This is a genomic window from Pseudomonas sp. JAI120 (genome assembly GCF_014207255.1).
GTDB lineage: Bacteria > Pseudomonadota > Gammaproteobacteria > Pseudomonadales > Pseudomonadaceae > Aquipseudomonas.
On the sequence record NZ_JACHCZ010000003.1, the window covers coordinates 712,126 to 768,522 of the forward strand.

General features: G+C 60.4%; 56 protein-coding genes (1 of these 56 only partly in view). 23 read left to right on the forward strand and 33 right to left on the reverse strand.

Going from position 1 to position 56,397, the window contains the following annotated elements; all coding sequences use genetic code 11:
- The first annotated feature begins 32 nt into the window (after positions 1-32).
- The 3 genes from ctaD to HDC32_RS20800 are packed head-to-tail and all read left to right on the forward strand — an operon-like array spanning position 33 to position 3,130.
- Entirely contained in the window at positions 33-1,622 is a 1,590-nt protein-coding gene (gene ctaD, locus HDC32_RS20790) for a cytochrome c oxidase subunit I (protein WP_131699590.1), read from the forward strand.
- 33 nt (positions 1,623-1,655) lie between these two features.
- Complete coding sequence (locus HDC32_RS20795) at positions 1,656-2,207, forward strand: cytochrome c oxidase assembly protein (RefSeq protein ID WP_065926844.1); 552 nt, start codon at positions 1,656-1,658, stop codon at positions 2,205-2,207.
- Positions 2,208-2,242: 35 nt separating this feature from the next.
- Complete coding sequence (locus HDC32_RS20800; RefSeq protein ID WP_131699589.1) at positions 2,243-3,130, forward strand: cytochrome c oxidase subunit 3; 888 nt, start codon at positions 2,243-2,245, stop codon at positions 3,128-3,130.
- A gap of 6 nt (positions 3,131-3,136) precedes the next feature.
- Here the strand turns inward: HDC32_RS20800 and HDC32_RS20805 are convergent, their stop codons facing one another.
- A complete protein-coding gene (locus HDC32_RS20805; RefSeq protein ID WP_016978774.1) occupies positions 3,137-3,340 on the reverse strand; it encodes a twin transmembrane helix small protein in 204 nt (67 codons plus the stop codon).
- 45 nt (positions 3,341-3,385) lie between these two features.
- Here HDC32_RS20805 and HDC32_RS20810 point away from each other — a divergent pair, with 45 nt between their 5' ends.
- From HDC32_RS20810 to HDC32_RS20830, 5 genes are read left to right on the forward strand one after another with little or no spacing between them, the layout of a single operon-like run.
- The gene (locus tag HDC32_RS20810) at positions 3,386-4,150 is read left to right on the forward strand and encodes an SURF1 family protein (RefSeq protein ID WP_131699588.1); all 765 of its coding nucleotides are present in this window, start codon (positions 3,386-3,388) and stop codon (positions 4,148-4,150) included.
- Positions 4,116-4,700, forward strand: coding sequence for a hypothetical protein (locus HDC32_RS20815; protein WP_145338351.1), 585 nt, complete (start codon positions 4,116-4,118; stop codon positions 4,698-4,700). The genes HDC32_RS20810 and HDC32_RS20815 overlap by 35 nt, the downstream gene beginning before the upstream one ends.
- Before the next feature lie 10 nt (positions 4,701-4,710).
- Positions 4,711-5,790 (forward strand): heme A synthase, encoded by a 1,080-nt coding sequence (locus HDC32_RS20820; protein WP_184745294.1) that lies wholly within the window; start codon positions 4,711-4,713, stop codon positions 5,788-5,790.
- Positions 5,778-6,677: a heme o synthase gene (gene cyoE, locus HDC32_RS20825; RefSeq protein WP_167656824.1), complete on the forward strand. Its 900-nt coding sequence runs from the start codon at positions 5,778-5,780 to the stop codon at positions 6,675-6,677. Before HDC32_RS20820 ends, cyoE begins: the two co-directional genes overlap by 13 nt.
- Positions 6,674-7,309, forward strand: a complete 636-nt coding sequence (locus HDC32_RS20830; RefSeq protein WP_184745296.1) for an SCO family protein — start codon at positions 6,674-6,676, stop codon at positions 7,307-7,309. Before cyoE ends, HDC32_RS20830 begins: the two co-directional genes overlap by 4 nt.
- 144 nt (positions 7,310-7,453) lie before the next feature.
- On the opposite strand, the gene HDC32_RS20835 is transcribed toward HDC32_RS20830, so the two are convergent.
- The 3 genes from HDC32_RS20835 to HDC32_RS20845 are packed head-to-tail and all read right to left on the reverse strand — an operon-like array spanning position 7,454 to position 9,960.
- Positions 7,454-8,227 carry a MetQ/NlpA family ABC transporter substrate-binding protein gene (locus HDC32_RS20835; protein ID WP_184745298.1) on the reverse strand — a complete coding sequence of 258 codons (774 nt, stop codon included), beginning with the start codon at positions 8,225-8,227 and terminating at the stop codon, positions 7,454-7,456.
- Between the two features lie 51 nt (positions 8,228-8,278).
- Positions 8,279-8,953, reverse strand: coding sequence for a methionine ABC transporter permease (locus tag HDC32_RS20840; RefSeq protein WP_090401268.1), 675 nt, complete (start codon positions 8,951-8,953; stop codon positions 8,279-8,281).
- Positions 8,953-9,960, reverse strand: coding sequence for a methionine ABC transporter ATP-binding protein (locus tag HDC32_RS20845; protein ID WP_184745300.1), 1,008 nt, complete (start codon positions 9,958-9,960; stop codon positions 8,953-8,955). Before HDC32_RS20845 ends, HDC32_RS20840 begins: the two co-directional genes overlap by 1 nt.
- Positions 9,961-10,225: 265 nt before the next feature.
- Between HDC32_RS20845 and katE the strand changes: the two genes are divergently transcribed.
- Positions 10,226-12,367 carry a catalase HPII gene (katE, locus tag HDC32_RS20850; protein WP_131699580.1) on the forward strand — a complete coding sequence of 714 codons (2,142 nt, stop codon included), beginning with the start codon at positions 10,226-10,228 and terminating at the stop codon, positions 12,365-12,367.
- Between the two features lie 97 nt (positions 12,368-12,464).
- Here katE and HDC32_RS20855 read toward each other — a convergent pair whose 3' ends face one another.
- Genes HDC32_RS20855 through zur form a run of 4 tightly spaced genes read right to left on the reverse strand, consistent with a single transcriptional unit; the run spans position 12,465 to position 15,270 of the window.
- On the reverse strand, positions 12,465-13,184 hold the full coding sequence (locus HDC32_RS20855; RefSeq protein WP_184745302.1) for a PA5502 family lipoprotein: 720 nt from the start codon (positions 13,182-13,184) through the stop codon (positions 12,465-12,467).
- Positions 13,185-13,221: 37 nt separating this feature from the next.
- A complete protein-coding gene (gene znuB, locus HDC32_RS20860) occupies positions 13,222-14,010 on the reverse strand; it encodes a zinc ABC transporter permease subunit ZnuB (RefSeq protein ID WP_167656819.1) in 789 nt (262 codons plus the stop codon).
- Positions 14,003-14,788, reverse strand: coding sequence for a zinc ABC transporter ATP-binding protein ZnuC (znuC, locus tag HDC32_RS20865; protein ID WP_184745304.1), 786 nt, complete (start codon positions 14,786-14,788; stop codon positions 14,003-14,005). Before znuC ends, znuB begins: the two co-directional genes overlap by 8 nt.
- Positions 14,788-15,270 carry a zinc uptake transcriptional repressor Zur gene (gene zur, locus HDC32_RS20870; protein ID WP_026136513.1) on the reverse strand — a complete coding sequence of 161 codons (483 nt, stop codon included), beginning with the start codon at positions 15,268-15,270 and terminating at the stop codon, positions 14,788-14,790. Before zur ends, znuC begins: the two co-directional genes overlap by 1 nt.
- Positions 15,271-15,328: 58 nt before the next feature.
- Here zur and HDC32_RS20875 point away from each other — a divergent pair, with 58 nt between their 5' ends.
- Positions 15,329-16,258 (forward strand): zinc ABC transporter substrate-binding protein, encoded by a 930-nt coding sequence (locus tag HDC32_RS20875; RefSeq protein ID WP_131699577.1) that lies wholly within the window; start codon positions 15,329-15,331, stop codon positions 16,256-16,258.
- 125 nt (positions 16,259-16,383) lie between these two features.
- Here HDC32_RS20875 and HDC32_RS20880 read toward each other — a convergent pair whose 3' ends face one another.
- Together HDC32_RS20880 and HDC32_RS20885 are read right to left on the reverse strand one after the other, a co-directional pair.
- Positions 16,384-17,337 (reverse strand): homoserine kinase, encoded by a 954-nt coding sequence (locus HDC32_RS20880; protein WP_131699576.1) that lies wholly within the window; start codon positions 17,335-17,337, stop codon positions 16,384-16,386.
- Between the two features lie 56 nt (positions 17,338-17,393).
- Positions 17,394-17,684, reverse strand: a complete 291-nt coding sequence (locus HDC32_RS20885; protein ID WP_131699575.1) for a DUF2782 domain-containing protein — start codon at positions 17,682-17,684, stop codon at positions 17,394-17,396.
- A gap of 74 nt (positions 17,685-17,758) precedes the next feature.
- Here HDC32_RS20885 and polA point away from each other — a divergent pair, with 74 nt between their 5' ends.
- Complete coding sequence (gene polA / locus HDC32_RS20890; protein ID WP_184745306.1) at positions 17,759-20,542, forward strand: DNA polymerase I; 2,784 nt, start codon at positions 17,759-17,761, stop codon at positions 20,540-20,542.
- Positions 20,543-20,811: 269 nt separating this feature from the next.
- Here polA and yihA read toward each other — a convergent pair whose 3' ends face one another.
- Positions 20,812-21,453 carry a ribosome biogenesis GTP-binding protein YihA/YsxC gene (yihA, locus tag HDC32_RS20895; protein WP_145338344.1) on the reverse strand — a complete coding sequence of 214 codons (642 nt, stop codon included), beginning with the start codon at positions 21,451-21,453 and terminating at the stop codon, positions 20,812-20,814.
- A 192-nt stretch (positions 21,454-21,645) separates the two neighbouring features.
- Between yihA and HDC32_RS20900 the strand changes: the two genes are divergently transcribed.
- From HDC32_RS20900 to HDC32_RS20925, 6 genes are all read left to right on the forward strand, one after another.
- Entirely contained in the window at positions 21,646-21,948 is a 303-nt protein-coding gene (locus HDC32_RS20900) for a cytochrome c5 family protein (protein WP_131699573.1), read from the forward strand.
- A 33-nt stretch (positions 21,949-21,981) separates the two neighbouring features.
- A complete protein-coding gene (locus tag HDC32_RS20905) occupies positions 21,982-22,608 on the forward strand; it encodes a cytochrome c4 (RefSeq protein WP_145338343.1) in 627 nt (208 codons plus the stop codon).
- Between the two features lie 168 nt (positions 22,609-22,776).
- Positions 22,777-23,412 carry a thiol:disulfide interchange protein DsbA gene (dsbA, locus tag HDC32_RS20910; protein WP_065937861.1) on the forward strand — a complete coding sequence of 212 codons (636 nt, stop codon included), beginning with the start codon at positions 22,777-22,779 and terminating at the stop codon, positions 23,410-23,412.
- 10 nt (positions 23,413-23,422) lie between these two features.
- On the forward strand, positions 23,423-24,301 hold the full coding sequence (locus HDC32_RS20915; protein ID WP_131699571.1) for an endonuclease/exonuclease/phosphatase family protein: 879 nt from the start codon (positions 23,423-23,425) through the stop codon (positions 24,299-24,301).
- The gene (locus tag HDC32_RS20920) at positions 24,298-26,373 is read left to right on the forward strand and encodes a GGDEF domain-containing protein (protein ID WP_184745308.1); all 2,076 of its coding nucleotides are present in this window, start codon (positions 24,298-24,300) and stop codon (positions 26,371-26,373) included. Before HDC32_RS20915 ends, HDC32_RS20920 begins: the two co-directional genes overlap by 4 nt.
- An 88-nt stretch (positions 26,374-26,461) precedes the next feature.
- On the forward strand, positions 26,462-27,238 hold the full coding sequence (locus tag HDC32_RS20925; RefSeq protein ID WP_145338342.1) for an N-acetylmuramoyl-L-alanine amidase: 777 nt from the start codon (positions 26,462-26,464) through the stop codon (positions 27,236-27,238).
- 8 nt (positions 27,239-27,246) lie between these two features.
- On the opposite strand, the gene HDC32_RS20930 is transcribed toward HDC32_RS20925, so the two are convergent.
- The gene (locus HDC32_RS20930; protein WP_167656815.1) at positions 27,247-29,034 is read right to left on the reverse strand and encodes a KinB sensor domain-containing domain; all 1,788 of its coding nucleotides are present in this window, start codon (positions 29,032-29,034) and stop codon (positions 27,247-27,249) included.
- Between the two features lie 10 nt (positions 29,035-29,044).
- The gene (algB, locus tag HDC32_RS20935; protein WP_053127283.1) at positions 29,045-30,391 is read right to left on the reverse strand and encodes a sigma-54-dependent response regulator transcription factor AlgB; all 1,347 of its coding nucleotides are present in this window, start codon (positions 30,389-30,391) and stop codon (positions 29,045-29,047) included.
- Between the two features lie 378 nt (positions 30,392-30,769).
- Between algB and HDC32_RS20940 the strand changes: the two genes are divergently transcribed.
- From HDC32_RS20940 to HDC32_RS20960, 5 genes are all read left to right on the forward strand, one after another.
- Positions 30,770-31,054, forward strand: coding sequence for a hypothetical protein (locus HDC32_RS20940; protein ID WP_131699567.1), 285 nt, complete (start codon positions 30,770-30,772; stop codon positions 31,052-31,054).
- An 82-nt stretch (positions 31,055-31,136) separates the two neighbouring features.
- A complete protein-coding gene (locus HDC32_RS20945) occupies positions 31,137-31,301 on the forward strand; it encodes a DUF1328 domain-containing protein (protein ID WP_003170804.1) in 165 nt (54 codons plus the stop codon).
- A gap of 2 nt (positions 31,302-31,303) precedes the next feature.
- Positions 31,304-31,771, forward strand: coding sequence for an inhibitor of vertebrate lysozyme family protein (locus HDC32_RS20950; protein ID WP_131699566.1), 468 nt, complete (start codon positions 31,304-31,306; stop codon positions 31,769-31,771).
- 727 nt (positions 31,772-32,498) lie between these two features.
- Positions 32,499-33,830 carry a glutamate/aspartate:proton symporter GltP gene (gene gltP / locus HDC32_RS20955; protein ID WP_131699565.1) on the forward strand — a complete coding sequence of 444 codons (1,332 nt, stop codon included), beginning with the start codon at positions 32,499-32,501 and terminating at the stop codon, positions 33,828-33,830.
- A gap of 95 nt (positions 33,831-33,925) precedes the next feature.
- Positions 33,926-35,155, forward strand: a complete 1,230-nt coding sequence (locus HDC32_RS20960; protein ID WP_090401251.1) for a nucleoside recognition domain-containing protein — start codon at positions 33,926-33,928, stop codon at positions 35,153-35,155.
- A 91-nt stretch (positions 35,156-35,246) separates the two neighbouring features.
- Here the strand turns inward: HDC32_RS20960 and lptE are convergent, their stop codons facing one another.
- From lptE to HDC32_RS21060, 20 genes are all read right to left on the reverse strand, one after another.
- Positions 35,247-35,858, reverse strand: coding sequence for an LPS assembly lipoprotein LptE (lptE, locus tag HDC32_RS20965; protein ID WP_184745310.1), 612 nt, complete (start codon positions 35,856-35,858; stop codon positions 35,247-35,249).
- Complete coding sequence (locus HDC32_RS20970) at positions 35,855-36,793, reverse strand: MlaD family protein (RefSeq protein WP_027608016.1); 939 nt, start codon at positions 36,791-36,793, stop codon at positions 35,855-35,857. Before HDC32_RS20970 ends, lptE begins: the two co-directional genes overlap by 4 nt.
- Position 36,794: 1 nt before the next feature.
- Complete coding sequence (locus tag HDC32_RS20975) at positions 36,795-37,598, reverse strand: ABC transporter ATP-binding protein (RefSeq protein ID WP_131699563.1); 804 nt, start codon at positions 37,596-37,598, stop codon at positions 36,795-36,797.
- A complete protein-coding gene (locus tag HDC32_RS20980; protein ID WP_131699562.1) occupies positions 37,595-38,743 on the reverse strand; it encodes an ABC transporter permease in 1,149 nt (382 codons plus the stop codon). Before HDC32_RS20980 ends, HDC32_RS20975 begins: the two co-directional genes overlap by 4 nt.
- Before the next feature lie 54 nt (positions 38,744-38,797).
- On the reverse strand, positions 38,798-39,829 hold the full coding sequence (locus HDC32_RS20985) for a DUF5924 family protein (protein WP_131699561.1): 1,032 nt from the start codon (positions 39,827-39,829) through the stop codon (positions 38,798-38,800).
- 72 nt (positions 39,830-39,901) lie between these two features.
- Positions 39,902-41,284: a pitrilysin family protein gene (locus tag HDC32_RS20990; protein ID WP_184745312.1), complete on the reverse strand. Its 1,383-nt coding sequence runs from the start codon at positions 41,282-41,284 to the stop codon at positions 39,902-39,904.
- 57 nt (positions 41,285-41,341) lie between these two features.
- Complete coding sequence (locus HDC32_RS20995) at positions 41,342-43,000, reverse strand: Na/Pi cotransporter family protein (RefSeq protein ID WP_145338335.1); 1,659 nt, start codon at positions 42,998-43,000, stop codon at positions 41,342-41,344.
- Between the two features lie 212 nt (positions 43,001-43,212).
- The gene (locus tag HDC32_RS21000; RefSeq protein WP_131699558.1) at positions 43,213-43,980 is read right to left on the reverse strand and encodes a TerC family protein; all 768 of its coding nucleotides are present in this window, start codon (positions 43,978-43,980) and stop codon (positions 43,213-43,215) included.
- 64 nt (positions 43,981-44,044) lie between these two features.
- Entirely contained in the window at positions 44,045-45,352 is a 1,308-nt protein-coding gene (locus tag HDC32_RS21005) for a CitMHS family transporter (protein ID WP_053127258.1), read from the reverse strand.
- Positions 45,353-45,728: 376 nt separating this feature from the next.
- A complete protein-coding gene (locus HDC32_RS21010) occupies positions 45,729-47,690 on the reverse strand; it encodes a DUF4105 domain-containing protein (RefSeq protein WP_131699556.1) in 1,962 nt (653 codons plus the stop codon).
- The gene (locus HDC32_RS21015; RefSeq protein WP_131699555.1) at positions 47,687-48,007 is read right to left on the reverse strand and encodes a DUF2388 domain-containing protein; all 321 of its coding nucleotides are present in this window, start codon (positions 48,005-48,007) and stop codon (positions 47,687-47,689) included. Before HDC32_RS21015 ends, HDC32_RS21010 begins: the two co-directional genes overlap by 4 nt.
- 26 nt (positions 48,008-48,033) lie before the next feature.
- Positions 48,034-48,342, reverse strand: a complete 309-nt coding sequence (locus HDC32_RS21020) for a DUF2388 domain-containing protein (RefSeq protein WP_131699554.1) — start codon at positions 48,340-48,342, stop codon at positions 48,034-48,036.
- A 103-nt stretch (positions 48,343-48,445) separates the two neighbouring features.
- Positions 48,446-48,766 carry a DUF2388 domain-containing protein gene (locus HDC32_RS21025; RefSeq protein WP_184745314.1) on the reverse strand — a complete coding sequence of 107 codons (321 nt, stop codon included), beginning with the start codon at positions 48,764-48,766 and terminating at the stop codon, positions 48,446-48,448.
- Between the two features lie 135 nt (positions 48,767-48,901).
- Entirely contained in the window at positions 48,902-49,087 is a 186-nt protein-coding gene (locus tag HDC32_RS21030) for a DUF1127 domain-containing protein (protein ID WP_184745315.1), read from the reverse strand.
- A gap of 259 nt (positions 49,088-49,346) precedes the next feature.
- Positions 49,347-49,562 carry a DUF1127 domain-containing protein gene (locus HDC32_RS21035; protein ID WP_003187413.1) on the reverse strand — a complete coding sequence of 72 codons (216 nt, stop codon included), beginning with the start codon at positions 49,560-49,562 and terminating at the stop codon, positions 49,347-49,349.
- 318 nt (positions 49,563-49,880) lie between these two features.
- Positions 49,881-51,374 carry an acetyl-CoA hydrolase/transferase family protein gene (locus HDC32_RS21040; protein ID WP_145338333.1) on the reverse strand — a complete coding sequence of 498 codons (1,494 nt, stop codon included), beginning with the start codon at positions 51,372-51,374 and terminating at the stop codon, positions 49,881-49,883.
- Positions 51,375-51,553: 179 nt separating this feature from the next.
- Positions 51,554-52,990: an NAD(P)(+) transhydrogenase (Re/Si-specific) subunit beta gene (locus HDC32_RS21045; RefSeq protein WP_145338332.1), complete on the reverse strand. Its 1,437-nt coding sequence runs from the start codon at positions 52,988-52,990 to the stop codon at positions 51,554-51,556.
- On the reverse strand, positions 52,990-53,310 hold the full coding sequence (locus tag HDC32_RS21050) for an NAD(P) transhydrogenase subunit alpha (RefSeq protein WP_003220416.1): 321 nt from the start codon (positions 53,308-53,310) through the stop codon (positions 52,990-52,992). Before HDC32_RS21050 ends, HDC32_RS21045 begins: the two co-directional genes overlap by 1 nt.
- A gap of 15 nt (positions 53,311-53,325) precedes the next feature.
- Positions 53,326-54,447, reverse strand: a complete 1,122-nt coding sequence (locus tag HDC32_RS21055; protein ID WP_131699549.1) for a Re/Si-specific NAD(P)(+) transhydrogenase subunit alpha — start codon at positions 54,445-54,447, stop codon at positions 53,326-53,328.
- A 452-nt stretch (positions 54,448-54,899) separates the two neighbouring features.
- Complete coding sequence (locus tag HDC32_RS21060) at positions 54,900-55,799, reverse strand: LysR family transcriptional regulator (protein WP_184745317.1); 900 nt, start codon at positions 55,797-55,799, stop codon at positions 54,900-54,902.
- Between the two features lie 158 nt (positions 55,800-55,957).
- Here HDC32_RS21060 and HDC32_RS21065 point away from each other — a divergent pair, with 158 nt between their 5' ends.
- A protein-coding gene (locus tag HDC32_RS21065; protein WP_131699547.1) for an acyl-CoA dehydrogenase crosses the window boundary here: on the forward strand, positions 55,958-56,397 show its 5' end (the start). Its footprint extends 742 nt past the window's final position; only the first 440 of its 1,182 coding nucleotides appear in the window; it begins with the start codon at positions 55,958-55,960; its stop codon lies off the right edge, out of view.

Sequence of the window (56,397 nt, forward strand, 5' to 3'; positions counted from 1 at the left end):
CGCCCCGCCCACTCGCTTGCAGGAGAACGGCCATGAGCACTGTGATCGATGACCATGGCCACGCCGGTGACCATGCCCACGGCCCCGCCAAGGGTTTGATGCGCTGGGTGCTGACCACCAACCATAAAGACATCGGCACGATGTACCTGTGGTTCGCGTTCATCATGTTCCTGCTCGGCGGCTCGTTCGCCATGGTGATCCGTGCCGAACTGTTCCAGCCTGGCCTGCAGATCGTCGAGCCGGCGTTTTTCAACCAAATGACCACCATGCACGGCCTGATCATGGTGTTCGGTGCGGTGATGCCGGCGTTTGTCGGCCTGGCCAACTGGATGATCCCGCTGATGATCGGCGCACCGGACATGGCCTTGCCGCGCATGAATAACTTCAGCTTCTGGCTGTTGCCGGCGGCGTTCCTGCTGCTGGTCTCGACCCTGTTCTCGCCCGGTGGCGGTCCGAATTTCGGCTGGACGTTCTACGCCCCGCTCTCCACCACCTACGCGCCGGAAAGCGTGACGTTCTTCATCTTCGCCATCCACTTGATGGGCATCAGCTCGATCATGGGCGCGATCAACGTGGTCGCCACCATCCTCAACCTGCGTGCGCCCGGCATGACCTTGATGAAGATGCCGCTGTTCGTCTGGACCTGGCTGATTACCGCCTTCCTGCTGATCGCGGTGATGCCGGTGCTGGCCGGCTGCGTGACCATGATGCTGATGGATATCCACTTCGGCACCAGCTTCTTCAGTGCGGCCGGTGGCGGTGATCCGGTGCTGTTCCAGCATGTGTTCTGGTTCTTCGGCCACCCCGAGGTGTACATCATGATCCTGCCGGCGTTTGGCGCCGTCAGTTCGATTATCCCGACCTTCTCGCGCAAGCCGTTGTTCGGCTATACGTCGATGGTGTACGCCACGGCGAGCATCGCGTTCCTGTCGTTTATCGTGTGGGCGCACCATATGTTCGTGGTGGGCATTCCGTTGGTCGGCGAGTTGTTCTTCATGTACGCCACGTTGCTAATTGCGGTGCCGACCGGCGTGAAGGTGTTCAACTGGGTCAGCACCATGTGGCAAGGCTCGCTGACCTTCGAGACGCCGATGCTGTTTGCCGTGGCCTTCGTGATCCTGTTCACCATCGGCGGTTTCTCCGGATTGATGCTGGCGATTGCCCCTGCGGACTTCCAGTACCACGACACCTACTTTGTGGTGGCGCACTTCCATTACGTACTGGTGCCTGGTGCGATCTTCGGCATCTTCGCCTCGGCCTACTACTGGCTGCCGAAATGGACCGGCCACATGTACGACGAAACCCTGGGCAAGCTGCATTTCTGGTTGTCTTTCGTGGGCATGAACATGGCGTTCTTCCCGATGCACTTCGTGGGGCTGGCCGGCATGCCGCGCCGGGTGCCGGACTACAACCTGCAGTTCGCCGACTTCAACATGGTCTCCTCCATTGGTGCCTTCATGTTTGGCGCCACGCAGATATTCTTCCTGTTTATCGTGATCAAGTGCATCCGAGGTGGCCCGCCCGCGCCGGCAAAGCCGTGGGACGGCGCCGAGGGGCTGGAGTGGAGCGTGCCTTCGCCCGCGCCGTACCACACCTTCACCACGCCACCGGAGGTCAAGTGAACACGCTGACCGCATTCGCTTCAGGGGGATGTCATGGCTGACTCCGTGCCCCTCAAGCGCCTGGTCACCCGCCTGCTGATCCTGGTGGTGGCGATGTTTGCCTTCGGCTTTGCCCTGGTGCCGATCTACGACGTGATGTGCAAGGCGTTCGGCATCAACGGCAAGACGGCCGGGCAGTACGAGGGCGAGCAGGTCGTCGACCTCACGCGGCAGGTACGGGTGCAGTTCCTCTCCACCAATGCCATCGACATGGTCTGGGAGTTTCATTCCAAGGCTGACGAGGTGGTGGTCAACCCCGGCGCAGTCACCGAGATGCTGTTCGTGGCCTACAACCCCACCGACAAACCGATGACCGCCCAAGCGGTGCCGAGCATTTCCCCCGCAGAGGCGGCGATGTATTTCCACAAGACCGAATGCTTTTGCTTCACCCAGCAAGTGCTGCAGCCAGGCCAGCGCATTGAGATGCCGGTGCGTTTTATTGTCGACCGCGACATGCCCAAGGATGTGAAGCATTTGACCCTGGCGTACACGCTGTTTGATATCACTGCGCGCCAACCGCCGGTGGCTGTCCGTACCGGCGGCTAGCTACTGTTTGCCCGCTCAATCAGGAGAGCGAATACATGTCGACTCATGATACGTACTACGTACCAGCGCAAAGCAAATGGCCGATAATTGCCACGATTGGCATGCTGGTCACCGTGTATGGCCTGGCCGTGTGGTTCAACGACCTGAAGGCGGCACGCCCGGAATCCCACGGGCCGTGGATCTTTTTCGTCGGAGGGCTGTTGCTGGCCTACATGCTGTTTGGCTGGTTCGGTGCGGTGATCAAGGAAAGCCGTGCGGGTTTATACAGCGCGCAGATGGACCGCTCGTTTCGCTGGGGCATGACCTGGTTCATTTTTTCCGAGGTGATGTTCTTTATCGCGTTCTTCGGTGCGCTGTTCTACGTGCGCCACCTGTCCGGTCCCGCGTTGGGCGGCGAAGGCCCCAAAGGCATTGCTCACATGCTGTGGCCGAACTTCGAGTTTGCCTGGCCGTTGCTCAACAACCCGGACCCGAAACTTTATCCCGCGCCGGAGGGCACTATCAGCCCGTGGGGCTTGCCGTTGGTCAACACCATCCTGCTGGTGAGTTCCAGCGTGACCATCACCATTGCCCACCACGCCTTACGCAAGGGGCATCGCGGCGCGCTGAAGATCTGGCTGGCGATCACCGTCTTGCTGGGCCTTGCATTCCTCGGGTTCCAGGCCGAGGAGTACATCCACGCCTACAAAGAGCTGGGCCTGACCCTCGGCTCAGGTGTGTATGGCGCAACCTTCTTCATGCTTACGGGCTTTCACGGCGCCCACGTGACCATCGGCACCATCATTTTGTTTGTGATGCTGATGCGCATCCTGCGCGGGCATTTCAATGCCGAGCATCAGTTCGGCTTCGAGGCCGCCAGTTGGTATTGGCACTTCGTGGATGTGGTGTGGATCGGGCTGTTTTTCTTCGTATACGTGCTGTGAGGCAACTTACCAAGGCGCGTGAGATACCAGCTGGCCGCTGAAAAAGCCCCAGGCAATCAAGGCCACGGTGATCACGGCCAGTACGACACGCACGGTCAAGGCAGTGACGAGGCGGTTGGAGTTGCCCTCGTCCTTGACCAGAAAGAACAAGCCACTGAACAGGCTCACGACGGTCGCGATCAGCATCAGGGCAATGGCTGCTTTGAGCATGGTCTGGTTCCTGGCTTTGGTGGGCATTGAGGGGATGGGCGGGCAATGAAAACAAGTATAGCCAGCGCCATGAGACGCTTTCGTCCAGGTATCGCACCGACGTTGGTGGTGATGATTCTGCTGCCTTTGATGGTGGGCTTGGGCGTCTGGCAACTGTCGCGCGGCCATGAGAAGCAGCTGCTGGTGGACAGCTATGCCGAACGCCGCGCCGCTGAGCCGATCAGTAGTGTGCAGCTCAGCGACATGGCGGACCCGGCCTTCCGCCGCGTGCATCTGCGCGGGCAATTCGATGCCGAGCACAGCGTATTGCTGGATAACCGCATGCGTGACGGCAAGGCGGGCGTCGAGTTACTGCAACCCTTTCATGACCAGGCCAGCGGCCTGTGGCTATTGCTCAATCGGGGCTGGTTGCCGTGGCCGGATCGGCGCACCCCGCCCGTCTTCACCACTCCGGACCAGCCTTTGAATCTCGACGCCTGGGTGTATGTCGCGCCCGGCGAAACCTTCCAGCTGCATGCGGACCCCACGACCGCGCAATGGCCGCGTCTGTTGACCGCGCTGCACCCCGCCGCGCTGTGGGCTGAGCTGGGCCGCAACGGTTTTGCCTACGAACTGCGTACCGAAGCCGGCCCCGGTACGTACGAAACCACCTGGCCCATCGTTGCGATGGGCCCGGAAAAACACCTGGCCTACGCGGTGCAGTGGTTCGCCATGTCCCTGGCGCTACTGGCTCTTTACCTCTACCTCGGATGGCACACCACAAAGGAGAAGCCCCATGGGAACGGCCACGAATCCACTCAACATGTCTGAGGTAGCTGATCGGCGCAAAGGCCGCTGGCAGCTGATGCTGATCCTGCTGATGGTGGTCGGCCCGATGGCGCTGGCCACCTTTATGTACAAGCTGCAGTTCTGGGTGCCCGACAGTCGCAGCTACCACGGAGAAATGATCGGCAACGGCCAGACCCGCGCCGATATCGGCGTGCAGGCCGATGAACAGCGCTGGCAGTTGCTGGTCACCGCGCCTGCGGCGTGCGCGGCGGATTGCCAGCAACTGGTGTACCTCGCGCGCCAATTGCAGATCGGCCTCGGGCGCGATGCCTCCCGCGCCAGCCATGCCCTGGCCAGCACGCAGCCGGTTGCAGCGGACTACGAGGCCAAGCTCAAGGCCGAGTACCCGCAACTGCAACGCTACTCGCTGGACCTGTCGACCTTCACCAAAAACGCCGCAGCGCCGGGCGATGCGCAACTGTGGATCGTCGACCCCCACGGCAACCTGGTGCTGCGCTACGACGCCAAGATCAAGGGCAAGGACTTGCTCAATGACCTGCGCCACCTGTTGAAACTGTCGAACATCGGATAAGGGCATCGTCATGGCCAAACCTGGATTTCGCCTCGCGTTGTTTGCCACCCTCCTGGCGCTGATCGTCGTGCTGCTCGGCGCCTACACCCGCCTGACCCATGCCGGTCTTGGTTGCCCGGACTGGCCGGGCTGCTATGGGTTTATCAGCGTGCCGCAAAGCGAGGCCCAGTTGGCCCATGCCCAATTGCATTTTCCCGATACGCCGGTGGAGGCTGACAAGGGGTGGGCCGAGATGACTCATCGCTACTTCGCCGGCACCCTGGGCCTGTTGATTGTGCTGTTGGCGGCGCGTTCGTGGAGCCATCGGCGTGATCCGGGCCAGCCAGTGAAACTGCCGTTGTTTCTGTTGATGGTGGTGTTTGCCCAGGCGGCATTTGGCATGTGGACAGTGACGTTGAAGCTCTGGCCCCAGGTGGTGACGGGCCACCTGCTGGGTGGTTTTGCGACCTTGAGCCTGTTGTTCTTGCTGACCCTGCGCTTGTCTGGGGTGTTGCCCGCGTTGATCGTGCCCAAGCGCCTGCAATATTGGGCGACGGCGGGACTGGTGCTGGTGATCGGGCAAATCGCGTTGGGCGGTTGGGTGAGTTCCAACTACGCCGCCGTGGCCTGCGTCGACTTGCCCACCTGCCATGGCGCGTGGTGGCCCGCGGCTGACTTCGCCAACGGCTTTCACCTGACCCAGCACATCGGGCCCAATTACCTTGGCGGCCAACTCGACAGCGAAGCGCGTACCGCCATTCACCTGACTCACCGCATTGGCGCGGTGCTGGTCACCCTGGTGCTGCTCGGCCTGGCCTGGCAGTTGCGCGCCGTAGGCATGACGCGGCTTGCAGGCCTGCTGTTGATCGCCCTGTTCGCGCAAATCAGCCTGGGCCTGAGCAATGTGTATTTCGGCTTGCCGCTGCCGGTGGCGGTCGCTCATAACGCCGGCGGTGCTGCGCTGCTGCTGACGTTGGTGCTGGTTAATTACCACGCCCGCACCAGCCTGGTCCGGGTGCGTGATCAGTTGCTCTTCGGCTGGCGCTTCAGCCCGCGCAAACACGTATCGGGCCTCATCACCCTTAAAGGAGAGATGCCATGGCGACCTTGATCGGCGCGCGTCAAGGCCGGGCGGTCTGGCGCGATTACCTGGAGCTGACCAAGCCGAAAGTGGTGGTGCTGATGCTCATCACTTCCCTGGTGGGTATGTTCCTCGCCACACGCGCAGGCGTGCCGTGGACGGTGCTGGTGTTCGGCAATCTGGGCATTGCCCTGTGTGCGGGCGGCGCGGCGGCGGTGAACCATGTGGTGGACCGGCGGATTGATGCGGTGATGGCTCGCACCCATAAGCGGCCGTTGGCGGAGGGGCGTGTGTCGCCGGTGGCGGCGCTGGCCTTTGCTTTGTTTCTAGCCGTTGCAGGATTGGCCTTGTTGCTGGCGTTCACCAACCCCCTGGCGGCATGGCTGACGCTGGCTTCGCTGCTCGGTTACGCGGTGGTCTACACCGGTTTTCTCAAGCGTGCGACGCCACAAAATATTGTCATCGGAGGCCTGGCCGGTGCCGCGCCACCGCTGTTGGGCTGGGTCGCCGTCACCGGCCACGTCAGCGCCGAGCCCTTGTTGCTGGTGCTGATTATCTTCGCCTGGACCCCGCCGCACTTCTGGGCGCTGGCCATTCACCGCAAGGAGGAATACGCCAAGGCCGATATCCCGATGCTGCCGGTCACCCACGGCGAGCATTACACCAAGGTGCATATCCTGCTCTATACCTTTGCGCTGCTGGCGGTGAGCCTGATGCCCTACGTGATCCACATGAGCGGCCCGCTGTACCTGGCATGCGCACTGTTGTTGGGCGGACGCTTTCTGCAATGGGCCTGGGTGCTGTACCGTGGCGCTCAGCCGCACGCGGCGATCAACACCTTCAAGTACTCTATCTGGTACCTGTTCCTGCTGTTTATCGCCCTGCTCGTAGACCACTACTTACTGTTGAACCTATGACTCGAACTCAAAAAACCGTCTTTATCCTGGTGGCCACTGTCGCGTTGATCATGGGCCTGACCGTTAACAAAGTGCTGTCGGGCAAGGGCCAGGGCGACCCTACCGCGTTGATCGACGCCGGCATCATCCTGCTGCCGCAAAGCCGTCAGCTGCCGCCAGTGACCATGACCAACCAGGACGGCCAGCCGGTGCTGGTCAACGAGTTGAAAGGCAAGTGGAGCCTGCTGTTCTTCGGCTACACCTTCTGCCCCGACATCTGCCCGACCACCCTCGCCCAACTGCGCCAGATCAAGAGCGAGTTGCCTAAAGAGGCTGTGGATAAGTTGCAGGTGATTCTGGTCAGCGTCGACCCGAATCGCGACACCCCGACCCAGCTCAAGCAGTACCTGGGCTACTTTGACCCGCAATTCGAAGGCCTTACCGGCGCGAACGTGGAGGATGTGCAGAAGGTCTCGAATGCCGTGAGCATCCCATTCATCCCGGCAGACACCAGCAAGCCCAACTACACCGTCGACCACAGCGGCAACCTCGCGCTGATCGGCCCGGATGGTACCCAGCGCGGGTTTATCCGTGCGCCGTTGAACAACCAGAAGCTGGTGGCGCAACTGCCAGGGTTGTTGCAGCGCAAGTAACAGGCAACGCAAAACACATGTGGGAGGGGGCTTGCCCCCGATGGCGGCAGATCAGTCAGCTCATGCAGCGACTGATACTCCGCAATCGGGGGCAAGCCCCCTCCCACATTTTTTGATCTCCAGCGTGTTGGAGACCGAGTCGGATCAGAACGCCGGCAGGATCGCGCCTTTGTACTTCTCTTGGATGAATTGCTTCACCTCAGGGGTGTGCAGGGCTGCAATCAGCTTCTTCATCGCGTCCGAATCCTTGTTGTCTTCGCGGCTCACCAGGATGTTCACGTAAGGCGAGTCATTGCCTTCGATCACCAGGGCGTCCTTGGACGGGTCCAGCTTGGCTTCCAGCGCATAGTTGGTGTTGATCAGCGCCAGGTCGACCTGGGTCAGCACGCGCGGCAGGGTGGCGGCTTCGAGTTCGCGGAATTTCAGGTTTTTCGGGTTTGCGGTGATGTCCTTGATGGTCGACAGGATGTTGGTCGGGTCCTTCAGGGTGATCAGGCCGTTGTTGGCCAGCAGCAACAGGGCACGGCCGCCGTTGGTGGCGTCGTTCGGGATCACCACGTTGGCACCGTTTGGCAGGTCTTCCAGCTTCTTGTACTTGCTGGAGTAAGCCCCCAGGGGCTCCAGGTGCACAGCGCCGACGCTTACCAGCTGAGTGCCTTTGGCTTTGTTGAATTCATCCAGGTATGGCTGGTGCTGGAAGAAGTTCGCGTCCAGGCGCTTTTCGGCCACTTGTACGTTGGGCTGTACGTAGTCGGTGAAGACTTTGATCTGCAGGTCCACGCCTTCTTTGGCGAGGGCAGGCTTCACGAATTCCAGGATTTCCGCGTGGGGCACCGGCGAGGCTGCGACTTTCAGGGTCTCGGCGGCGTGGGCGGAAAACGCGGCAACGGCGGCGAAAGCAACCAGTAGTTTTTTCATCCAACAAGCTCCTTGTTCGGGCATGTGCCGGCTTGTGACCGGCAATGGCCGTTATTTTCGAGAAAAATGCACCACCAGCTTGTCGCCGACGGTTTGCAGAATTTGCACCAGGATCAACAGCATCACCACGGTGACCACCATCACATCGGTCTGGAAACGCTGGTAACCGAAACGGATCGCCAGGTCACCCAGGCCGCCGGCACCGACCACGCCGGCCATGGCCGTGTAGGACACCAGTGTAATCGCCGTCACCGTTATCGCTGCGAAGATGCCGGGGCGTGCCTCGGGCAGCAGCGCGTTGATGATGATCTGGCGGGTGCTGGCGCCCATGGACTGGGTGGCTTCGATGATGCCGCGGTCCACTTCACGCAGGGCGGTTTCCACCAGGCGCGCGAAGAATGGCGTGGCACCCACCACCAGTGGCGGGATCGCGCCCGCAACGCCCAGGGAGGTGCCGGTGATCAGTACGGTGAACGGGATCATCACGATCAACAGGATGATGAACGGCAGCGAGCGCAGGATGTTCACGACCAGCGACAGCAGCGCGTACAGGCCTTTTTGCTCGAACAGCTGACGTGGGCTGGTCAGGAACAGCAGCACGCCCAAGGGCAGGCCAAGTACTACGGTGAAGAACAGCGAACCGAACAGCATGATCATGGTGTCGCCGGTGGCGAGCCAGATTTCGGACCAGTCGATATTGGCGAAGAAACTCAGGAACACTTCCATTAGCGCAGCACCTCCATGTGGACGTCTGCGGCGGTGAAGCGGGCAAAGGCCGCTTCCATGTCACCACCGGTGACCGCCAGGGTCAGTTGCCCGTAGGGGATGTCTTTGATGCGGTCGATGCGGCCGGCGAGGATGCTGTAGTCCACCCCCGTTTCGCGGGCGACGGTACCCAGCAGTGGCGCGTAGGTCGCTTCACCCTGGAACGTCAGCCGTACGATGCGACCCGGTACATGGGCGAAGTCATCACGCAGCTCGCCTTCATCGACTTGCTCGGCTTCCTGCACAAAACGTTTGGTGGTCGGGTGCTTGGGGTGCAGGAATACGTCGGCCACCGAGCCTTGCTCGACGATCACGCCGGCATCCATCACGGCTACCTGGTCACACACGCGGCGGATCACATCCATTTCATGAGTGATCAGCACGATGGTCAGTTTCAACTCGCGATTGATCTCGGCCAGCAGTTGCAGGACCGAGGCGGTGGTTTGCGGGTCGAGGGCGCTGGTGGCTTCGTCGCACAGCAGGATTTTCGGCTTGGTCGCCAGGGCGCGGGCAATACCGACGCGTTGCTTCTGGCCGCCAGACAACTGCGCCGGGTACTTCTTGGCGTGGTCCGACAGGCCGACGCGGGCGAGTAGCTCGGCGACACGTTGGTCGATCTCCTTGCGCGACAATTCGCCGGCCAGGGTCAGTGGCAGCGCCACATTGTCGGCAACGGTCTTCGACGCCAGGAGGTTGAAGTGCTGGAAGATCATCCCGACCTGTTGACGGAAACGGCGCAGGCCGTTGGCATCCAGGGCGGTGACTTCTTCGCCGTCCACCGTGATCTGGCCGCCGCTGGGCTCTTCCAGGCGGTTGATCAGGCGCAGCAGTGTGCTTTTACCTGCACCCGAGTGGCCGATCAAGCCAAACACCTGGCCGTTCTCGACGCGCAGGCTGGTGGGGTGCAGCGCGGGAATATCCTTACCGGCGACGCGGTAGGTTTTATGGACGTTTTGAAACTCGATCACGTAGCGAACCTTGTGGGGCGCATTGAAAAGGGATCAGCGGTTAGCCGGGCGCGCATTTTAGCCTGTCCGAATAGCGTTTCTTAGCATTTATTTCGCATTCAACCAGTGATTTGGCAATAACGCGATCAAAGGTCACAAAAAAGGAACGGTGCAAAACCGTGTCAGTCACTACTTAAGCAACTCGATTTCCCAGGTGCCGTGCCTGGGGTTTTGCTCAAACGAGCCGGGGACCGCTCTGGCCACTTTGAATAAGGAGTTTTGACTGATGAGTACCAAGAAGCCAGCCACCCCGTCGAAGAGTGAGCTCGCGGGCACCGATACCCTGGACCGTGGCAACACCAACGCCAAGCTGCAGGCCCTGGAGGAATTCCGTTCCGATGCGACCGGCCAGGCCCTGCGTACCAACCAAGGCGTGAAGATTTCCGACAACCAGAACACCTTGAAAGTCGGTGCCCGCGGCCCTTCGCTGCTGGAAGACTTCATCATGCGTGAAAAAATCACGCACTTTGACCATGAGCGCATCCCCGAGCGCATCGTGCATGCCCGGGGCACCGGTGCCCATGGCTATTTCCAGACCTATGAAAACCATTCTGCGCTGAGCAAGGCGGGTTTCCTGCGCGATCCCGGCCATAAAACCCCGGTGTTCGTGCGTTTCTCCACGGTGCAGGGCCCGCGTGGTTCCGGCGATACGGTGCGTGACGTGCGCGGTTTCGCGGTGAAGTTCTTCACCGATGAAGGCAACTTCGACTTGGTCGGCAACAACATGCCGGTGTTTTTCATTCAGGATGCGATCAAGTTTCCCGACTTCGTGCACGCGGTAAAACCTGAGCCGCACAATGAAATTCCTACAGGCGGCTCGGCCCACGATACGTTCTGGGATTTTGTTTCGTTGCAGCCGGAATCGGCGCACATGGTGATTTGGGCGATGTCTGACCGTGCCATTCCAAAAAGCCTGCGTGCCATGCAGGGTTTTGGCATTCACACCTTCCGCTTCATCAATACCGAAGGTAAGTCGAGCTTTGTGAAGTTTCATTGGCACCCGAAGGTCGGCACCTGTTCCCTGGTGTGGGACGAAGCGCAAAAGCTTGCCGGTAAAGATACCGATTACCACCGTCGTGACCTGTGGGAAGCGATTGAAAGCGGCGACTACCCTGAGTGGGAGCTGGGTGTGCAGATCGTTGCGGAGGAAGACGAGCATAAGTTCGACTTCGACCTGCTCGACCCGACCAAGATCATCCCCGAGGAACTGGTGCCGATCACGCCGCTGGGCAAGATGGTGCTTAACCGCAACCCGGATAACTTCTTTGCCGAAGTCGAGCAGGTCGCGTTTTGCCCGGGTCATATCGTGCCGGGCATCGACTTCACCAACGACCCTTTGCTGCAAGGCCGTCTGTTTTCCTACACGGATACGCAGATTAGCCGTCTCGGTGGGCCGAACTTCCATGAGCTGCCGATCAACCGACCTGTGGTGCCTTTCCACAACGGTCAGCGCGACGCCCAGCATCGCACCGTGATCGACAAGGGCCGTGCGGCGTACGAGCCGAATTCTATTGATGGTGGTTGGCCGAAGGAAACGCCACCGGCTGCCCAGGATGGCGGTTTCGAGACCTATTACGAGCGCGTCGACGCCAATAAGGTGCGTGAGCGCAGTGAGTCGTTTGGCGATCACTTCTCGCAAGCCGCGCTGTTTTTCCACAGCATGAGCCATCACGAGAAAGAGCACATCATCGCGGCCTACAGCTTCGAGTTGGGCAAGGTGGAGCGTGAGTTCATTCGCGCACGTCAGGTCAACGAGATTCTGGCCAATATCGATCTGGAACTGGCCAAGCGCGTTGCGCAGAACCTCGGTTTGCCTGCACCGACCAAAGGCACGGTTGCGCCGCGTGAGACTTCGCTGAAAGAGTCGCCGGCGTTGAGCCAGGTGAACTTGCTGTCGGGTGATATCAAGACGCGCAAAGTCGCGATTCTTGCGGCTGACGGTGTGGATGGCGCGGCGATTGATGCGCTGAAAAAAGCACTGGAGGCAGAAGGTGCCCATGCGAAGTTGCTTGGGCCGACCTCGGCGCCGGTGAAGACGGCCGATGGCAAGAGCCTGCCGGTAGATGCGTCGATGGAAGGCATGCCGTCCATTGCGTTTGATGCCGTGTTTATCCCGGGTGGAAAAGAGTCGGTGAAAGCACTGAGCGGCGATGGTGTGGCGTTGCATTACGTTCTGGAAGCCTACAAACACCTGAAGGCGATTGCAGTTGCCAGTGACGTGAAGCCACTGCTGGATCTGCTGAAGCTAGAGGCGGATGCGGGGCTGATCGTTGGCGCGGATGCGAAAGCGTTCAAGGCGTTTTTTGCCGCGATTGCACAACATCGGGTTTGGGATCGTGAGCCGAAGGCTAAGGCGATTCCAGCTTAAGTTATTGGTTGCTTGTTAGACCGCTATCGGGGGCAAGCCCCTCCCACATTTGAATTGTGAATAAATTCAATTGTGGGAGGGGCTTGCCCCCGATGCGTTATTCCGCCTTGCGCGGAATCAAAACCACCTGCGCCGGAATATGTTTCAAAATCTGCCGGTGAATCTTCAGCTCATACTCCGAATCAATGCGCTTCACCCGTTTGGTCAGCAACGTGGCCAGCCATGGGTAATCCTGGGTACGCGGCGCCTGGATCGTCACATCACACTGGTAATTCACCACATCGGTGGCGATTGCATCCAGTTGATGGCGCAGCTCTTCGATGTCGGTGAGGTTCAGCGCCACGGTGGTGCTTGGCGCCGCCGGGTCGATGACCTTGGCTGCAGGCTTGGCTTCGGCGGCCTTGAGGGCCTCTTCGGCCTTATCCAACTCGGCCTTGCGGGCGTGGGTGATGGCGCTGTTTACGCCGCCGGTCAGCGCCGGCGCCTTGGGCATCAGCGCGCGGGCACGGCTCAGGGCGGTGGCGGCGGCGTTTACGTCGCCTTTTTGCAGCACGATCTGGCTGCGCTGCAGGTAAGCCTCGGCCAATTGACGTTGGTAGGGTTCCAGCGTCGGGTCATTGGGCGACTGGGCCTGCAGCGCGGCCAGTTGGTCTTCGGCGGTGGCCAGCTCACTGCTGGCCAGGTTTTGCTCCAGCTGCGCGATGGCCGCAGCACGCGGATCCGTAGCCTCTGGGGCGGCGGGCGGTGTGCTTTGACAGGCGCCCAGCAGCAGGGAAAACGCGGCAAGGAGCAGATAACGGGAGGTGAACAGCTTCATTCCTGCGACTCTCTATTTGCGCAAAAAGCGAGCAAGTCTACACCCCTCGACGGGGCAGGACAAAACTCAGCAGAAACAGGGCGGCGGCCGTCACCACAATGGACGGCCCTGCCGGTGTGTCCTTGAACCACGACAACGCCAGGCCCCCGCACACTGCCAGCATGCCCAACAGGCTGGCACCGATCGCCATCTGCTCCGGTGAGCGGGCATGGCGCTGGGCGGCGGCGGCGGGGATGATCAACAGCGACGTGATCAACAATACGCCGACAATCTTCATCGCGACAGCAATCACCACCGCGATCAACAACATGAGCGCCATGCGCAGGGCGGGCACCGGCAAGCCTTCTACGGTTGCCAGTTCTTCGTGCACGGTGATTGCCAGCAATGGGCGCCACAGGGTCACCAGCAGCGCCAGTACGGCAGCGCTGCCGCCGAGGATCCATGCGAGGTCGGTGGGGCTGATCGCCAACAGGTCGCCAAACAGGTAGGCCATCAAGTCGATGCGCACTTCATGCATAAAGCTCAGCACCACCAGGCCCAGGGACAGCGTGCTCGGCGCCAGGATGCCGAGCAGGGTGTCGGAGGCCAGCGGTTGGCGCTGCTGCAGGGTCACCAGCAATACCGCCAGGAGCAGGCAGCCCACGGTTACCGCGATGGTCGGGCTGACATCCAGCAGGAAGCCCAGGGCCACCCCCAGCAGCGCGGCGTGGGACAACGTGTCGCCAAAGTACGCCATGCGTCGCCAGACCACGAACGAGCCCAGTGGGCCCGCCACCAACGCCAGAGCCAAGCCTGCCAGCAGGGCGTAAAGCAGAAAATCAGCCATGCTTGCAGCTATCTCCATGAACGTGAGTGTGGGGCGTCGCGGGATCGTCAACGACAGCGCCATGCAGGTCATGGGCATGGTCGTGATGATGGTGATAGATCGCCAGGCTCTGGGCGTTCTTGCCGAACAGCTCGACGAACGCCGGGTCGCCGCTGACCTGTTCCGGGTGACCGGAGCAGCACACGTGACGGTTGAGGCACACCACCTGGTCGGTGGTGCTCATCACCAGGTGCAGGTCGTGGGAGACCATCAGCACGCCGCAGCCATGGCGGTCGCGCAGACGGGTGATCAGGCTGTACAACTCAGCCTGGCCGGCGACGTCGACGCCCTGCACGGGTTCATCCAGCACCAGCAACTCGGGTTCGCGCAACAGGGCGCGGGCCAGCAGTACCCGCTGCATTTCGCCGCCGGAGATGCTTTGCACCGGGCTGTCGATGACCTGTTCGGCCCCGACTTCCTTGAGGGCGGCCTGCGCGCGGGCGCGGTCCACACCGGGCACCAGGCGCAAAAAACGCAGTACGGATAAGGGCAGAGTCGGATCAACGTGCAGCTTTTGCGGCATATAGCCCACACGCAGCCTGGGCTTGCGCCACACGCTGCCGGTGTCGGGTTTGAGCAGGCCGAGTACGGCGCGCACCAGGGTGGTCTTGCCGGCGCCATTGGGGCCGATCAGGGTGACGATCTGCCCCGGCTCGACGCTCAATGCGATGTTATCCAGCACGTTTTGCCCGGCGAACGTGACGCCGACCTGGTCCAGGCGGATTAACGCGTTGCTCATCAAGCCCCCTGGCAGCCCGAGCACAGGCCGACCACTTCGACCGTTTGCCCTTCGACCCGGAAGCCCACGTCGGCGGAGCTCTTGATGATGGCGTCGCTGATGCTTTTTTGTTCAAGTTCGATGGCGGCGTGGCACTCGCGGCAGATCAGGAACTGGCCCTGATGCGCGTGTTCCGGGTGGTTGCAGCCGACAAACGCGTTGAGCGAGGCAATGCGGTGCACCAGGCCATTTTCCAGCAGGAAATCCAGCGCGCGATACACCGTAGGCGGCGCGGCGCGGCGGCCGTCCTGCTCGCTGAGCACACCCAGGATGTCGTAGGCGCCCAGGGGTTTGTGGCTCTGCCAGACCAGTTCCAGCACCCGGCGGCGCAGAGCAGTCAGGCGCAAGCCCTTCTGTGCGCAGAGGGTGTCGGCCTCCGACAGCGCGGTATGCACGCAGTGAGAGTGGTCGTGTGGACGGCTGGCAAGCGGTGTTTTAGGCATGAGCGGCGACAGATATTTGATAGAGACGTTATTATGTTACCCGTTCCTACGCCATTGAGTGGTCATCGTGTCCCGACTTTTTCCCGTTTTTGTCGTATTTGTCACCAGTTTGTTCATGACTGGCGCCGCTCAGGCTGAGGTCAAGGTGCTGACCAGCATCAAGCCGTTGCAGTTGATTGCCGCTGCTGTGCAAGACGGTGTGGCCGTTCCGGAGGTGTTGTTGCCGCCGGGTGCGTCGCCGCATAACTATGCGTTGCGCCCATCCGACGTACGGCGCGTGCAGTCAGTCGATCTGCTGTATTGGATCGGGCCGGATATGGAGAGCTTCCTTCCTCGCGTGCTCAAAGGTCGTACAGCCGCGACCGTTGCTGTCCAAGACCTGCCAGGCATGAAGCTCCGCCGCTTCGCCGAAGATAGCCATTCCCACGCCGACGATGCCGACGAACATGACCATGATCATCGCCCAGGCAGCGTGGATGCGCACTTATGGTTGTCGACGGTCAATGCTCGTGTGATCGCCGCGCGCATGGCGTCTGACCTCAGCGCTGCCGACCCGAGCAATGCCGCGCGTTACCAGAGCAACGTGAAGGCATTCGACGAGCGCCTGGATGCCCTTGATGCGCGCCTTAAAAAGCGCATGGCGAGCATCGGTGACAAACCTTACTTCGTGTTCCACGAAGCCTTTGATTACTTCGAAGACGCTTACGGGCTCAAGCACACCGGTGTGTTCAGTGTTGCTGCCGAAGTGCAGCCTGGCGCCCAGCATGTGGCGGCGATGCGTACGCGTTTGGAGGAAGTGGGCAAGACCTGCGTGTTCAGCGAGCCGCCTTTGCGTCCGCGCCTGGCTGAAACCCTGGTGGCTGGCCTTCCGGTGAAGTTGGCGGAATTGGATGCGCTGGGCGGCTACACCCCGGCCACAGCCCAGGGTTACGAACAGGTGCTGGAGAAATTGGGGAACGACTTGGCAGGGTGCCTGGAGTCGTTATAAGCCGCAGCGCAGATCAAATGTAGGAGGGGGCTTGCTCCCGATGACGGCGTTTCAGTCGATGATAAGTTGACTGGTCCACCGCCATCGGGAGCAAGCCCCCTCCCACATTTTGACCGGGTTGGTCCTTAGAGCGCGAATGGCAGGTGGACGGTGACCTGCTGACGCTGCGTCAACCGATGCTCGAACTCGGCGGGATCGTGAATCAGCACATCCTGCCCGGCAAACGACTCGGCAGCGATCAGGCGCGACAACCAGAACCGCACGCACGCCACCCGCAACATGGTCGGCCACAACTCGGCCTCCTTGGCGGTGAACGGACGCAGCCCGGCGTAGGCACCCAGCAGCGCACGGGCGCGCGGGCCATCGATGACGCCATCGGCGTCCGAACACCAGTCATTCAGGGCGATTGCCACGTCGTAGAGCATCGGACCCGAGCAGGCGTTGTAGAAGTCGATCAGGCCGGTCAGGTGCGTGCCTTCGAACATCGCATTGTCGCGGAACAGGTCGGCGTGAACGTTCGCGCGTGGCAGAGCGAGGATGTCGGCCTTGTGGGCCTCGATTTCGGTCAATGCAGCGTGCAGCAGGCTTTGCTGTGCATCGTTCAAGTGCGAAATCAGCTGCGCACCCTCGTTGAGCATCCAGTCCAGGCCGCGATCGGTCTTGCGCTCCAGCACTTTCTCGCCTTGCGTCGCCAGGTGCAGATGACCGAGAAGGTCGCCTACCTGGGCGCAATGCTGTGCGTTGGCGTCCTTGATGTGTTTGCCGGCCAGGCGTGGTTGCAGCAGGGCCGGTTTGCCTTTCAGTTCGCGCAATGCCACGCCATCGGTGGTGCGCAGGGCATAGGGCACCGGCAGGTCGGCGTCGTGGAGCACGTCGAGCAGTTCGATGAAGAACGGCATTTCCGCGACGGGGCCGCGCTCAACCAGGGTCAGGACGAATTCGCCCTGTTCCAGGCTGATAAAGAAATTGGTGTTTTCGCTACCAGCGGCAATCCCCTGGAAGTCAAGCAGGCGGCCGAGCCCGTAGGGGGCAAGAAAGGTTTCCAGCTCGGGCCGAGCCAGGGGGGTGAACACAGACATGGTTAAAACTGCCAGTACGGGCGCCGCGGTGCGCGGCGCCAATTGAAGTTAAGAAATCATTTCCATTCGAAGATCTTCCATGACGGAATCAGCATATCCGGCTGGTCAGAGCGGATGAAGTTCGCGTCGGTTCCGTCCGCGCGCACGAGGAAATACGGCGGAAAGCCTTTCTTCGTTATCTTGATTGCGTACAGGAAACCGTTTTGGCGGTACTCCTGAATGGTTCTGTCGCCCTCCGTGCGAATGGTAACTTCCGGATCACCCGAAGGGGCACTGTCTGCTGCGATGGCAACCATCGGAGCGAGTGCAATCAGGCCGGTCAACAGCAGGCGATTGAATGTACGCATGATAACCTTGTCCCTTTGTTTTCATTGGTCCGGCTATTCTAGCGCCTGACCCGCCGAAAAGGTTGATCCTGCTCATGAGCCAAGCACCCCTCGTCCTGGTGGACGGTTCTTCATATCTGTACCGCGCCTTCCACGCGCTGCCACCGCTGACCACCTCCAAAGGCCTGCCGACCGGTGCGGTCAAGGGCGTGTTGAACATGCTCAAAAGCTTGCGCAAACAGTATCCGGACAGCCCGTTCGCAGTCGTGTTCGACGCAAAGGGTGGAACCTTTCGCGATGACATGTACGCCGAATACAAGGCCAATCGCCCGAGCATGCCCGATGACATGCGTCTGCAGATCGAGCCACTGCACCAGAGCGTGATCGCCCTCGGTTTCCCGTTGCTGTGCGTCGAAGGCGTCGAGGCCGATGACGTGATCGGCACCCTGGCCCGCAGCAGTGCGGCCGCTGACCGTCCGGTGGTGATCTCCACCGGCGACAAGGACATGGCGCAGTTGGTCGACGGGCACATTACCTTGGTCAACACCATGACCGGTAGCTCGATGGACATTGAGGGCGTAAAGGAGAAATTTGGCGTCGCTCCGGAGCAGATTATCGATTATCTGGCGTTGATGGGGGATTCGTCCGACAACATCCCTGGCGTCCCGGGCATTGGTCCTAAGACGGCTTCCGGCTTGCTGGTAGGTGTGAATGGCGGTCTGAAAGAGCTTTATGAGCAGTTGGATATCGTGCCGACCTTGCCGATCCGGGGTGCCAAGACGTTACCGGCCAAGCTCGAAGAGCATCGAGAGATGGCGTTCCTTTCCTATCAGTTGGCGACGATCAAGATCGATGTGCCGCTGGATGTAGGCCTGGATGACTTGCACTTGATCGAACCGGACCGCGAGAAACTCCTGGAGCTGTATACCCTGCTGGAGTTCAAGAGCTGGTTCGATGAGATTCAGCGCGATGCCAAACGGGTGGAGCTCAAGGCCGCGCCTGTTGCCGAGGACATTGTTGAGGTTGCCCCCGCAGCACCCGCAGAGACGATCTACACCACCATTCTCGACCAAGGCACATTCGATGTCTGGATGAAGAAGCTCAACGACGCGACGTTGTTCGCTTTCGACACCGAAACCACCGGGATCGACGGCCAGCAGGCGCAGTTGGTCGGGGTGTCCTTTGCCGTGAAGCCCCATGAAGCTGCCTACATCCCGCTGACCCACTCCTACATCGGTGCGCCGCAGCAGTTGGATCGCGACACCGTGTTGCTGGCCTTGAAGCCATTGCTGGAAGACCCGAGCAAGCTCAAGGTCGGCCAGCACGCCAAGTTCGACATGAATATCCTGGCCAACTGTGCCATCGGCGGCGACCCGGCGAATGGCATCAGCGTGCGCGGCATCGCTTTCGACACCATGCTTGAATCCTATGTGTTGAATTCCACTGCGACCCGCCATGACATGGACAGCCTGGCCAAGAAGTACCTGGACTACGACACCGTCAGTTTCCAGGACATCGCCGGCAGAGGCGCCAAGCAGCTGACGTTCGACCAGATCCCGCTCGAACAGGCTGGCCCTTATGCCGCCGAGGATGCCGACGTGACGCTGCGCCTGCATCAGGCATTGCACGCACAACTCACGGCCATACCAAGCCTGGCGAGTGTGCTGACGGACATCGAAATTCCCTTGGTACCGGTGCTGGCACGTATCGAACGCCAGGGCGCCCTGGTGGATGCGCAGCTGCTCGGTGTCCAGAGCATCGAGCTGGGCAATAAGATGGTTGAGCTGGAGCGCCAGGCGTTCGAGATCGCCGGCGAAGCATTCAACCTGGGTTCGCCCAAGCAGCTCGGGGCGATTCTCTACGAGAAGCTCGGCCTGCCGGTGCTGAAAAAGACGGGCAAGGGACAGGCGTCCACGGCAGAGGAAGTGCTGGCCAAGCTGGCCGAAGATGACTATCCGCTGCCCAAGGTACTGATGCAGTACCGCAGCATGAGCAAGCTGAAAAGCACTTACACCGACCGCTTGCCGGAGCAGATCAACCCGCGTACCGGGCGTGTTCACACCTCTTACCATCAGGCGGTGGCGGCGACCGGGCGACTGTCTTCCAGCGACCCGAACCTGCAGAACATCCCGGTGCGCACCGCCGAAGGGCGGCGCATCCGCCAGGCATTCGTGGCGCCGAAGGGCTACAAACTGCTGGCGGCGGACTATTCGCAGATCGAACTGCGGATCATGGCGCACCTGTCCAAGGACGAGGGGCTGATGAATGCGTTCCGCAACGACCTGGACGTGCACACCGCCACGGCGGCCGAGGTGTTCAAGGTTGAATTGGCTGAGGTCACGTCCAGTCAGCGTCGCAGTGCCAAGGCGATCAACTTTGGCCTGATCTACGGTATGGGGGCACAGAAGCTCGGCAAGGACATCGGTGTCGATACCAAGACCGCAAAGGCTTACATCGATCTGTACTTCGCCCGCTACCCAGGGGTTCGCGAGTACATGGAGCGCACCCGTGCCCAGGCTGCCGATCAAGGCTACGTGGAAACGTTCTTCGGGCGTCGGCTGTATTTGCCGGACATCAATTCCAACAAACCTCAGGAGCGCGCGGCCGCAGAACGCACGGCGATCAATGCGCCGATGCAGGGCACGGCGGCGGATATCATCAAGAAAGCCATGGTGCTGGTGGATAACTGGCTGACCGCGTCGGGCCTGGATGCCAAGGTGATCCTGCAGGTACACGATGAACTGGTGCTGGAGGTGCGTGAGGATCTGGTGGCAGAGGCCAGCGAGAAGATTCGCGAGCACATGAGTGCGGCCGCGCAGTTGGATGTGCCGTTGGTGGTGGACGTTGGTGTAGGCGATAACTGGGACGAAGCGCACTGATTTCGCGGCGCCGCCATCACCGGGCGTGATGGCGGAGTGCTTTAGACCGGAAATCCGTTTCAGTTATTACCAATAGTTTTTTGAACCTGCCGGAACTTAACCCGTGAATTGCTACTCAGAGTTACTGAATGGGTGGTGAAGCCCTTCAATGCTCCTATGTTGTGTTAAGTGTTGGCAGATATCCGGACCCCGCCCTAGCGGTCCGGTACTTGAACCCCGAACTTCCCCTCCCCATACGAAGTCCGGGGTTTTTTTTGCCCGCAGAAAAGTTATTCGGCGAGTTCCGCACCTTTGTCTGCCAGTTCCATCCAGCTGGCCAGTACGGTATAGGCATCTTCCAGGCCCATGCGCTTGGGGGCCGAGAACAGCTGGATAGTGATTGTGTCGCCCCAGCCCTTACGAATTTCGGACTGCACTTTGAGCAGGGTGTTCTTGGCGGCGCCGTAGGTGAGCTTGTCGGCCTTGGTCAGCAGGATATGCATCGGCATGCCGCTGGCGACGGCCCAGTCGAGCATCAGCAGGTCGAAGTCGGTCATTGGATGACGGATGTCCATCATCAGGATCAACCCCTTCAAACTCTCCCGGCCGCCCAGGTAAGCCTCCAGGTGACGCTGCCAGTGCAGCTTCAGCGGGATAGGTACTTTTGCATAACCGTAGCCCGGCAGGTCGACCAGACGCCGATCATCGTCTAGCTTGAAGAAGTTGAGTAACTGCGTGCGGCCTGGTGTTTTCGAGGTGCGCGCCAGGCTGGCGTGGGTCAGTGTGTTCAGTGCGCTGGATTTACCGGCGTTGGAGCGACCGGCAAAGGCGACTTCAAAGCCTTCGTCATCGGGGCATTGGTCAACTTTGGCGGCGCTGAGCATGAAGGTGGACTGTTGGCACAGGCCGAGGATGGGGTTCTTGAGTTGCATGAGATTTCCGATGTGGGCGGTGCCGAAAAAGGGTGCGGCAAGCGGTGTCGTTTCCGTTTCAGTAGCGCCAGTATATAATGCCGCAGATTTTGTGTGTGCTTTGTCCCAGCGAAGGATGAAGTTCACGGGAGCGATAGACCTTTATTGCGCATTAGAACGCAAAACGCTCTCAAACCCTGAAAAGGTCGATGTATGACCCGATGGTTGCTCGCTTTCGGTGCCCTGATTCCGCTTTCTGGCGCTCAGGCTACACAGGATCCGGAAGTGGTGTACAACCGAGTTTGCGTGGCTTGCCATGCTGGCCAACTGCCGAATGCCCCGAGGCGGGGTGACCAGGCAGCCTGGGCGCCAAGACTGGCGCAGGGCATGGACACGCTGGTGCAACACGTGACCCAGGGTTTCAAGGCAATGCCGCCGCGTGGTTTGTGCATGGACTGCAGTACCGAGGATTACCAGGCCATCATTGAGTTGATGGTGAGTAAACCCGGTAGATAACTCTTAAACCCTTAGCCGTAGTTGGATTAGCTGATGAACAAACTGATCGTGAGTCTGCTGTTGACCTTGGGCATCACCGGTGTTGCCTTTGCTGCAGAGGGCCCCCCTAAAGGTGTTGCCACTGCCGGCCAAGCGAAAGCCGCCGTATGTGGTGCCTGCCATGGGCCGGATGGTAACAGTCCGGCGCCGAACTTCCCCAAATTGGCCGGCCAGGGTGAACGTTACCTGACCAAGCAGATGCACGACATCAAGGACGGCAAGCGCACGGTCCTGGAAATGACCGGCTTGCTGACCAACCTCAGTGATCAGGACTTGGCGGATATCGCGGCGTATTTTGCCAGCCAGAAGGGCAGTGTGGGAGCTGCTGATCCGAAACTGGTGGCTCGTGGCGAAAAACTGTTCCGCGGCGGAGACTTGGATAAAGGCCTGCCTGCCTGCACGGGTTGCCACTCGCCCAATGGCGCGGGCATAGCCGCCGCCGGCTTCCCGCACCTGAGCGGCCAGCACGCTACCTACATTGCCAAGCAGCTGACCGATTTCCGTAAGGAAGAGGCAGGGCGAGCCAATGATGGCGACGCGGCAATCATGCGCACCATCGCTCGCAAGCTGAGTGATGAAGACATCGCCGCCGTCTCCAGCTACATCCAGGGCCTGCACTAAGGTGCACGCAACGTTAACGCTCGATTAATCCATCGATGCAAGCATAAAAAGGGTGGCTTAGGCCGCCCTTTTTTGTGGCCGCTGCCGTTACACTAACGAACTCATGTCCGCGTAGACCTGTCACAACAAAGGTCGCGTGAGGCGACTTTATTTGTCCAGGAGTAAAGCATGCGTAATCTGATCCTCAGCGCCGCTCTCGTCACTGCCAGCCTCTTCGGCATGACCGCGCAAGCTGCCGATGTGCCGCTTGAAGCCGGTAAAACCTACGTTGAATTGGCCAACCCAGTGCCGGTTTCGGTACCGGGCAAGATCGAAGTGGTGGAGTTGTTCTGGTACGGCTGCCCGCATTGCTACGCTTTTGAGCCGGTCATCAACCCTTGGGTCGAGAAGCTGCCTAAGGACGTGAATTTCAAGCGCATCCCCGCCATGTTCGGCGGCCCATGGGATGCCCACGGCCAACTGTTCCTGACTCTGGAAGCCATGGGTGTGGAGCACAAAGTTCACAATGCAGTATTCGACGCAATCCAGAAACAAGGCAAGCGCCTGACCAAGCCTGACGAAATGGCTGACTTCGTTGCCACCCAAGGTGTCGACAAGGACAAGTTCCTGGCCACCTTCAACTCCTTCGCCATCCAGGGCCAGATCAAACAGGCCAAGGAACTGGCGCAGAAGTACGGCGTGCAAGGCGTACCGACCATGATCGTCAACGGCAAGTACCGTTTCGACCTGGGCACCACCGGTGGTCCTGAAGCGACCCTCAATGTTGCCGACCAGTTGATCGCCAAAGAACGCGCAGCCAAGTAAGGGGCTCCTCATGCGCCGCTGGGGTACTCAACGTGTGGTTGGCCTGCATGAACCGCAGGTCAACGAACATCACCTGGATTCCACGGGCCTGCCGGCTGATAGCCGCCTGCGCCTGCTCAGCTTCAATATCCAAGTGGGCATCAGTACCGAGAAGTACCGGCACTACCTCACCCGTGGCTGGCAGCACTTGCTGCCCCACAACGGCCGGGCCGGTAACCTGCAGAAGATCGGCGACCTGTTGAATGATTTCGACCTGGTCGCCCTGCAGGAAGCCGACGGCGGCAGCATGCGTTCCGGCTATATCAACCAGGTAGAACACCTGGCGCACCTCGGGGCGTTCCCCTACTGGTATCAGCAGCTCAATCGCAACCTCGGGCGCCTGGCGCAGCACAGTAATGGTGTGCTCAGCCGCTTGAAGCCAACGGCCATCGAAGATCATCCGTTACCGGGCCCCAAGGGGCGCGGGGCGATTCTCGTGCGTTTTGGCGAAGGGCCTGAGGCCTTGGTGGTGGTGATGATGCACCTGGCGCTCGGGGGACGTACGCGCAACCTGCAGCTGGCCTACGTGCGTGACCTGATTGGCAACTACAAGCATCAAGTGTTGATGGGTGACATGAACACCCATGCGAACGACCTCCTGCTGAATTCCCCGTTGCGTGACCTCGGGTTACTGGCGCCGCAAGTCGAAGCCACGTTCCCCAGCTGGCGCCCGCAACGCTGTCTTGACCATATTCTGCTCAGTCCGACTCTCACACTTGAGAGTGTGCAGGTGCTGGCGCAGCCCATCTCCGATCACCTGCCGGTCGCGGTAGAGATTCGTCTGCCGGGTTCGCTCACGGCTGATGCATTGCCCGCGTTGAGCCCCGGCCCTCGCGGACCCCTTGCATGAGCGACGACGCACAGCGCTGGAAAGAAAAATACCTCTTAAGCATTGAGCAACAAGAAAAGCTCGAACGCCGCTGGGCCGCCCGCCTCGACCTGCTGCGTCGTGGGCTGGTGCGCAGCACGCTGGCGGCGGAAGGCACCGACCGCGCAGTTGACCAATGCATGAAGGAAATGCGCGACGTTGTGCGTACCGACGACATGGACGCCGCCCTCGCCGCCTTGCTGCCGCGCCTGGAAAAGGCGGTACTGGATTCGGAGCAGCGCCGCGAAACCCGGATCGACCAGATGAGCACCGCACTGACGTCCCTGGTTACGCAGTTGCAAAAGCTGCCGCTACCCCGTGAAGTAGCCCGACCGCTGAAAACCTTCGCCAAGCAGTTGGATGGCCGCGTCAGCCAGGCACGTGAGATTCCCTTGTTGCTCAGCGAGTTGAGCAGCCTGCAAGGGCAGGCACTGAATAACCTGGAGCCGGACGGTGAAACCGTGCGTCCTGGGCCGGGTTTGCTGCAACGTCTGTTTGGTGCCAAGGACGTTTCGAACGAGGCCGCGCCCAGCGAGCCTGTCCCCAGCCCGCCCCCGGTACCTGCTGCGCCTGTTGCGCCCAAGCCCGCCGCCGAGCCTCAGGAGCCCGAACAGTCCGACGCGTTGACGCAAGCGTTGCGGGCCTTTGCGTCGCCGCCTCAGGCGCCGGTTGCCGCGCAGCCTGAAGCCACAGCGCCCGCCAAGGCTGTCGATATCGCCAGTGAAAAGTTTGTGTACGAGGCGCCTGCTCAAAGGGTCACAGTGGCTGCGCCTGTCGGCGTATCTCCAGCGCCTGACGAGCTCAGGGAGCCTGAGCCTCAGGTGGAAGAGCCCGCCTCCGAAAGCGCTCTCGCTGCCTTTATCGAAACGCCGCAGGTTGCCGTCGAGGCGCCAGAGGAGACGGTGATCGGCAGCCTCTCGCTCCCTCCGGTTTTTGACGCCGAAGAACTGGACCCCGATGAACTTCAATCGGATGGCCTCTACTCCTTGCCGGATTCACCGGAGCCGTCCTACAGCTCCGTGGCCAAGCATATCGAAGATACCCTGATCGGCCTGTTGGAGGAGCTGGCCCTACCCGAGCGCCATCGTCCCCAGGCCGAAGCCATGCGCGAGCGCCTGGCCCACGGTTTGAACTGGTACGAATTGCTGCCGATCCTCGATGACCTGGCGGTGCTGATGCTGGCGATCACCGACAGCGGCCAGCACGAGTTTGAGGCTTACCTCAAACAGCTCAACGAACGCCTCGAAGCCTTCCAGGGCCATCTGCAAGTGGCCAGCGACGGTCATGCTGACAGCCGCTCCGCTGCCAGGGAGCTGGACACGCAGATTCGTGAACAGGTCGACGGCCTGCAAAGCAGCGTCCAGGACGCGGCCGACCTGGACAGCCTCAAGCAGGTGCTGGAAAGCCACCTTGAGGGTTTGCTCGGTACCATGGACGAGCACCAGCAACAACGTGACCAGCGCGAGCAGGAAGTGGCGGCGCGCCTGAAAGGGCTGGCCGAGCGGGTCGCCAATATGGAGCAGGAAGCCCAAGGATACCGTGAGCACCTCGAGGTGCAGCGCCAGAAGGCCCTGATCGATCCGCTCACCGGCTTGCCTAACCGCGCGGCCTGGAGCGAGCGCCTGGACCAGGAGGTCAACGCCTGGCACCAGCGGGGCAATAGCCTGTCGCTCGCGATGCTGGACCTGGATCACTTCAAGCGCATCAACGATGGCTACGGCCATCTGGCGGGCGACAAGGTGCTGAAAATCATCGCCAACGTCCTGCGCAAGCGCCTGCGGCCCAACGACTTTATCGCGCGGTTTGGCGGTGAGGAGTTTGTGTTGCTGATGCCCGACTCATCCCTGTCGGATGCCCTGGCGGTGGGTGAAGTACTGCGTGCCGCGATTGCGGCCTGCCCGTTTCACTTCAAGGGCGAACCGGTGACGATTACCGTGTCCATGGGCGTGGCGCAGTTGCAGCCGAGTGAGCGCAGCGAGCTGGCACTCAAGCGGGCCGACGAGGCGTTGTATCGGGCCAAGGCGGCTGGGCGTAATCAGGTGCAGGCGGCGTAAAAGATGTTCCATTGTGTAATTTGACCGCCGGGCCACAAACGGTACGTTACACTGTTGCATTATCGTCTTCAGCGTACCGTCTTCCGCCATGAAATCCTTGTACTTTGCCTGTGTATTTCTTCTGCTCGCCGGCTGCGCCAGTGGTCCGCGCCTGGACACCAGCCATCCCTCGGCGAACCACGACAACCGCGTGCAGTTCGTGGTCGTCCACTACACCTCCACCAATCTTGAACGTTCCCTTGCCCTGTTGACCCACGGCCAGGTCAGCGCTCATTACCTGATCGGCGACGACGCCGGCGCCACCATCTACAAGCTGGTGGATGAAAGCCAGCGTGCCTGGCATGCCGGGGAAAGCGAGTGGATGGGGCGTACCTGGCTCAATTCCAGTTCCATCGGTATCGAGATCGTAAACCCCGGCTACAAGGACACACCCACAGGCCGTTTGTGGTACCCGTATTCCGAGGCCCAAGTGAAATCGCTGGTGGTGTTGCTCAAGGACATCAGCAAGCGCAATGGCATCGACCCCAGGAACATCATTGGCCATAGCGATATCGCGCCCCTGCGCAAGCTCGATCCGGGGCCGCTGTTCCCCTGGAAGCGCCTGGCCGATGAAGGCCTGAGTGTGTGGCCGGATGCCCAGGCCGTCGCCCGCTTCCAGGTGCAGTACGCCGCTGAATTGCCGAGCATCACCTGGTTCCAGGAAGAATTGGCGCTCCTCGGTTACCCGACACCCCAGACGGGGGAGTTGGATGTCGCCACGCGACATGTGATCGCGGCGTTCCAGATGCGGTTCCGGCCATCGCTGTTCGATGGCATGCCGGACGCCGAAAGTGCTGCCATCCTGCGTGCCCTGAACCGGCGTTAAGCTCCCTTCTACAAGGGCAGCGCCATATAGAACTGGGTGCCCTGCCCCGGTCGCGAATACACACCCATGCGGCCGCCGTGCAATTGCACGATCTCCTTGCACAGCGCCAGCCCCAGGCCGGCGCCACCCTTCTTGCGGCCAACCTGGACAAAGGGTTCGAAGATGCGCCCTTGTTGGCCATAAGCGATACCTTCGCCGTTGTCTTCGACGCTGATAATCACCCGTTCGCCATGTCTTCGCGCCTGCAGGCGAATTTGCCCACCGTCGGCGGTATGACGCAGGGCATTGCCCAGCAGGTTGTCGAGTACCCTTTCCAGCTGCGCCTGGTCGGCATACAGCCGTGGCAGATCTGATTGGACTTCGACCAGCAGTTCGATGTGTTGCGCATTGGCGGGCTCCACGAAGCGCGCGCGCGCGTGTTCGAGCAGATCGGTCACGTCGCACGGTCCCAAGGTGAGTTTCTGCAGGCCGTTCTGGTAGCGCGAAAAGTTGAGCAGGTCGTTGATCAACTGCATCAGGCGCTGCATTTCTTCATTGACCGTATCCAGCAGGTCCGCTTCACGGGATTCCGGCGGGAACTTCGCGCGTTCACGGAACAGGCCGAACGCCATATGCATGCCGGTCACCGGCGTGCGCAGTTCATGGGAGGCGCGCAAGACGAATTCGCTGCGTACCCGCTCGAAGGCGCGCTGTTCGGTGACGTCGTGCAGCACCATCACCGCCCCAAGAATGTGTCCCTGGGTATGGCTGACAGGGGTGAGGCTGTAGGTCAGCAGACGCAGTTCGCCCTCGACTTCGACTTCCAGATCTTCCGGCGCGCGCTCCAGATTGCCGCCGCGCAACACCAGTTGCAGTTGTTCATCCAGCTCCGGGCGCACCAGCGCTTCGCCAAGGCCTTGGCCGAGGCGCTCCTCGTCCCAGCCCAATTGGCGTTGCGCAACGGGGTTGAGATGCTCCAGACGGCCTTGGCGGTCAATCATCAGCAGGCCGTCGTCGATGCTGTCGAGCACTGCTTGCAGGCGCTGCTGGCCCGCCAGCAGTTCGTCAACATTCGTCGCCTGATGCTGGCGCACCGCCTCGGCCATAAGGCCGAAGCGACGGGTCAACAGGTTCATTTCCGCTGCCGAAGAGATCGGTAGCGTCACTTCAAAATCGCCCTGACCGATCTTGTCCGCCGCTTTTGCCAGCGCTTCGATCGGCGCGCCAAATCGCCGGGCGATGCCATGGGCCGTGACAAATCCGATGATCAGCACTGCAAGGCCCACCAACCCCAGCAAGCCGGCGATCAGCAAGGCGCGCGCGCGGGATTTGTGCTCGCTGTTGCTGATGTTTTGCAGGGCCTGCTTATGTTGATCAATCAGCCCATTGCGCAGCGCATTGAAGGCTTCGGTGAGTTTTTCCTTGCTGCCCGGCGGTGGCGACGCTTGCTGGGATTGCTCGAATGCGTCCAGCAGGTTCTGGTATTGGGTTCGCGCCTGGCTGAAACCGTGGCTATGACCGTCGCGTTGCTCATGGGCGATGCCTTGGTCCAGCAGGTCGAAGTACCGCTGCTTGGCGCGTTGCAATGCCTGCGGATCGGGACGATGTTCCAGCATCATGATCAATTGGTCGCCAAGGCTTTGGCGCAGTTTGAGCCCCAGGTCCAGCGTGACGAAGTTGCTGCGAATCAGGGACTCCTGGGTCTTGGCCATTTGCATGACGCTGACCAGACCCAGGATCAGACCCAACAGGGCGACGGTGATCAGCGCTGAGATACTCAGGAACAACCGAGTGCGCAGTGTCATCGCGAGCTTCATAGGGTGCAGCTCACAGGTTGTACTGTTTGCGTTTGCGGTACAGGGTCGACGCGTCGATGCCGAGGGTACGGGCCGCCTGGTCCAGGGTGTCGCTGGTGGCGAGCACGGCGCCGATATGCGCTTTCTCCAGCTCGTCCAGGCTCAGCGCCGCGCCAATCCGTGGGGCATTATTGGTGGGTTGCTCAGCCATGCCGAGGTGGATGATTTCGACCTTCTCCTGCGGGCAGATAATGCTGGCGCGCTCCACCACGTTGCGCAGCTCACGGATATTGCCGGGCCAGCGATAGTTGAGCAGGGCTTCGCGTGCCTGATCACTGAAGCCTCGCGCCGGGCGGGCATACTCCTTGACGAAGCGCGCCAGGAAGCGGTCTGCGAGGGTGAGGATGTCTTCACTGCGCTCGCGCAGCGGTGGCAGGTGCAAGGTGATGACATTGAGGCGATACAACAAGTCTTCGCGGAAACGACCGTCGCGCACCATGTCTTCCAGGTTCAGGTTGGTGGCGGCAAGGATGCGCACATCGGCGCGCCGGGTGACCGGGTCGCCCACGCGCTCATATTCCTTATCCTGGATAAATCGCAGCAACTTGGGTTGCAGCGTGAGGGGAAAGTCGCCGATCTCGTCGAGAAACAGCGTACCGCCGTCCGCCTGGTTGACCCGGCCCAACGTGCTCTCACTGGCACCGGTAAAAGCGCCACGGCTATGGCCGAACAGTTCGCTCTCCATCAGCTCTGCCGTCAGCGACGGACAGTTGATGGTCACGCAGGATTTTTTCGAGCGCTTGCTCCAGCCGTGAATGGCCCGGGCCAGCTCGCCTTTACCGGTACCGGATTCGCCGAGGATCAGAATGTTGGCATCCGTCCCGGCTACCTGGCGTGCGGTTTCCAGCACCACCATCATCGACGGGCTGTGGGAGTCGAGGCCGTCTTTCTGCTGGCGTACGGCGCCTTCCAATGCTTCCAGGCGTGCGGAAAGCTGGCGCACTTCCAACTGCTTGGCGGTAGCCAGGCGCAACTGATCGGGGCTGCAAGGCTTGACCAGGTAGTCGGCAGCACCGGCCTGGATCGCATCCACGGCGGTATCGACGGCGGAATGGGCGGTGACGATCACCACACGCATCCACGGCGCCTGGACCCGCATCTGGGCCAGCACATCCAGGCCATTGTCTTCACCCAGGCGCAGGTCCAGGAAGCACAGATCGAACACCTGGCGTTGCATCAGGGCATCGGCCTGGGCGGCGCTGTTGGCGGTGGCGACGGTGTAGCCTTCATCTTCCAGGCAATAACGGAAGGTGCGGAGGATCGCGGACTCGTCATCCACTAAAAGAATGCGGCCTTGAAGTTCCTTGGCTGATTCCATCTGTCCCGCGCTCCTTAAACTATGAATGATGGTGTTTAGTCCCGGAATAATCGGGCAAGTTGCATGGTTTATTCTGATCGATAAAAGGCAGCGTCGTGCGGGTATCTGCATTGCTTCCTACAAAGCCCCGCCTGATGGCGTTTTCATGCTGTCTTGCCAGTTCGGCAACATCCCATCCGCTTTCTATCCCTTCACCCGACCATTGACCATCGTGCATTTCGCACGGCGTACGGGGGGGCATCGTGCAGGATGCTGGGCGATTGCCCTAGCGCGTATATTTAACCTATTGATTTTATTGAATTTTATTTTGCAAAAAAGCTGGCATGCGCTCTGCAATAGCTATCCCAACGAATAATCAGAATGCGGGAGAACAGCAGCATGACTCGCCAAAGCCTCAGCCAACTGCGTGTATCGCCGCTGCGCTTGCAACAAGGGCTGTTTGCCAGCTTGGCCCTGATGGTCACGCTGATCGCAGGCCAGCAGTTGCAGCAATGGCAGCAGAGTCCGCAGCAAGTCCCGTCGTTCGACCGTCCGGTAACGGCCCAGACCCATTTCAGTTCCATTGGCAGCCGTACCGCTGATGTAACCGCCCCGCAACTGCGTGTGGCCGATCAGGATTCCACCCTGGGCGAGCTGCCGACCCAAGAGCGTTGGGTGTTTTAGGCAACAAAGTCGGTCGCTTGATGTCGAGCGACCGTCCGGCACTACCGCTGTTACCTCTTAAAGAAGCATAAGGAGAATCACCATGTTGAGTTGGGCAATCACATTTCTGATCATCGCCATTGTGGCTGCAGTCCTGGGCTTCGGTGGTATCGCGGGCACCGCCACGGGTATCGCCAAGATTCTCTTTGTCGTCTTCCTGGTGATGTTCATTGCTTCGTTCTTCTTTGGTCGTCGCGGCCGAGGCTGAATATGACCACTTTGTCCCTCAAAGCTATTGCTGCCGCCTTGCTCTTGGGCGGCAGTGGCTTGGCGATGGCCGCCAATGATGGCCAATCCCGGGCCAACGAATTGCTCAGTGCGGATCCGCAGTACCGCGAGACCTGGCAAGACGTAGTGAAGAAAGAAGAGCGCCTGCCGGAATGGGTGTTGAACTTGTCCGGCACGGCCGAGCAAATGAATGCCGTGGAAGAAGATGGCGACAAGTATCTTGTGGGGCCGCTCTGCGAAACCGCGGACACATGCCTTAATAAGCGGCTGATCGTCGCCTTCAGCCTCGACAAGGAAGATGCCTACGCCATGTTGGTGGAAGTCCCGGCGGGTTTGCCGGCTGATAAGTCCCCGACGCGGCACGCCGATTACCGTTTTATCGGTAAGCCGGACGAAGGCATGCAGAAGCTGCTGATGGAGCAACTGAAGAAAGATCCGAATTGGTACTAGGTTGCGTCTGACGCGTCTGTCGTCTGCGCAATCAGCGTCCATAGAAAGAAGCCCCCCGCTTCTTTCTGTTTGCATCGCCCGCCAAGGGCGATGCATGACCAGGGGGCCGGGTTGTTCTGATCAATTGGGATCGGCGTGACCTACGGGCACAGGGAGTGCCTGCGCAAGGGCCGGGTCAGGCGAAAAGCTGCGACGCAGGTTCACAAGCCCACGGCTTGCTGAACTTGCGGCGGGCTTGTGACCCTCATTCCCGCCTCATATGCCGCCCATAGCCGCAAATCTTGGTTCTGTTTTTTACCAACCATTACTTGATGTGTCGGGGCGACCATCTATCGAGAAAGTTTTGCTCGCGCTATAGGACGTTTCCGACGTTCGACGGCAGACTTCTCGGGCATTTCTGCCAACCTCGTCATGACGTGCAGAATCTCTGCGCGAGCCTGAACTGGCCGGTTCACGGCATATTCACTGGACAAAATGTCACATTTGAACTGACCGTTCGGACAGTTATTATGAAAAAAAGTCATGCCGATTCGGCATAGGGTAGGCGTTTACGGCATTAGACGTCGTCCCCTTGCATGGGAATAGTTGCGCCTTTTTTCGCCTGCCAGTAAGCCATTTCGGCCACGCTGCGGTGACCTTTCATGGAGGCAGATGCACACACTTTTTCGCTCTCGAGCGTTGCAGCTGGCGCATTTGCCTTAAGTTCACTTGAAGTAAGGGTAATGACATGAAGAAGGCAAAGCTAAGCCTCGCCTGGCAGATCCTCATCGGTTTGGTGCTGGGGATTGCAATCGGTGCAGTGCTCAACCATTTCAGTGCTGAAAAGGCCTGGTGGATCAGCAATGTGCTGCAGCCTGCGGGCGATATCTTTATCCGCCTGATCAAGATGATCGTGATCCCGATTGTGATTTCCTCACTGATCGTCGGCATTGCCGGTGTCGGTGACGCGAAAAAACTCGGGCGCATCGGCGTCAAAACCATCCTTTACTTTGAAGTGGTCACCACCATCGCCATCGTGGTCGGGCTGCTGCTGGCCAACCTGTTCCACCCAGGTGCAGGCATCGACATGAGTACCTTGGGTACCGTCGATATTTCCAAGTACCAGGCGACCGCCGCCGAGGTGCAGCATGAGCATGCGTTCATCCAGACCATCCTCAACCTGATCCCATCGAACATCTTCGCCGCAGTCGCCCGTGGCGAGATGCTGCCGATCATCTTCTTCTCGGTGCTGTTCGGCCTGGGCTTGTCGAGCCTCAAGCCTGAACTGCGCGAGCCGTTGGTGACCATGTTCCAGGGCGTGTCCGAGAGCATGTTCAAAGTCACCCACATGATCATGAAGTACGCCCCCATTGGTGTATTCGCGCTGATCGCGGTGACTGTCGCCAACTTCGGCTTCGCTTCGTTGCTGCCACTGGCCAAGCTGGTGATCCTGGTTTACGTCGCCATCCTGTTCTTCGCCTTTGTGATCCTGGGGCTGATCGCGCGCCTGTTTGGCTTCTCGGTGATCAAGCTGATGCGCATCTTCAAGGACGAGTTGGTGCTGGCCTACTCCACTGCCAGTTCCGAAACCGTGCTGCCGCGCGTGATCGAGAAGATGGAAGCCTACGGCGCGCCGAAGGCCATCTGCAGCTTCGTGGTACCGACCGGCTACTCGTTCAACCTTGACGGTTCGACCCTGTACCAGAGCATCGCGGCGATCTTTATCGCCCAGCTTTACGGCATCGACCTGTCCATCGGCCAGCAACTGATGCTGGTATTGACCCTGATGGTCACCTCCAAAGGCATCGCCGGTGTGCCGGGCGTGTCCTTTGTGGTGCTGCTGGCCACCCTGGGCAGCGTCGGCATCCCGCTGGAAGGCTTGGCGTTCATCGCCGGTGTCGACCGCATCATGGACATGGCCCGTACCGCACTGAACGTGATCGGTAACGCCCTGGCCGTGCTGGTCATCTCCCGTTGGGAAGGCATGTACGACGACGCCAAGGGCGAGCGCTACTGGAACTCCCTGCCGCACTGGCGCACCAAGCAGGCGCTGCCGGTCGGTGAGGTCAGCCGCGGCTGATAACCCGCTGAACAAAACAAACCCCGGGAAATCCGGGGTTTGTCGTTTCTGTCAGCCCCGCTATCATTCGCCCCATCTTTCGGGGGATTCAACTGATGCTCAATGGCCTGTGGCTTGGCTTCTTTGTCGTGGCAATGGTGTCAGCACTGGCGCAATGGCTGGTGGGCGGTAACGCCGGGATTTTTGCGGCGATGGTCGAAAGCATTTTCGCCATGGCCAAATTGTCGGTGGAAGTGATGGTGCTGTTGTTCGGCACCCTGACGTTATGGCTGGGCTTTTTGCGTATCGCCGAAAAAGCCGGGATTGTCGAATGGCTGGCCAAGGCCCTTGGCCCGCTGTTCCTGCGCTTGATGCCGGAAGTGCCAGCCGGTCACCCGGCCATTGGCCTGATCACCCTCAACTTTGCCGCCAACGGCTTGGGCCTGGATAACGCAGCAACACCTATCGGCCTGAAGGCCATGAAGGCGCTGCAAGAGCTCAATCCCATCCCTAACACGGCGACTAACGCGCAGATCCTGTTTCTGGTGCTCAATGCATCCTCCCTGACCCTGTTGCCGGTGACGATCTTCATGTATCGCGCCCAGCAAGGTGCGCCAGATCCGACACTGGTATTCCTGCCGATCCTGCTGGCCACCAGTGCATCCACATTGGTCGGCCTGCTGTCGGTAGCGGTGATGCAGCGACTGCGGCTGTGGGACCCGGTGGTGCTGGCCTATCTGATTCCAGGCGCGTTGGTACTGGGTGGGTTCATGGCCCTGCTGGCGACCCTCTCAGCCACCGCATTGGCCGGGCTGTCGTCGATCCTCGGCAACCTGACGTTGTTCGGCCTGATCATGCTGTTCCTGCTGATCGGCGCGTTGCGCAAGGTGAAGGTGTACGAGGCGTTTGTCGAAGGGGCCAAAGAAGGCTTCGATGTCGCCAAGAACCTGTTGCCCTATCTGGTGGCGATGCTGTGTGCGGTGGGCGTGTTACGGGCCTCCGGCGCGCTGGATCTGGGCCTCGAAGGTATTCGCCATGTGGTGGCCTGGACGGGCATGGACACACGCTTTGTCGACGCCTTGCCGACCGCGATGGTCAAGCCATTCTCCGGCAGCGCGGCGCGGGCGATGTTGATCGAGACCATGCAGACCCAGGGGGTGGACAGCTTCCCGGCGTTGGTGGCGGCGACAATTCAGGGCAGTACGGAAACCACCTTTTATGTGTTGGCGGTGTACTTCGGTTCGGTGGGCATCCAGCGGGCGCGGCATGCCGTAGGGTGCGCGTTGCTGGCTGAGTTTGCCGGTGTGGTGGCGGCGATTGCGGTGTGCTACTGGTTCTTTGGCTGAGTCTTAAATAGCTATCGGGAGCAAGCCCCCTCCCACATTTGAATGTGTTCGCAGATCAACCTGTGGGAGGGGCTTGCCCCCGACGAGGCCCTCAGCGTTTCACCGCCCCGTTGCCCTGCTGAACAACCCACTCCATCACCTGCCTGTTCAACTGATCTCCCGCCAACCCAAACCCGGCCACCACGGCCGGCACTTTGGTGTCGGTCACCGCCTGGTGCACTTCAAACCGCCGGCTGGCAATAATCCGCTGATCACTCCCACGCACCAGGCGTGCGTCGAGGCGGATCACCACCTCCACCGCACTCCCCCGGTACTCACTCTGAAACGCCTGCAACTGCCCGCCCAACTCATAGTCGGCCTGCAGGTTGGTGTCGTCGGTGCTCAACAGCGTCACTCGCCCATCGCGTTGGAACCCGTCCATCAAGCGATTACGCAAGAGCACGGGCGCCGGGTCGCTCCAGCGTGAGTTCGCATAGCTGCTGATCAAATCGCCATTGGGCACCACGGCGATGCGCGGGCTGTCGAGGAACTCACTGGTCTGCGGCTTTGCCAGGCGCAGCGACCAACTGACCGGCGCTCCCTGGTTGGCGGCCTGGGCCGAGGGCAGTCGGTAGACGTCCGACGGATCCGCCTTGGGCAGGATCGAACACGCGCTGATCAGCGCCAAGGCCACAGGGGCGATCATTTGGTAAGCACGCTTCATGGCGTGAACTCCTTGTTCTTGTCGCTGCCCAGCAGGTAACCGCTGGGGTTGGCTTCCAGGCGGCGAGAGATGGCGCGCAGTGAACCGAGGGTTTCGCGCAGTTCGCGCACGGCCGGCGCCAGTTCGTTGAGACCCTGCATGCCGCTGTTCACCGAGTCCTTGTTGTTGGTCAGCAAGGTGTTGATGGTGGCGGTGCTTTGTTCAAGGGATTTCATGGCCTGTTCGGCGCTGCCGAACACCTGTTTGCCTTGATCGCTGAGCAGGCCGTTGGCGTTGCGCATCAGCGCGGTAGTCTGCTCCAGGGCGGCCCCGGCCTGTTTGCTCACCTGCATCAATTGCTGCATCACTACCTTGATATCTCCACGCTGATCGGCAATCGCGCCGGTGGTTTGTTCCAGATGGTCCAAGGTGTTGCTGAGGCGCTCGACATTCTGCGCAGAGAACATGTCGTTGGCGTTGTGCAGCAGCAGGTTGATGCTGGTCATCAGGTCGTTGCTGTTATTCAGCAACCGCGCGATAGGCGATGGTGAGGCGATGATCTCCGGCAGGTTGCCGTCCTTGCCCTTGAGCTCCGGGCTTTGCGGCGTGCCGCCGCTGAGTTGGATGATCGAGGTGCCGGTGATGCCGGTCAGTGCGAGTTTGGCCTGGGTGTCTTCCTTGATCGGTGTCTGGCCGGCCAGGCGAATGCGCGCGAGTACGCGGCGCGGGTCCTTGGGGTCCAGGCGCAGGCTGATGACGTCGCCCACCTTGATCCCGCTGTATTGCACTGAGCTGCCCTGGGACAGGCCGCTGACCGCTTCGTTGAAGATCACTTCGTAATCCTGAAAGGCGCTGTCGACGCTGGATTTGGCCAGCCACAGGCCAAACAGCATCGCGCCGACCACCACGATCACGCTGAACAGACCGATCATCACATGATGGGCTCGGGTTTCCATGTCATACCTCGTTGAGCGGTTGAGCGGCATCCAATGCCGCGCGGCCTCGGGGGCCGTGGAAGTATTCGTGAATCCAGGCGTCGTTCGTTTCCGAGACGATATCGATGGCATCGGCCACCAGCACCTTCTTCTGCGCCAGCACCGCCACGCGGTCGGTGATGGTGTAGAGCGTGTCCAGGTCATGGGTGACCAGGAACACGCTCAGGCCCAACGCATCGCGCAGGGTGAGGATCAGTTGATCGAATTGCGCCGCGCCGATCGGGTCGAGGCCGGCGGTGGGCTCGTCGAGAAACAGGATGTCCGGGTCCAGCGCCAACGCCCGCGCCAGGGCAGCGCGCTTGATCATGCCGCCGGACAGCGACGCGGGGTATTTATCGGCCGCCGACAGCGGCAGCCCGGCCAAGGCCAGCTTGACCGCAGCCAAGTGCTCGGCATCTCGGCGGCTGAGCCCGGCATGTTCGATCAGCGGCAGCGCCACGTTTTCGGTCACCGTCAGCGAGGAAAACAGCGCGCCCTTCTGGAACAGTACGCCAAAGCGCCGTTCCACCAGCGAGCGTTCATGTTCCGGCAAGCTCGGCAGGTTCTTACCGAACACCCGCACTTCGCCTTCACTGGGCCGGCGCAGGCCGACGATGCTGCGCAACAGCACCGACTTGCCGCTGCCTGAGCCGCCGACCACCGCAAGGATCTCGCCCTTGTACAAATCCAGGTCGAGATTCTCGTGCACGCTCTGGCTGCCAAAGCGATTGCACAGGCCACGCACTTCAATCACCGCCTCGGTGGGCGCACGGTGTAGACGACTCACCAGCCCATCTCCATGAAGAACAACGCGGCAACCGCATCCAGCACGATCACCACAAAGATCGATTGCACCACGCTGGAGGTGGTGTGGGCGCCGACCGATTCGGCGCTGCCGCTGACCTTGAAGCCTTCCAGGCAGCCGATGGCGGCGATCAGAAAGGCGAAGAACGGGGCTTTTACCATGCCGACCAGGAAGTGCTGTACGCCAATGTCCGATTGCAGCAGCGAGAGGAACATCGCTGGCGAGATGTCCAGAGCCACGGCGCACACCACGCCGCCGCCGACGATCCCCGCCAGCATTGCCATAAATGTCAGCATCGGCAGTGCAACCAGCAACGCCAGCACGCGCGGCAACACCAGCAACTCCATCGGGTCCAGGCCCAAGGTGCGGACGGCGTCGATTTCTTCATTGGCCTTCATTGAGCCGATTTGCGCGGTAAAGGCGCTGGCGGTGCGACCGGCAATCAGGATGGCGGTGAGCAATACGCCGAACTCCCGCAGGAAAGAGAACGCCACCAGGTCCACGGTAAAAATAGTCGCGCCGAAGCTCTTGAGCACTGTAGCGCCGAGGAACGCCACCACGGCGCCCACCAGAAAGGTCAGCAACGCGACGATAGGCGCGGCGTCGAGGCCGACCTGCTCAAGATGGGCGACCATCGGCGTCAGGCGCCAGCGCTTGGGCCGGAAAATACCCCGGGCGAAGGTTTCGAGGATCAGGCCGATAAAGCCCAGCAGTTGCTTGCTGTCTTGCCAGACCTTGTCTACGGCGCCGCCGATACGCGCCAGCACCTGAATGCCGGTGGCTTCTTCCGGCGCTTTGTCCGGCACGCAAAAATCGTTGAGGGAGCGGTAGACGGTCTTGAGCAGCGCGCGGTCGGCGGCGGACAGGTTGCAGTCGGTCTGTTCGGCGGATTGCTCGATACGGGTGGGCCCCAGCAGCTCCACCAGCAGCGAGGCACCCGCGGTATCCAGGGCGCCAAGGCCATTGAGGTCGATGCGCGCGCCGGCGTCGTATTGGCCGTCGAGCTTGTCCGACAGCTTCTTCAGGTTTGCGTAGTGGGCAAGCGTCCAGTCCCCTGTAATCCGCAGTAACGGGGGAGCGGTGGACGTATCGAGGTGGGCTGCGCCGGCCGTGGTACTACTGGTCATAAGCTCCGAGCTTGTCTGGCTATCCACAATTCCTACGTAATAGCACGATCCTGCCTACTTTGGGTTGTCGGTTTGTGCTGTGTCCGTCACTTTAAAACGCAGCACGCCGATCACCTGACCGTCCTCCGTCAACACCTGGACTTGCCAGCGCCCTACCGCTTCGGGCGGGAAGTTCTGCTTGTGGGTCCAGGCGCGGTAGCCCTCCTTGCGTCCGCCGTGGATGTCCAGGGCGATGCGGTCGACCTCTTTGCCGTTGAATTTCCACACGTGGTAGATGCGCTCATCCAGGCCGCGCGGCGCGTTGATCGCGGTGTAGGCGTAGAGCCCGGTGCCGCGCAGTTGGCTGGCGTTGACTTCCTTGAGGTCGTCGCCGGGCGTGCGGTCCTGCAATTGGGTACTGATCGCCACTTCGGTCATCCACAACGTGGCCGGCGGCACCCAACTGCGCAGGAACCAACCCGCACAGCCAATGGCGGCCGTCACTCCGAGCAACATCGCCCAGCCTTTGAGGCTGCGCAGCGGCAGGCTGACCGCCAGGCTTGGAATCGACAAGGCCATGGCCACGCCGAGGGCGAGTTTGTAACTTTCGGCGGTGGTCAGGTGCAAAATGATCGGCAGCGCAGTAAGCAGTGCGGCGAACAAGGTCAGGGTGTGCAGCGCGAGGAACAACGAGCGCTTGGGCGCCAGCCACTTGTAGTACAGCGGGTCGACGATCGACACCAAAGCGGCCGCGCCGAGCAGGCCGGTGAACACGGATTGGCCGCTGTTCCAGGCCGTGGTGACGAAAAAGAACGGCAATACGAAGAACAGACTCTCCTGATGGATCATCTGGGTCGCGTAGCGCAGCAGGGGTTCGGGGATTTCGCGCTTGAAGACCTTGGTGAACAGCTGGGTAAAGCTGTTTTCCAACATCAGCCACAGCCAGCTCACCAGCATGATCACCGCGATCCAACTGGCCATGCCCTGCTGGCGATCCACCAGGATGAAGCTGCACACACCCGAGACAAAACCGCCGAGTGCAATCACCCCTGGGTAGCGCTTCATCAGTTCGAGGATGCGGGTGATTAAGCGGGTCAGGTTTTGCATTCGGCGGTTCGCAGTCTTTGTAGGAAAAAATCCCAGACAGAATAACGTCTTAGGCCAGGGTTCGGTGCCTCATTACGCGATCCGTTTGCGATAACGGCGCACGCCGATCAACACAATGGCAGTCAGCCCGAGGACGCCGGCGCCGATCCAGTTGAGCATGTCGTAACTCAGCAGCGGCTTTTCGATGCGCCAGTAACCTGGTTGCTTGAGCAACTCGCGCATGGCCTGGCTGGTCTGCTCCAGGTTCACGGCCTTGATGCGTTTGACCGGGTCGCTGAAGTGGCCGTTGTCATAATCGCCCGAGGCGCTCCAATAATAGTCGGCCAGCGCGCTGTTGCCCTGCACGGCCCAGGCCTGGCGGGCGATGGCGGCCTGTTTGAGGCGCGCGAATACCGTCGGGTCAAGGCCATCCTTGAGCAGTTGAGTCTTGAGATCCTGTAGCACCTGCTCGGCCTCGGGGAGGTTGTCCCGCTCGAGGTCGGCATTCAGGCTGAGGAAGCCAACGCCACCGAGCACTTCGCGCTCGCTCCAGGGGCCGTAGGACAACCCATGCTTGAGGCGCAGTTGGCGGTACAGCGCCCAGTCCAGGTAATCCTTGAGCAGGTCGTAGGTTTCATCATGCTGGTCGTCCAGCACCGGCTCGGGGAACAGCCAGTGCAGTTTGGCACTGTCACCCACCCAGCCGTGGATCAGGTCGCGGTGGCTGGCGGCGGCGTGCTGGATTTGCGGCAGCGCCGGGTGCTCGCTGGGTTCGACCGGGTCCAGTCGGCCGTAGGTGCGTTCCAGATAGGCGGGCAGCAGTTTGTCGAGGTCACCGACGATGATCAAGGTCATGTTGTTGGGGGCGTACCAATTTTTGCGCAGCGTCTGCAGTTGATCGCGGGTCAGGTGATCGACCTGGGCGCGTTCGGCGCATTTGAGCCCCAGCTCAACCGCCAACTGATTGCTGGCGGTGTGGCCCAGGTCCTGGCGGTCGAGCAGGCGTTGCAGGTGGGAGTAATGACCGCCGTCTTCGCGCTCGACCACCTGCTTGGCCGCGTTGATATTGGCGTCGGTCAACTCGGTGCGGGTGATGATCGCCAGCAGCAGGTCCAGCACCTTGCGCTGGTTTTGTGCTGGCGCCTCGATCACAAAAGTGGTGTCGGCGTTGCTGGTGTAGGCGTTCCACTCACCGCCCAGGGCTTGCATGCGGTCTTCCAGCTCGCCTTCGCCGCCACCGTCGATGCCGCTGAACAGCAAGTGTTCGAGCAGGTGCGGCAGTTCCTTGTCTTCGCAGCTGAAATCGTCCAGGCCCACGCCGACCACCAGGCGAATCGCCACATGGCCACGCTCGGTGCCCGGTTTAAGCAACAATTGCAGGCCGTTGGGCAAGGTGTAACCCTCGACCTGCAGGCGGTCAAAGGCGAAGACGTGGGCAGAACCCATGAGCAGGCAAGCGAACAACAGGCGACGCATAACAAGCTTCCTGGCGAGTGAGGTCAGCTTTAACTGACTTCACGGGCCATCGTACGTTCAGGGCGAATGTGTGATGTCGGCAATATCTTCGGCGGAGAGTGCGCCGGTGTCGGACGTTTCCAAGACTACATAAGCACTGCTGCAAAACAACGAGTTCAAGCGCTTCATGTCGGCAATCAGCTCCAAGTGCAGGGAGCTGGTCTCCAGGCTCTGCACGATCTTGCGTTGCAGGCGGCTGACGTGAGCGTGGGCCAGGCGGCGCTCCTGGGCGCGGAAGCGGCGCTTTTCACGCAGCAGTTGGCGGGCGCTTTCCGGGTCGGCACTGAGGAATACCGACAGCCCCAGGCGCAGGTTGGCGATCAACTGGCTGTGCAGGCCGGTGAGTTCTTCCAGGCCCACTTCGGAGAATTGGCGACGCTGCGAGGTTTTCTGCTGCTGGACTTTACGCAGCATGCGTTCGATCAGGTCACCGGCCAGTTTCAGGTTGATCGACAGCTCGATGATTTCCGCCCAGCGCCGACTGTCTTGCTCGCTGAGGTCTTCGCGGGGCATCTGCGCCAGGTAGAGCTTGATCGCGCTGTAGAGTGCCTCGACGTCATCGCTGAGGCTGCGTATTTCCTGGGTGATGGCAGTCTGTTTGCCGCGCAGTACTTCCTGCATGGCGGTGAGCATGTTGTCGATCAGGTCGCCCAGGCGCAGGGTTTCGCGCGCGGCATTGGCCAGCGCCAGGCTCGGCGTGGCCAGGGCTGTGGGGTCCAGGTGGCGCGGTTTGGCCTTGCCGTTGACCTCGTCCCGCTCCGGCAGCAACCCGGCGCACAGCTTGGCCATCGGACCGATGGTGGGCAGCAGGATCAGGCAGCGGCTGACGTTGTAGAGCAGGTGGAAGGTGATGACCATGCCTTGTGCGCTGTAGTCCAGGCCGTCCATCCACAGCACCAGCGGGTCGAGCACCGGGATAATCAGCAGCAGGCCGATCAGTTTGTACAGCAAGCTGCCCAACGCGACCTGGCGACCGGCAGCGTTCTGCATGCTGGTGCTGAGGAAGGCCAGCACGCCGCTGCCGATGTTCGCCCCGATCACCAGGCCGATGGCCACGTGCAAGCCGATCACCCCGGCGCCGGCCAGGGTGGCGGTCAGTAGGACGGCGGCGAGGCTGGAGTAGGAAATCATCGCGAACAACGCGCCGATCAGTGCATCGAGCAAAATATCGCCGGTCAGTGAGGCGAACAGCACCTTCACACCCTGGGCATGGGTAATCGGCCCGGCGGCTTCGACGATCAATTGCAGCGCGAGGATGATCAGCCCGAGGCCTATTCCGACCCGACCCAACTGCCCTGCCCGCGTCTGTTTGCGCGACAGGAAGAAAATCACCCCGAGAAAGATCAGCAACGGCGACAGCCAGGACAGGTCGAACGTCAGCACCCGTGCCATCAGTGCGGTACCGACGTCGGCCCCGAGCATGGTCGCCAGGGCGGGCACCAACCCCATCAGGCCTTGGCCGACAAAGGACGTCACCAGCATCGCCGTGGCGTTGCTGCTTTGCACCATGGCGGTCACCAGGATACCGGCGACAAATGCCAGCCAGCGCTTGGACATGTTCTGCCCGATGACTTGACGCAGGTTGGAGCCGTAGACTCGCAAGATGCCGGTACGGACGATGTGCGTGCCCCAGATAAGCAGGGTCACGGCGGAAAGCAGATTGAGCAAGGTCAGCATGCTCGGCCCCCCGTGTGGGTGTGCGCCATTTGGCGCAAATGAGAATTGCCGCGTGCCGTTCTACGTCTTGTAGTTAAGCTGTAGTTGGCGAATGGGCTCGGCGCCAGCATCGCATAGCTAAAGTTGGGATTGAAACAAAACTGTCATGAAATCAGCTTTTTATGGATGAAAAAAAGGGGCTTATAAAAGCCCCTTTTTTGTCTGGCTCGGGTTTATTGACCCGGAATGTCCTTGCGCAGTTTCACAGGATCCTGCTGTTTCTTCTTTTTCGCGATCGCGGTACGCATCTTGATATTGACCGCTTCCACCGCCAGCGAGAACGCCATAGCGAAGTAGACGTAGCCTTTTGGCACGTGCACGTCGAAGGATTCGGCGATCAGCACGGTACCCACCACCAGCAGGAATGACAGCGCCAGCATCTTCAGCGACGGGTGCTTGTCGATGAAGTCGCTGATGGTGCCGGCAGCCAGCATCATCACCAATACCGCAACGATGATCGCGGCAACCATGACGGGTACATGGGAGACCATGCCCACGGCGGTGATCACCGAGTCCAGGGAGAACACGATGTCGATGATCGCGATCTGGATGATGGTGTAGATGAACTTGCCACCGGCGCCCTTGGGTTCGTCGTGGGTTTCGTCTTCACCTTCCAGGGCGTGGTACATCTCCTGGGAGCTTTTCCACAGCAGGAACAGGCCACCGAAGAACAGGATCAGGTCGCGACCCGAAATACCCTCGCCGAAGACCACGAACAGGTCGTCGGTCAAGCGCATGACCCAGGTGATCGACAACAGCAGCAGAATACGCGTGACCATGGCCAGGGCCAGGCCGAAGATCCGGGTGCGTGCCTGCATATGCTTGGGCATGCGGCTGACCAGGATCGAAATCATGATGATGTTATCGATGCCCAGGACGATCTCGAGGGCCGTCAGGGTGAAGAAGGCAATCCAGATTTCCGGATTGGTCAGCCATTCCATGTGTATTCCTTTGAGCAAGTGTTAAACCGTGCCAGCAGTGGGGCCGGCGCAGTGGGTTGTACGATTATAGAGTGCTGAACAGCGGAAAAATCCCCATCAGCAATGCGGCGAACATTATGCACAGGCATACCAGTACTGCCCACTTCAGGGTGAAGCGCTGGTGATCGCCAAACTCGATACCGGCCAAGGCCACCAGCAGGTAGGTCGACGGTACCAGGGGGCTGAGCAAGTGCACGGGCTGGCCAACGATGGAAGCGCGGGCCATTTCCACGGCGGTGATGCCGTAGTGGCTGGCGGCTTCAGCCAGTACCGGCAGTACGCCGTAGTAGAACGCATCGTTGGACATGAAGAAAGTGAACGGCATGCTCACCAGCGCGGTGATCACCGCCAGGTAAGGGCCCATGGCTTCCGGAATCACGGCCAGCAGGCTCTTGGACATGGCATCGACCATGCCGGTGCCCGACAGGATGCCGGTGAAGATCCCAGCGGCGAAGATCAGTCCCACCACGGCCAATACGCTGCCGGCGTGGGCGGCGACGCGGTCTTTCTGCTGTTGCAGGCACGGGTAGTTGACGATCATCGCGATACTGAACGCCACCATGAACAGCACCGGCAGCGGCAACAGGCCGGCGATCAGGGTGCACATCAGAGCCAGGGTCAGGGCGCCGTTGAACCAGATCAGCTTCGGACGGCGGGCATCCGGGTATTGCGACACGCTGATCTCGCTGTGGTCGATCTCGTCGACTTGCAGGTGCAGTTCACCCAGGCGCGCACGTTCGCGCTTGCCGTACATGTAGGCAATCACCAGGATCGCGACTACACCGGCGGCCATTGCCGGGATCATCGGTACGAAAATATCCGAGGGGTCCACGTGCAGCGCACTGGCGGCACGGGCGGTCGGGCCACCCCAAGGCGTCATGTTCATCACGCCACCGGCGAGGATGATCAGGCCGGCCATGATCCGCGGGCTCATGCCGATGCGCTGGTACAGCGGCAGCATGGCGGCCACGCAGATCATGTAAGTGGTGGCGCCATCACCGTCGAGGGACACCACCAGGGCCAGCACGGCGGTGCCGACCGATACCTTCAGCGGGTCGCCCTTGACCATCTTGAGGATCTTGCGCACGGCCGGGTCGAACAGGCCGGAGTCGATCATCAGGGCAAAGTAGAGGATGGCGAACATCAGCATCACGCCGGTCGGCGCGAGCTTGGTGATGCCTTCGAGCATCATCGGGCCGATCTTCGGTGCGAAACCGCCGAACAGCGCGAACAGGATAGGCACGATGATCAGGGCGATCAGCGCGGACAGGCGCTTGGTCATGATCAGGAACATGAACGTGATGACCATGGCAAAGCCAAGGAAAGTCAGCATAGGAATACTCCAGGCGTAGCGCGGCTAGGGAATGGCGAACCGGGGTGGGGTCAGCGCAGAACGAAGGGCACGAGGCTTACGGGTGGAGTTGGGGCGAACAGGCGGGTACGGGCGGACATCGGGGATCACCATTGTTGTTGTGTACAGCCGGTCTGTTGCCGGCAGTTGGGGGCGATCCTAGACGCGTAAGCTTTCAGCCAGCTTTCGTTGGCAAAACAGTTGGTGGTGGGAAGATGCACGGTCTTCAGACGTACACATTTCAAATGTGGTGGGGCTTGCTCCCGATAGCGGCGTGTCAGTCAGCTTATTTGCTGCGGAGACACCGTAATCCGGGGCAAGCCCCCTCCCACATTGGAATGTGTTTATCTCAGGTACTTCAGGGCAGCTCGAGGCCGCCCGCTGCTTTGTGCAGTTTGCGCAGGTGTTCACCCACCTGCTTGAGGTTGGCTTCACACGCGGCAATCTCGGCGGCGCGGGACGGGTCCAGCAGCGCCCTCACCTCTTTATCCAGCTCACCGGTGAGTGATTGCAACTGCTTCTGGCGCTCGGCGCTTTCCGACTCCAGGCGCTTTGCTTCCGACGGTTGCGGCAGGCCATAGCCACCGCTGCCGAGCAGTTCCGCCGGGCGGCTGAGGAAGCCACTGTTGGCGAGGATCTGCTGCAGTGTGGCGTTGGCTTTCTCCATGCCGCCGTTCTTCAGTTCACGGGCGCCGAGGTAGCGTTGCTTGACTTCGTCCTGGGCCAGCATGAGCTGTTTGCGAAAGCTCGCCTGTTCCAGCAGCAGCAGTGCGGCGCTGGTGCGCAGGTCAGCCTGGTCGAACCACTGGCGCCGCTCTTCGGCGCTGAGTGACAGCCAGTCTTCAACCTGGGTCTGCTTGATCGGCAGGTGTTTGCGCAGAACGTCGAACATGGCCTGGTAGCGTTCGCGGAAGGAGTCGAAGTGATACCCCAGACGCATGGCCTCGCGTTTGTCGTTGAGTACGCTGGTATCCGCCAGGCCACGGGCTTGCAGCACTTCCAGCAGGCCATTAGGCGTGATGTTGTCCAGGCCGGTCAGCTGCGGGTTGGCGCTGCCGCTGCGCAGAAGCTTCAGGCTTTCGACCGCGCAGTTGTTGGAAAGGAAATAATAGTTGCCGTCATAGCTCCAGTGCATTTCAGCAGCGTGCTCGACGGTGTCGTTGATCTCTTGGCGTGACAGTTTCAGGGGCACGGACGCCAGGCCGCGCAGTTCGGTCTTGGTGTATTCGTCGATCACCTGAGCCAATGGCAACACGAACAGCCGTGACGGGTACTTGCCCACCAGGCCATCCCAACTGGACAACTGCACGTCACCGACGAACGCCCGATAGGACAGCACCAGGTGCTGGTCCAAATCGAGCCGGCAGTCCGGCCCACGGGGGCGGCCCGGCGCGCAGATCACCAGGCGCAACATGCTGTGGCCCCAGCGGCTGACCAGGTTCTGGTTGGCTTCGGCCAGCAGGTAGTCGATTTCGTAGACCCGCTCCGGGTCGACGTGGCCCAACGGTGTCTTGGCGAAATCATTGCCGGCGTTGAGGAACGCGTAGGTCTTGGCGCAGGTGTCTTGTTCCGGTGGGGCCCAGCCGAAGTGTTCCTTGTAATAGCGGAACAGCGCGGGGCGTCGGCAGGCATAGCTTGGGTCGAGGAGGAAGTACTCCATATTGACCGCTACGAACTCCAGCGGGCTGGTGGTTTCGTAGATGTCCGGGCTGCGCGCGACCTGACGGTTATGTTGTTCGCGTTCACCGCGACGGCCGACATATTGCGGCCAGCCCGCCAGGTCCAGCAGGCGCGGGTCATCGCTGAGGGTGAAGCGCCGGTCATTCTGGCCACGGCATTGATCGGGCAGGCCGATCAGGCCGGTGATGTTGTTCTGGCGGCTGCAACGCTGTATCAGCGCGCGCTCGTCTTTGGACCACAGGCGTGCGCGGTCATAGATGTGGGTCAATTCATGCAGCACGGTGGCGAGCATTTCCCGGCGCACGGTGCCGTGGGGACGATTGGTTTTCTGGGTGGCGGCGCTGCCGTCGGTCAGGCTGGCCAGGAGGTTGCGGTTGAGGTCCAGTTCGGACACCAGGGAGGCCTGGCCGTAAGCGTTTTGGGGCATCTTGTCGGTCCAGCCGACATCAATGCGACGGTCCAACTGCTCGATAAAGCGCGGCGGCAATGCGCGCATCGCCTCATCAAGCAATGCCTGGCTGGCCTGCTGTTCGGCCGGGCTCAAGCCTTCTGGCTTGAGCCGCAGTTGTAGGCTGGCCTGGGCTGCGCTGGCACATAGCAGCACAGTCCCGGCCAGGAGCCAGGCGACAAGGCGCCTCACAGAGCGAGAATAGCTTCGGCGAGGGTCTGGTCACTGGCGTCGCGCGCTTCCGGCAGGCGGGTGCGCAGGGTGTCGAAGGCCGCTTCCAACTGTGCGCCACGAATCTCGCCGTTGGTGGCGACGAAACTGGCCGCGTCATCGTGGGCTTCGCGCACGACTTTGGAGTCGCGGATGGAGGTGGTGGTGTCCGAGGTGAAATCAATGGTGCGGCCAGAGGCGCGAACAATGATGTTACTGGTGGCCACCAGGGTTTGTGCCTGGGCAACGTCGGCCAACAACAGCAGGCCAAGGGTGGCGGCGATCAGCGGGCTACGCATGGAATGACTCCGAAATACAAAGATGATTATTGGACGAGAATTGCTTGCGCCAGTTCAAGGTCGCTGGCGTTAAGTTTTGGTTGGGTGCGGCGCAGATAATCCAGCGCGGACTCCAGCCGTGCACCCCGCCATTGGCCGTCAGTGGCGATAAATGCAGCGGCATCATCCTGGGCAGCCACGACCACTTTCCGGTCGAAAGGCGCGGAAGTCACCTTGCTGGTGGCATACGCACTCGCGACGGTACCTTGGATGGTCAGGTCAAAGGCCGAAGCCAATGGCGACCAACTGGCACACAACAACACAGGGACTATTAGCAGACGGTATGAAAAAGCCATGGGACTCGACAACTGAAAGCGAGCGCCAAGGCTAGCGTAATGCCCGGGAGAGAGCCAGTGCGGCGGCATCAGGGAGCGACGGGCGCTCCCTTTGTCAGCTCCCTCAAATAGCCAGGATGGCTTGGGCCAGTTGTGCGTCAGTCGCGGTGTTCAGTTGCGGTGCTTGTTGGCGGATCTGGGCCAAGGCGCTTTCCAGCTTCACACCACGAATGGCACCTTCGCTGGCGACGAAGCTGGCTGCGTCGTCACGGGCGGCGCGCACGACTTTGTTATCCCGCAGGGACGAAGTGGCATCGGAGGTGGCGTCGGAAGTAGCCTTCAATGCGCCGACGATGGAGTCGGTGGTCACGATGAAGCTGGTCGCGCTGGCGTTGGTGGCCAGGGCCAACAGGGCTGCAGCACTCAGCAGGCGAATAAGGGGCATGGGGTGACTCCTGTAGGTGAACGAATAAGGTGGCGCAGGGCAGCCATTGGGGATCAGACGCCTGTTCTAACGGTTCGCCACGTTGTGGCTGGATATTAAGCCGCTGTTTATCCGTTCGGAAAGCTTATTGACTGCCTAGTCTCGCCAGAACGGCTTTGACAGCTCGGCCATTCGGTCTCCCGGGCTGATGCCGACATCGGAGAGTTCTCGCAGATCAAGCTGCGCCAGTTGGCGTCGTTCGTAGGCGTGGCGTACCCATTTGGCCAGCGTGGAAACGGTCCTGTGTAACAGCCCTTTATAGAGAGAGGGTTGGGTGTCCATGGTGAGCGCCTTTCGTGAGGTCCTGGAACACCATGGTGGGCGAGTTGCTTTGACCGTTACAGATACACCAAAGCTTAATTGTACTGCATAACTGTTGTATTTTTTAAACTGTACCTGTCCGGACCAATGGCTTCTGTTTGGCCTTGAAAAAGGCAGGTTCGGAAACAACAAAGCCCGCCTCCGGTTTCCCGGGGCGGGCTTTGTTTTGACAAATCAGTGCTGGCAGTGGACCCGGTGGGTCAGGGCCAGCGGGCGCCAATTAGCGCCAGAACGGCTTGCTCAGCTCTTCGTAGCGTTGAGCTTCGCTGATACCGGCGTCAGCCAGCAGACGCGAATCCAGACGAGCCAGTTGATGGCGGCTGGAGATGCGGCGCTGCCACAGCATCAGGTTGGCGAGAACGCGCAAAGGCAGGGAAGCCTGGGTGTTTACAGCTTTTTCTTCGAAGAACAGTTCGGAACTGAGTGTACGTTCCATGATGACATCCTTCCGCTTGTGGCGGGATTAGGTAGTGGTTTAACTGATGCCAATGATCCTCTTCCGGCGCAAGACTCTCTAGATACAGTTCACCTGTATTGTGAGGGGCCAGTTAACTGTTTAAAGGTGCTGTACTGTACGGAAATGGGGCAACTGTACCTGTCTGCACTTAAATAGTGCGAAATAGGCATTTTACAATGCTGGTGTGGGAATTTTCGGTAGGAAAAGACCGGTACAGCAGTACAGTTTTTTCAAGAAGCGAGGGTTATGCAATCGAGCTGACGAAACTGTGTTTGCATCAGCTCGAATCTGTACCAATCAAGCCTTGAGCATATGCCCGGTTTCTTCCAGGTTAATGTGCCAACTCAGTGCTTCGCGCAGGATGTGTGGGGTGTGTCCGCCGATGGCGCAGGCAGCATTGAAGTAATTGTTCAGCGCATCGCGGTACGCCGGGTGCACACAGTTGTCGATGATCACCCGGGCTCGCTCCCGCGGCGCCAGGCCACGCAAGTCGGCGAGGCCTACTTCGGTGACCAGGATGTCGACGTCATGCTCAGTGTGGTCCACATGGCTGACCATCGGCACCACGCTGGAAATCGCGCCGCCCTTGGCAATCGACTTGGTGACGAAGATCGCCAGGTGCGCGTTGCGCGCGAAGTCGCCGGAACCGCCAATACCGTTCATCATCCGCGTGCCGCAGATGTGGGTGGAGTTGACGTTGCCGTAGATGTCGAATTCCAGCGCGGTGTTGATGCCGATAATGCCCAGGCGACGCACCACTTCAGGGTGATTGGAGATTTCCTGCGGGCGCAGCACCAGCTTGTCTTTGTAGTGCTCCAGGTTGCCGAACACGTCGGCATTGCGCCGCTCCGACAAGGTGATCGAGCTGCCCGAGGCGAAGCTCAGCTTGCCGGCGTCGATCAGGTCGAACGTCGAGTCCTGCAACACTTCCGAATACATGGTCAGGTCTTCGAACGGCGAATCGATCAGGCCGCACATCACTGCGTTGGCAATGTTGCCGATCCCGGCCTGCAGCGGGCCGAGCTTGTTGGTCATGCGCCCGGCGTCCACTTCCTGCTTGAGGAAGTTGATCAGGTGGTTGGCGATGCCCTGGGTGTCGCTGTCGGGTGGCGTCACGGTGGAGGCTGAGTCGGCCTGATTGGTGATCACGATGGCGACGATCTTCTCCGGCGGGATCGGGATCGCAGTGCTGCCGATACGGTCGTCGACCTTTACCAGCGGGATCGGCGTCCGGGTTGGCCGGTACGTCGGGATATAGATGTCGTGCAGCCCTTCCAGGTTCGGGTTGTGCGCCAGGTTGATCTCGACGATCACTTGCTTGGCGAAAATCGCGAAACTGGCCGAGTTGCCCACGGACGTGGTGGGCACGATGTGCCCTTGTTCAGTGATCGCGACCGCTTCAATCACCGCGATGTCTGGCAGCTTGAGCTGGTTGTTGCGCAGTTGCTCGACGGTTTCCGACAGGTGCTGATCGATAAACATCACTTCGCCGGCGTTGATTGCCTTGCGCAAGGTGCTATCGACCTGGAACGGCATGCGTCGGGACAGCACGCCGGCTTCGGTCAGTTGCTTGTCCAGGTCGTTACCCAGGCTGGCACCGGTCATCAGGGTGATTTTCAGCGGGGACGTCTTGGCGCGCTCGGCCAGGGCGTGGGGGACGGCCTTGGCTTCACCGGCTCGGGTGAAGCCGCTCATGCCGACGGTCATGCCGTCCTCGATCAGTGCGGCGGCGTCTGCCGCGCTCATGACCTTGTTCAACAACGAAGGCAAGCGGATACGATCACGGTACATGAATTGTTATCTCAGGCTACGGAAGCAAGGTGGGCAGTGTAGTGATTTCAAAAAATTTCGGCCCGCTACCATGGTCGAATGCGGGGCAGCGATTTAGAGCCTTTGGTCGGGTTTCATGGGGTAATAAAAAACCCCAGCCTACAGGAGGCCGGGGTTTGGAGTATTGCGCTGAAGCAGTGTTACTCGACGGCCTTGACCATGTCTTCAATGACCTTCTTCGCGTCACCAAAGACCATCATGGTCTTGTCCAGGTAGAACAGTTCGTTATCCAGCCCGGCATAACCACTGGCCATTGAGCGCTTGTTGACAATTATGGTCTTGGCCTTGAACGCTTCCAGGATCGGCATGCCGGCAATCGGCGAGTTGGGGTCGTTCTTCGCGGCCGGGTTGACCACGTCGTTCGCGCCCAGCACCAGTACCACGTCGGCCTGGCCGAATTCGGAGTTGATGTCCTCCATCTCGAACACCTGGTCGTAAGGCACTTCCGCCTCGGCGAGTAGGACGTTCATATGCCCAGGCATACGGCCGGCCACTGGGTGGATCGCGTATTTCACGGTCACGCCACGGTGGGTCAGCTTTTCGGTCAGTTCCTTCAGCGCATGCTGTGCCCGTGCCACTGCCAAGCCATAGCCTGGAACGATGATCACGGTGTCGGCGTTGGTCAGCAGGAAGGTGGCGTCGTCGGCCGAACCGGACTTCACTGGGCGTGCTTCTTTAGAACCCGCTGCAGCACCGGCATCCGGCGCATTGCCGAAACCGCCGAGCAGTACATTAAAGAAGGAACGGTTCATCGCCTTGCACATGATGTACGACAGGATCGCGCCGCTGGAGCCCACCAGGGAGCCGGCGATGATCAGCATCGAGTTGTTCAGCGAGAAGCCGATCCCTGCCGCTGCCCAGCCGGAGTAGCTGTTGAGCATCGAAACGACGACCGGCATATCGGCGCCGCCAATCGGGATGATGATCAGCACGCCCAGCACGAACGCCAGGGCCAGCATCAGCGCGAAGGCGCTGAGGTTGCCGGTGAACATGAAGGCCAGGCCCAGGCCCAGCGTCAGCAGGCCGAGCACCAGATTCAGCTTGTGCTGGCCGCCGAACTGTACCGGTGCGCCTTGGAACAGGCGGAACTTGTACTTGCCCGACAACTTGCCGAACGCGATCACCGAACCGGAGAAGGTAATCGCACCAATAGCCGCACCGAGGAACAGCTCCAGGCGGTTGCCCGCCGGGATCGCGTCGCCCAGGTGTTTGACGATGCCCAGGGACTGCGGCTCGACCACGGCGGCAATGGCGATAAACACCGCGGCCAGGCCGATCATGCTGTGCATGAATGCCACAAGCTCCGGCATCTTGGTCATTTCTACGCGCTTGGCCATGACCGAACCGGCGGTGCCGCCAACCAGCAGGCCTACGATCACATAGCCGATGCCGGCAGTGGCCAGTTCAGCGCCGAGCTTATAGATGAGGCCCACCGTAGTGAGTACCGCCAGCGCCATGCCGAGCATGCCGAACAGGTTGCCGCGCCGCGACGTGGTTGGGTGTGACAGGCCTTTAAGGGCCTGGATAAAGCAGATCGACGCGATCAGGTAGAGCGTCGTCACGAGATTCATGCTCATTACTTCGGCGCCTCTTCTTTTGCTTTCGGGGCTTTCTTCTTGAACATCTCAAGCATTCGGCGCGTTACCAGGAAGCCGCCGAACACGTTGACCGCCGCCAGGGCCACGGCCAGGGTACCCATGGTCTTACCCAGTGGAGTAACAGTCAGTGCTGCGGCGAGCATTGCGCCGACAATCACAATCGCCGAAATGGCGTTGGTCACTGCCATCAACGGTGTGTGCAGTGCGGGCGTGACGTTCCAGACCACGTGGTAACCGACATAAATCGCCAGCACAAAGATGATCAGGTTGTAGATACCGGGGGAGATAAGCTCTTCCATCGTCTGAATCCCTGCTTAGGCGTTTTTGCGGATGACTTGGCCGTCGCGGCACATGAGGCACGCGGCGACGATGTCGTCTTCGAGGTTGATTTCAAACTGCCCTTCCTTGTTGAAGACCAGCTTCAGGAAGTCCAGCAGGTTGCGCGCATACAAGGCCGAGGCATCGGCGGCGACTGCACCGGCAAGGTTGGTCGGGCCGCAGATGATCACGCCGTTCTCCACCACCACCTGGTCGGCGACGGTCAGCGGGCAGTTGCCACCCTGAGCGGCCGCGAGGTCGATGACCACCGAGCCGGGCTTCATCTGCGCGACGGTATCGGCGCTGAGCAAGGTCGGTGCCTTGCGGCCGGGGATCAGGGCGGTGGTGATGACAATGTCGGCCTGCTTCGCACGTTCGTGCACGGCCAGGGCCTGGCGCTGCATCCAGCTGGTGGGCATCGGACGCGCGTAACCGCCGACGCCGACGGCGCATTCACGTTCTTCGTCGGTTTCGTAGGGCACGTCGACGAACTTGGCGCCAAGGGATTCAATTTGCTCTTTTACGGCTGGACGCACATCAGATGCTTCGATCACTGCACCCAAGCGTTTCGCCGTGGCGATTGCCTGCAAGCCCGCGACGCCGGCGCCGAGGATCAGCACACGTGCGGCCTTCACCGTGCCGGCGGCGGTCATCAGCATCGGCATGAAGCGCGGATAATGGTGGGCGGCGAGCAGCACGGCTTTATAGCCGGCAATGTTGGCCTGGGAAGACAGCACGTCGAGGCTCTGGGCCCGCGAGGTGCGTGGCGCAGCTTCCAGCGCAAAGGCGGTGATGCCCTGCTCGGCCAGCTTGGCAATGGTTTCATTGCTGAACGGATTGAGCATGCCCACCAACACGGTGCCGCTTTTGATCAGCGCCAGCTCGCTGTCGCTCGGGGCGACCACCTTGAGAATCAGCTCGGCGCCTAACGCATCGCCGGCGCTGCCAATGGTCGCGCCTGCCGCCTCATAGGCACTGTCGACGATGCTGGCATTGATGCCTGCGCCGCTTTGAACAGTGACCTTATGGCCCTGGCCGATCAGCTTCTTGATGGTTTCCGGGGTGGCAGCCACCCGCGTTTCACCGGTCTGGGTTTCGAGAGGAACACCAATGTGCACGTCAAATCTCCTGCATGATCTTTTTGCTTTTGATCTTTTTGTAAAAAGGCCAGTGCACCGTGAGTGGCGCAGCTGGGGCGGCCGATCAGCACGATCCCGCTGAAATGACAGCGGGGCGCGGCATTTTGCAGGCGAACTTTACGGCCTTCAAGGGATTATGACGGGTGACGAAAAATTAACTACAAGTCACCCTGTGACTGATTGTCGCAATAGTTTGAAATAACCTCTTTAAATACAGGTGTTTAAAAGGCTACAGCTGATTCGTATGTGTTTTTCCATCGTTTGTGTGAATAGTCGGGAATTGACCGATAGGAGTCGCTACAAGCCATGAAAATCATGGCCTTAAGCCTTTTTTCAGATTGACAGGTACAGTCTGTTTAAATGCGACATATACGTACATCTGTAGGTTTTAAATTTAGCTGACTACAAAGTCAGTATGTGGGGTTTGTCCTTTAAATGCTGGGGCTGTAGCGCTGCGATTGGTCGATCAACCAGTCTCTGAACGCGTGCAGTGAGGCTGATTCGACTTTTCTGTCAGGAATCATCAGGTAATAAGCCTTTGAGCTGGGCAGCGCCTCTGGGCTTGCGATCACCAGTCGATGTTCGTCCAGTTCTCGCTGGATAAGGAACGGCGGGATCAGCGCAATACCCATCTCGTGCATGGCGGCTTGAGACAACATCGAGAATAGCTCGTAACGTGGGCCTGTCATGTCGCGGGGCACGTTCAGTTGTTGGGCGTTGAACCATTGGCGCCAGGCGTAAGGGCGGGTGGTCTGCTGCAGCAATGGCAGTTCTGCAATCTTCTGGGGGGTGAATCGCTCAAGTTCGCCCAATAGTCGCGGGCTGCACACGGGGACAGGATTTTCTCCCATAAGCCTGTGGGATTCGGTCCCGGACCAATCTGCGTCGCCGAAGTAAATTGCCGCGTCGAATTCCGTATCCGCAAACAGAAAAGGGCGTGTGCGGTTAGTCAGGTTTACCGTCACCTCCGGATGCTGTCGTTGAAAGTCCTTGAGGCGAGGGATCAACCATTGCGTACCAAAAGTGGGAACTACGGCCAGCTCAATGGTATTTGCGCCCTGCTGCCCCATGACGGACAGGGTGTCGCGCTCCACGGCGTCCAGCTGGGTGGCGACGCGGCGGCTGTACGAAAGCCCCGCCTCCGTCAGCTTTACCCCGCGCCGTGAGCGCCGAAACAGCTCGACACTTAAAAATTCCTCCAGGCTGGCGATCTGTCGGCAAATGGCGCCTTGGGTGATGGAAAGCTCATGCGCCGCTTTGGTAAAGCTCTCGTGGCGGGCTGCCGCTTCAAAACTGACAAGAGCGGTGGTGCTGGGGATTTTTCTGCGCATGTACCTTGTCCTCACATAAAAAGTGCTGATGTGCCATTTTCTTGTGTTACGAAGTGAGAAATTAGCACAAGCCTATGCAAAAACCTCGTTTGCTCTCCCCGCCTGGCGGGCCTAGGCTCCATCCACGACTTCTGATTTTTCTTTGCGAGGACTTATTCATGGCTGGCAAGGCAAGCTTCAACTGGATCGATCCGCTGCTGCTGGATCAACAGCTCACCGAAGAGGAGCGCATGGTGCGCGACAGCGCCGAGCAATTCGCCCAGGACAAGCTGGCGCCGCGTGTGCTCGAAGCCTTTCGTCATGAAAAGACCGACCCGGCGATTTTTCGCGAAATGGGTGAGACCGGTTTGCTGGGGGCAATGATTCCTGAGCAGTACGGCGGCAGTGGTTTGAGCTACGTGAGCTACGGCTTGATTGCACGTGAGGTTGAGCGCGTTGACTCCGGTTATCGCTCGATGATGAGTGTGCAGTCGTCACTGGTGATGGTGCCTATCAATGAGTTCGGTACCGAAGCGCAAAAGCAGAAGTACTTGCCGAAATTGGCCTCGGGTGAATGGATTGGCTGTTTTGGTTTGACCGAGCCTGACCACGGTTCCGA

Bases quoted from the DNA above. Each gene is read 5' to 3' on its own strand.
- ctaD (WP_131699590.1), top strand. From the start codon at position 33: ATGAGCACTGTGATCGATGACCATGGCCACGCCGGTGACCATGCCCAC.
- HDC32_RS20795 (WP_065926844.1), top strand. From the start codon at position 1,656: ATGGCTGACTCCGTGCCCCTCAAGCGCCTGGTCACCCGCCTGCTGATC.
- HDC32_RS20800 (WP_131699589.1), top strand. From the start codon at position 2,243: ATGTCGACTCATGATACGTACTACGTACCAGCGCAAAGCAAATGGCCG.
- HDC32_RS20805 (WP_016978774.1), bottom strand. From the start codon at position 3,340: ATGCTCAAAGCAGCCATTGCCCTGATGCTGATCGCGACCGTCGTGAGC.
- HDC32_RS20810 (WP_131699588.1), top strand. From the start codon at position 3,386: ATGAAAACAAGTATAGCCAGCGCCATGAGACGCTTTCGTCCAGGTATC.
- HDC32_RS20815 (WP_145338351.1), top strand. From the start codon at position 4,116: ATGGGAACGGCCACGAATCCACTCAACATGTCTGAGGTAGCTGATCGG.
- HDC32_RS20820 (WP_184745294.1), top strand. From the start codon at position 4,711: ATGGCCAAACCTGGATTTCGCCTCGCGTTGTTTGCCACCCTCCTGGCG.
- cyoE (WP_167656824.1), top strand. From the start codon at position 5,778: ATGGCGACCTTGATCGGCGCGCGTCAAGGCCGGGCGGTCTGGCGCGAT.
- HDC32_RS20830 (WP_184745296.1), top strand. From the start codon at position 6,674: ATGACTCGAACTCAAAAAACCGTCTTTATCCTGGTGGCCACTGTCGCG.
- HDC32_RS20835 (WP_184745298.1), bottom strand. From the start codon at position 8,227: ATGAAAAAACTACTGGTTGCTTTCGCCGCCGTTGCCGCGTTTTCCGCC.
- HDC32_RS20840 (WP_090401268.1), bottom strand. From the start codon at position 8,953: ATGGAAGTGTTCCTGAGTTTCTTCGCCAATATCGACTGGTCCGAAATC.
- katE (WP_131699580.1), top strand. From the start codon at position 10,226: ATGAGTACCAAGAAGCCAGCCACCCCGTCGAAGAGTGAGCTCGCGGGC.
- HDC32_RS20855 (WP_184745302.1), bottom strand. From the start codon at position 13,184: ATGAAGCTGTTCACCTCCCGTTATCTGCTCCTTGCCGCGTTTTCCCTG.
- znuB (WP_167656819.1), bottom strand. From the start codon at position 14,010: ATGGCTGATTTTCTGCTTTACGCCCTGCTGGCAGGCTTGGCTCTGGCG.
- znuC (WP_184745304.1), bottom strand. From the start codon at position 14,788: ATGAGCAACGCGTTAATCCGCCTGGACCAGGTCGGCGTCACGTTCGCC.
- zur (WP_026136513.1), bottom strand. From the start codon at position 15,270: ATGCCTAAAACACCGCTTGCCAGCCGTCCACACGACCACTCTCACTGC.
- HDC32_RS20880 (WP_131699576.1), bottom strand. From the start codon at position 17,337: ATGTCTGTGTTCACCCCCCTGGCTCGGCCCGAGCTGGAAACCTTTCTT.
- HDC32_RS20885 (WP_131699575.1), bottom strand. From the start codon at position 17,684: ATGCGTACATTCAATCGCCTGCTGTTGACCGGCCTGATTGCACTCGCT.
- polA (WP_184745306.1), top strand. From the start codon at position 17,759: ATGAGCCAAGCACCCCTCGTCCTGGTGGACGGTTCTTCATATCTGTAC.
- yihA (WP_145338344.1), bottom strand. From the start codon at position 21,453: ATGCAACTCAAGAACCCCATCCTCGGCCTGTGCCAACAGTCCACCTTC.
- HDC32_RS20900 (WP_131699573.1), top strand. From the start codon at position 21,646: ATGACCCGATGGTTGCTCGCTTTCGGTGCCCTGATTCCGCTTTCTGGC.
- HDC32_RS20905 (WP_145338343.1), top strand. From the start codon at position 21,982: ATGAACAAACTGATCGTGAGTCTGCTGTTGACCTTGGGCATCACCGGT.
- dsbA (WP_065937861.1), top strand. From the start codon at position 22,777: ATGCGTAATCTGATCCTCAGCGCCGCTCTCGTCACTGCCAGCCTCTTC.
- HDC32_RS20915 (WP_131699571.1), top strand. From the start codon at position 23,423: ATGCGCCGCTGGGGTACTCAACGTGTGGTTGGCCTGCATGAACCGCAG.
- HDC32_RS20920 (WP_184745308.1), top strand. From the start codon at position 24,298: ATGAGCGACGACGCACAGCGCTGGAAAGAAAAATACCTCTTAAGCATT.
- HDC32_RS20925 (WP_145338342.1), top strand. From the start codon at position 26,462: ATGAAATCCTTGTACTTTGCCTGTGTATTTCTTCTGCTCGCCGGCTGC.
- HDC32_RS20930 (WP_167656815.1), bottom strand. From the start codon at position 29,034: ATGAAGCTCGCGATGACACTGCGCACTCGGTTGTTCCTGAGTATCTCA.
- algB (WP_053127283.1), bottom strand. From the start codon at position 30,391: ATGGAATCAGCCAAGGAACTTCAAGGCCGCATTCTTTTAGTGGATGAC.
- HDC32_RS20940 (WP_131699567.1), top strand. From the start codon at position 30,770: ATGACTCGCCAAAGCCTCAGCCAACTGCGTGTATCGCCGCTGCGCTTG.
- HDC32_RS20945 (WP_003170804.1), top strand. From the start codon at position 31,137: ATGTTGAGTTGGGCAATCACATTTCTGATCATCGCCATTGTGGCTGCA.
- HDC32_RS20950 (WP_131699566.1), top strand. From the start codon at position 31,304: ATGACCACTTTGTCCCTCAAAGCTATTGCTGCCGCCTTGCTCTTGGGC.
- gltP (WP_131699565.1), top strand. From the start codon at position 32,499: ATGAAGAAGGCAAAGCTAAGCCTCGCCTGGCAGATCCTCATCGGTTTG.
- HDC32_RS20960 (WP_090401251.1), top strand. From the start codon at position 33,926: ATGCTCAATGGCCTGTGGCTTGGCTTCTTTGTCGTGGCAATGGTGTCA.
- lptE (WP_184745310.1), bottom strand. From the start codon at position 35,858: ATGAAGCGTGCTTACCAAATGATCGCCCCTGTGGCCTTGGCGCTGATC.
- HDC32_RS20970 (WP_027608016.1), bottom strand. From the start codon at position 36,793: ATGGAAACCCGAGCCCATCATGTGATGATCGGTCTGTTCAGCGTGATC.
- HDC32_RS20980 (WP_131699562.1), bottom strand. From the start codon at position 38,743: ATGACCAGTAGTACCACGGCCGGCGCAGCCCACCTCGATACGTCCACC.
- HDC32_RS20985 (WP_131699561.1), bottom strand. From the start codon at position 39,829: ATGCAAAACCTGACCCGCTTAATCACCCGCATCCTCGAACTGATGAAG.
- HDC32_RS20990 (WP_184745312.1), bottom strand. From the start codon at position 41,284: ATGCGTCGCCTGTTGTTCGCTTGCCTGCTCATGGGTTCTGCCCACGTC.
- HDC32_RS20995 (WP_145338335.1), bottom strand. From the start codon at position 43,000: ATGCTGACCTTGCTCAATCTGCTTTCCGCCGTGACCCTGCTTATCTGG.
- HDC32_RS21000 (WP_131699558.1), bottom strand. From the start codon at position 43,980: ATGGAATGGCTGACCAATCCGGAAATCTGGATTGCCTTCTTCACCCTG.
- HDC32_RS21005 (WP_053127258.1), bottom strand. From the start codon at position 45,352: ATGCTGACTTTCCTTGGCTTTGCCATGGTCATCACGTTCATGTTCCTG.
- HDC32_RS21015 (WP_131699555.1), bottom strand. From the start codon at position 48,007: ATGCGTAGCCCGCTGATCGCCGCCACCCTTGGCCTGCTGTTGTTGGCC.
- HDC32_RS21020 (WP_131699554.1), bottom strand. From the start codon at position 48,342: ATGGCTTTTTCATACCGTCTGCTAATAGTCCCTGTGTTGTTGTGTGCC.
- HDC32_RS21025 (WP_184745314.1), bottom strand. From the start codon at position 48,766: ATGCCCCTTATTCGCCTGCTGAGTGCTGCAGCCCTGTTGGCCCTGGCC.
- HDC32_RS21030 (WP_184745315.1), bottom strand. From the start codon at position 49,087: ATGGACACCCAACCCTCTCTCTATAAAGGGCTGTTACACAGGACCGTT.
- HDC32_RS21035 (WP_003187413.1), bottom strand. From the start codon at position 49,562: ATGGAACGTACACTCAGTTCCGAACTGTTCTTCGAAGAAAAAGCTGTA.
- HDC32_RS21040 (WP_145338333.1), bottom strand. From the start codon at position 51,374: ATGTACCGTGATCGTATCCGCTTGCCTTCGTTGTTGAACAAGGTCATG.
- HDC32_RS21045 (WP_145338332.1), bottom strand. From the start codon at position 52,990: ATGAGCATGAATCTCGTGACGACGCTCTACCTGATCGCGTCGATCTGC.
- HDC32_RS21050 (WP_003220416.1), bottom strand. From the start codon at position 53,310: ATGGAAGAGCTTATCTCCCCCGGTATCTACAACCTGATCATCTTTGTG.
- HDC32_RS21060 (WP_184745317.1), bottom strand. From the start codon at position 55,799: ATGCGCAGAAAAATCCCCAGCACCACCGCTCTTGTCAGTTTTGAAGCG.